Source organism: Streptomyces sp. NPDC051569, from assembly GCF_044454085.1.
Classification (GTDB): domain Bacteria; phylum Actinomycetota; class Actinomycetes; order Streptomycetales; family Streptomycetaceae; genus Streptomyces.
This window is the reverse complement of sequence record NZ_JBITDJ010000019.1, coordinates 57512-105286: the sequence shown is the minus strand read 5'-3', so window position 1 is coordinate 105286 and position 47775 is coordinate 57512. Positions and strand designations below refer to the sequence as shown.

Sequence of the window (47775 nt, the reverse complement as noted above, 5' to 3'; positions counted from 1 at the left end):
GAAGCCGCCGGTGGGACGGTCGTCGCGACGCTGGAAACCACCACGGTCGCCGCCACGGTCGCCGCCACGGTCATCACGACGGTCGCCACCACGGTCGTCACGCGGCGTGTAACCGCGCGCGCCACCCCGGCCGCTGCGCTCGCCACGGTCGTCGCGGCGCTCGAAGTTTCCACGCTCGTCGCGCCGCTCCCGGCGCTCCTCGCGGGGCGCCGACTGCTGCTGCGGTACGGCAGCGGCCTCGGCCGCCGCGCGCTCGGCCTCGGCGGCCACCTCGGCCACCGCTGCCTCCGGGTCGTCGCCCCGCTCGCGCGCCGCGCGGGCGACCAGGCGGTCGGCCTCCTCGCGGAGTTCGACGGCGCGGCGCTGGACGCGCTCCAGCTGCTTGGTCAGGTCGGCGGCCTCGCGCTCGGCCTGCTTGGCCGCGTTGTTCGCCGAGTCGGCCTGGACCTCGGTGAGCGAACGGGCGCCGGTGATCTCGGCGACCTCCGGGTCGAACGCGCCGGCTCCGCCGACCATGTGGCGCGTGGCGTCGACGCCCGCGTCCTCCATCAGCCGGAAGATCTGGCGACGCTGGTGCGGCAGCGCCAGCGAGACGACGACACCGGACTTGCCGGCGCGCGCCGTACGGCCCGAGCGGTGCAGGTAGTCCTTGTGGTCACCGGCCGGGTCCACGTTCAGCACCAGGTCGATGCCGTCGACGTGGATGCCTCGGGCGGCGACGTCGGTCGCGACGAGCGCGTTGACGTAACCGTCCTTGAAGTCGGCCAGCGTCCGGGTACGCGCGCCCTGCGTCATACCGCCGTGCAGCGCGTCGGCCTTCACGCCCGAGTCGCGCAGCTGCTCGGCGATACGGTCGGCGCCCAGCTGCGTACGGACGAAGATGATCGTGCGGCCCTTGCGGGCGGCGATCGCCGCGGTGACCGGGGCCTTGTCCTTCGGCTTCACGACGAGGACGTGGTGGGTCATGGTCGTGACGTTGCCCTGGGCGCTGTCGACCTCGTGGTTGACCGGGTCGGTCAGGTAGCGCTTGACCAGCGTGCTGATCTCGTTCTCCATGGTGGCGGAGAAGAGCATCCGCTGACCGCCGGACGGCACCAGGTCGAGCAGCTCGGTGACCTCGGGCAGGAAGCCCAGGTCGGACATCTGGTCGGCCTCGTCGAGGACCGCGATCCGGACCTGGTCCATGGAGGCGGCACCACGGTTGATGAGGTCGCGCAGTCGGCCCGGGGTGGCGACGAGGACGTCGACGCCACGCTCCAGGGCGTAGATCTGATTGCTCATCGACGTACCGCCGCAGACGACCTTCATCTTCAGGCCGAGCACGTCGCCGTACGGCTGGAGCGCGTCCGCGACCTGCATCGCCAGCTCGCGGGTCGGGGTCAGGATGATCCCGCGCGGCTTCTTCTTCTCGGTGTGGCCGCCGGCGAGCGTCGCCAGCAGCGGCAGACCGAAGGAGAGGGTCTTGCCGGAGCCGGTACGGCCGCGGCCGAGGATGTCCTTGCCGGCCAGAGCGTCCGGGATGGTCGCCGCCTGGATCGGGAAGGGGGCGGTGACACCGTTCTGCGTGAGCTTGCGCACGACACCGTCGGGCAGGCCCAGGTCGCTGAACGTGAGGCCCGGGGCCTCGGAGGAGTCGTCGGACGAGGCGTCCGCGTCGGGGTCTTCGGAGTCGGCGGCGTCGACGGGGTCGACAGCCTCGGCGGGCTCAGCAGAGTCGACGGACTCGGCGGGGAGTACGGAGACCTCGTCGGTCTCCTGCGCCTCGGGGGAGTTGATGGCCTCGGGGGCCGTCTCGGGGGCCACTACGGCCACCGAGCCCTCAACGGTCTCCACCGTCTCGACGGTCACATCAGCGACCGTCTCAAGAGAGGTGGACTCGTTCTCGGGCATGACGGACTGGTCAGAACTGGAAATGGACATGCGAAATGCGAAACCTTCCGGAGTCTCGGCACGCGCCCAAACTCCGTGATTCGCAAATCGACCGCCTCAATGCGGTCCAGCCACGGCAAGGGAGAGTACGCGCCACGCGGCGCTCTTCTGTGTCGGCGCCGGGCAATGATCAAACGATCTACTACCATACGCACCCTCCCCCCACTAAGGCAAACCGCCCGCACCGAGACCCCCGTCACACCGGTCCCAGCTGCGGTGATGCCGCCGGTTCCTTCCGCATGCCCATCCCATCCCTCGGCGACAGGGCGCCAGTTCGCATGTCGGCCGCCGGGGACGCTGACGGCGGGTCGGGCGTCGGCTTCGGGGGCTCCGGCTCGGGCTGCGGACCCGGGTCCGGATCCGGGGCCTGCGACACCGGCGCGGAGGGGGGCGGCGCGGGGCGGGTGGGCTCCTTCGGCGGTACGGGGTCGGCCGGCGGCGGCACCGGCCTGCCGGGCCCCGGCCGCGCGTCCTTCGATTGCTCCGGCGAGGGCGCGGCGGCGGAACTGGGGCTCGGCGACGCGTTCTCGCCCTGGTCGTCCGGGCCGGTGCCGGCCGCCGGAGACGCCTTTCCCGTACGGTCCCGCAGGCCACCGGACACCCCCACCCCGGCCCCGGCGCCCGCGCTCGTACCGCCGTCGGGCTCGGCCGCGACGCCGTGCCGGTCCACCGGGCTGACGGGCGTCGGCCTTCCCGCGTCGTCGCCGACACTCATGCAGCCCCCTGAGGCCGCGACCGCCAGTGACGTGACGATCCAGACGGCGAGACGGCCTGGGACGGACAACTGGCGCACGGGCGGCACCTCCGGGACGGGAAAGGGATGAAGAGCAGAAAAAGGCAGGAAGCATCAGAAGACGGCATGAAAGGCTCTTCCCGCCAAGGGGTGGGGGAAGGTTTCCCTGCCCAACTTCCTTTTCGCCGCCGGGGACACGCCCGGGACCGCCCGTTCCCTCACCAGGGACACGCCAGGGACGCACCGGAGACCAGCCGGAGACACTCCAGGGACAGGCCTGGGGGCAGGCCCGGCGACACGCCACGACACCCGTCCGGGCGCCGGTTCAGCGCTCCCCCGCCACCCGGCGCACCACCCAGCGGGTCGCGGTCGCCGCCGCCCAGACCGCGCCCAACGCCCCGGCGACCGTCCCGGCCGCGTACCCGAGCGCCACCCCGGCCTCCCCGCGCCTCAACAAGCCGGTGAGCTCCACGGCGTACGCCGAGAACGTCGTGAATCCGCCGAGCACGCCGACCCCGAGGAACGGCCGTACCAGCGGATGTACGGTCCTGTCCGCCCTGGTGACCAGCACCATCAGGACGCCGATCAGCCCGCAGCCCAGCACGTTGATCCCGAAGGTCGTCCAGGGGAACGCGCCCCCGGCCGTGGGCCACAGCAGGGAGGCGCCGTACCGCGCCGAGGCTCCCGCCGCGCCTCCGGCCGAGATGGTGGCGAGCACCGGCCACTTGCGCGTGCCCGTCGTCTCGGCGCGCTGCGCGGGTACCAGCAGATCGGCATCCGGATCGACCGCGTCGCCCGGCGTCTCCGGACGAGACCCGGAGCCGGCCCCGGCCCCGGACTCAGCCCCATCCCCGGATCCAGCCCCGGAGCGGCTCACCCATACCCCAGCGCGTGCAGCCGCTCGTCGTCGATCCCGAAGTGGTGCGCGATCTCGTGCACGACGGTGATCTCCGACTCCGCCACCACGTCCTCGCGCGTCCCGCACATCCGCAGCGTCGGCCCCCGGTAGATGGTGATCCGGTCCGGCAGCACGCCCGCGTACCACTCGCCGCGCTCGGTGAGCGGAGTTCCCTCGTAGAGCCCGAGCAGCTCGGGGTCGGACGCGTCGGGTTCGTCCTCCACGAACACCGCGACGTTGTCCATCAGCCGCGTCAGCTCCGGCGGGATCCTGTCCAGGGCCTCGGCGACCAGTTCCTCGAACTCCTCGCCCGTCATCTCCAGCACCCCGCCATTGTCACGTAGGTCACGTCGTCGCGTCGGCCGGGTGGCGTGTCGGGTCCGGCGGGATCCGGCGGGCGGGCTCCGGTCGCGGCGTGCGGCCGCCCGTCACGCATGGCCGCCCGGGGCCCTGGGCATACGCGCCCAATGGCCCGCGACGCACACCGTTTTCCCCTCCGTACGGCCCTCTTCCGCCTCCCGGGCCGCCTTCGGTCCCGGCGCTCCGCCTCTATCGGCACCCTCGCCCTCGTCCACGCCCCGCATCCGTACACCCGCGCGCTCGGCCTGCTCGCCGTGGTGCTGCTGGGAGCCTGGCTCGGACTGCTGACGGTCGGCGGGGTGCGGGCGCCGGTCGGGCCGATGGACACCCGGATGACCCTCCGGCCTTCCCTGACCGGCGGAACGAAGATCAATGTGTCGCCGCTGGGAGCACTGGAGCTGCGCTCCCACACCGCCCCCCTGCGCCTCGACGTGGATGTCGACCGGCTGGACCCGGTCCGCTCGCGGGCCCTGGTCGAGCACCCCGAACGGCTCTCCGGCCTCCAGGACGAGGTCGGCCACGACGTCCGGGACGGCGCCACGGACCTGGCCGTACGGTCCGTCGTCGCCGTCGTCTCCGGCGCGACCGCCCTCGGTCTCGCCGTCTACCGCCGCCCCCGCCGCGCGCTGGCCGCCGGCGGGCTCGCGCTCACCCTGCTGGCTGCCTCCGGCGTCGGCGCGTACGCCACCTGGAACCCCCAGTCCGTCCTGGAGCCGAAGTTCTCCGGGCTGCTCTCCTCCGCCCCGCAGGTCGTCGGCAGCGCGCGGTCGATCGTCAGCGACTTCGACGTCTACCAGGAGGAGTTGGCGCGGCTGGTGACCAATGTGACCAAGCTGTACGACGCGACCTCGACCCTCCCCACGTACCAGCCGGACCCGGCCACCCTGCGGGTGCTGCACGTCTCCGACATCCATCTCAACCCGGCCGCCTGGCCGATCATCGGCTCGCTCGTGGAGCAGTACGGGATCGACGTGATCATCGACTCCGGCGACGCGATGGACCACGGCACCGCCGCCGAGAACGGCTTCCTCGACCCGATAGCCGACCTCGGCGTCCCCTATGTATGGGTACGCGGCAATCACGACTCCGCGACCACGCAGCGGTATCTCGAACGCATGAAGAACGTGCGGGTCCTGGACGAGGGCCGGGCCGTGACGGTGGCGGGGGTGCGCGTGGCGGGGACGGGTGACCCGCAGTTCACCCCCGACCGCTCGGTGCAGGCGCAGGGGGACCCGGCCGAACGGATGGCGGGCATCCGCCTCGCCTCCGCGCTGCGCGACCAGGAGCAGGCCGGCACCCCCGTGGACATCGCGGTCGCCCACGAGCCGGAGGCCGCGCGTCAGACCGACGGTCTGGTGCCGCTCGTCCTCGCGGGCCATGTCCACCACCGGGAGACCGAGGTCATGCCGCACGGCACCCGACTGAAGGTGGAGGGCTCGACGGGCGGCGGCGGGCTGCGTGCCCTGCAGAACGACAAGCCGGAGAAGGTGCGCGCCTCGGTGCTCTATCTGGACCGCACGACCAAACGGCTCCAGGCCTGGGACGAGATCACCCTGGGCGGCCTCGGCCTGACGACCGCCGAAGTCGCCCGGCATCTCCCGGAGGAGGCGGGCGCGCCCGGCGCGAACGCGTCCCGGGACCCGGACCCGGCGCCGAGTCCGTCTTCACCGACTTCGCCGACTTCACCGGCTCCGGGGCAGTCCCCGCGTACGGCCCCGGCGGCGGGCAGGAGCCCGTCACCGAGCGGCTCCGCCCCCGCCCCGCAACCCGCCTCGTCACCCGCCCCGCGACCCGTCCCGTAAACCGTTTTGGCGATAGCTCCCCGCATCCCATATGCTTCTCACGTCCCCGACGCGCTGCAAAGCGCCCAGGCGGGCCCTTAGCCCTCATCGTCTAGTGGCCCAGGACGCCGCCCTTTCAAGGCGGTAGCACGGGTTCGAATCCCGTTGGGGGTACGCATTACCGTGTGCGAGACTTGTGCTCGCACATTGCTTGGTCCTGTGGAGCAGCTTGGAGTGCTCGCCACCCTGTCAAGGTGGAGGCCGCGGGTTCAAATCCCGTCAGGACCGCTGCAGCCGCGAGGTTGCGTGGCTGGGTAGCTCAGTTGGTACGAGCGATCGCCTGAAAAGCGATAGGTCGCCGGTTCGATCCCGGCCCCAGCCACCAGAGCCCGCCAAGGGCCGAAGCCCCCACCGAGATTCTCGGCCGGGGGCTTTTTCGTGCGCCCGCACCGGCCGGGCCGCCCCCGCCGCGGCGGCCCGGCCGCCTTGCCGCCGCCCCGCCCCGAAATGGGTTCGCCACTCCGGAGGCCCGGGTGAGATCCTGGGCTCGGTATGTCTACTTCCTTCGCCGACCTCCAGACCCTGCTGGCCGACGTCTCGCTGCGCGACGCGCAGCGACTCGGCCGCCGCCTTGAGGGCGCACGGCGCATTCGCAAGCCCGAGGCGCGGCAGGCCGTGCTGGACGAGATCGCCGGTGAGGCCGGGAAGGCCGCCGACCGGACACGTGGGCGTGCCGCCCGGATGCCCGAGGTCTCGTATCCGGAGCAGCTGCCCGTCAGTCAGAAGAAGGACACGATCCTGGAGGCGATACGCGACCATCAGGTCGTGATCGTCGCCGGTGAGACGGGGTCGGGCAAGACGACCCAGATCCCCAAGATCTGTCTGGAGCTGGGGCGGGGGGTCCGCGGCATGATCGGGCACACCCAGCCCCGCCGGATCGCCGCCCGCACGGTCGCCGAGCGGGTCGCGGACGAGCTGGACACCCCGCTGGGCGAGGCCGTCGGCTGGAAAGTCCGCTTCACCGACCAGGTGGACCGGGACGCGACCTTCGTCAAGGTGATGACGGACGGCATCCTGCTGGCCGAGATCCAGACGGACCGCGAGCTGCTCGCCTACGACACGATCATCATCGACGAGGCCCACGAGCGCAGCCTCAACATCGACTTCCTGCTCGGCTATCTGGCCCAGCTGCTGCCCAGACGCCCCGACCTCAAGGTCATCATCACCTCCGCGACCATCGACCCCGAGCGCTTCTCCCGCCACTTCGGCGACGCGCCCATCGTCGAGGTCTCGGGCCGTACGTTTCCCGTCGAGGTCCGCTACCGCCCCCTCCTGGAGGAGGAGGGCGAGGAGGGCGACCGCGACCAGATCACCGCGATCGCCGACGCCGTGGACGAACTCCAGTCGGAGGGCCCCGGCGACATCCTCGTCTTCCTCTCCGGTGAACGGGAGATCCGCGACACGGCGGACGCCCTGGAGAAACGCAAACTCCGGGGCACCGAGGTACTCCCCCTCTACGCCCGTCTCTCGCACGCCGAGCAGCACCGCGTCTTCCAGCGGCCCTCCGGGAACGCGACCCGCAGGATCGTCCTGGCCACGAACGTCGCCGAGACCTCGCTGACCGTCCCGGGCATCAAGTACGTCATCGACCCGGGCACCGCCCGTATCTCCCGCTACAGCCACCGCACCAAGGTCCAGCGCCTGCCGATCGAGGCGATCTCGCAGGCCAGCGCCAACCAGCGCAAGGGCCGTTGCGGCCGTACGTCGGACGGCATCTGCGTCCGGCTGTACTCCGAGGACGACTTCGAGTCCCGCCCGGAGTTCACGGACGCCGAGATCCTCCGGACGAATCTCGCCTCCGTCATCCTCCAGATGACCGCGGCCGGCCTCGGCGACATCGAGAAGTTCCCCTTCATCGACGCGCCGGACCACCGCAACATCCGCGACGGCGTGCAGCTGCTCCAGGAGCTGGGCGCGTTCGACACGGAACGCACATCCCCCCCGGAAGGGCAGCGGGAAGAGCAGCGCGAAGGGAAGCGGGAAGGGAAGAAGGGGCAGCAGCTGACGCCGCTGGGCCGCAAGCTCTCCCAGCTGCCCGTGGACCCGCGCCTCGCCCGTATGGTCATCGAGGCCGACCGCAACGGCTGCGTACGCGAGGTGATGGTGATCGCCGCCGCGCTCTCCATCCAGGACCCGCGCGAGCGCCCCGCCGAGAAGCAGGCCCAGGCCGACCAGCAGCACGCCCGCTTCAAGGACGAGACGTCCGACTTCCTCGCCCTCCTCAACATGTGGCGGTACATCAGGGAGCAGCAGAAGACGCTCTCCTCCTCCGCCTTCCGCCGCATGTGCAAGTCGGAGTATCTGAACTTCCTGCGGATCCGGGAGTGGCAGGACATCTACTCGCAGCTGCGCACGGTCGCCAAGCAGCTGGGCATCCACCTCAACGAGGAGGACGCGGCGGACCAGGCCGTCCATGTCTCGCTGCTGGCCGGATTGCTTTCGCACATCGGCATGAAGGACGTGAAGGAGGCCGGCGGCGAGGGCGGCGGGAAGGCCGCGGGGAAGAACGAGTACCTGGGCGCGCGCAACGCGAAGTTCGCGGTGTTCCCGGGCTCGGCGCTCTTCAAGAAGCCGCCGCGCTTCATCATGTCCGCCGAGCTGGTGGAGACCTCCCGCCTCTGGGCGCGCGTCAACGCGAAGATCGAACCCGAGTGGATCGAACCGCTCGCCGGCCACCTCCTCAAGCGCACGTACAGCGAGCCGCACTGGGAGAAGGACATGGCGGCCGTGATGGCGTACGAGAAGGTCACGCTGTACGGCGTGCCGATCGTCGCCCACCGGAAGGTCAACTTCGGGCGGATCGACGCGGAGGCGTCCCGCGATCTGTTCATCCGCAACGCGCTCGTCGAGGGCGACTGGCGCACGCATCACCAGTTCTTCCATGACAACCGGAAACTTCTCGGCGAGGTCGAGGAGCTGGAACACCGCGCCCGGCGCCGCGACATCCTCGTGGACGACGAGACCCTGTTCGACTTCTACGACCAGCGGGTGCCGGAGAACATCGTCTCCGGCGCCCACTTCGACTCCTGGTGGAAGGCCAAGCGCCGGGAGGAGCCCGAGCTGCTCGACTTCGAGCGGTCGATGCTCATCAACGAGAAGGCCGGATCGGTCACCAAGGACGACTACCCGGACTCGTGGCGGCAGGACCAGCTGAAATTCCGGGTGACGTACCAGTTCGAGCCGGGCACGGACGCGGACGGTGTCACCGTCCATGTCCCGCTGCAGGTGCTCAACCAGGTCACCTCCGAGGGCTTCGACTGGCAGATCCCGGGGCTGCGCGAGGAGGTGGTCGTGGAGCTGATCCGTTCCCTGCCCAAACCGGTCCGCCGCCACTACGTGCCCGCGCCGAACTACGCGAAGGCGTTCCTGGAGCGTGCCGTGCCGCTCCAGGAGCCGCTGCCGGTCACGCTCGCGCGTGAACTCCAGCGGATGGTCGGAGTGCCGGTCGCGGCCGCCGACTTCGATCTCTCACGGATCGACGACCACCTCAAGATCACGTTTCGGATCGTCGACGAGCGGCGCCGCAAGATCGCCGAGGACAAGGATCTGGACGCGCTGAAGCTCCAGTTGCGGCCCAAGGCCCGCCAGGCCCTCTCCCAGGCCGCCGCGGCCACCGCCGAGCGGGCGGGCGGTGCGGCGATCGAGCGCACCGGCCTGACGGACTGGACGATCGGCGCGCTCTCCCGGGTCTTCGAGACCCGGCGGGCCGGTCAGCCGGTCAAGGCGTACCCGGCGCTGGTGGACGAGGGCGCGACCGTGGCCGTACGGCTCTTCGACACGGAGGCCGAGCAGCAGCAGGCGATGTGGTCAGGCACCCGGCGGCTGATCCTGCTGAACATCCCGGTCAACCCGGCGAAGTTCGCCTCGGACAAGCTCACCAACCAGCACAAGCTGGCGCTGTCCCGTAACCCGCACGGCTCGATCCAGGCGCTGTTCGACGACTGCGCGATGGCCGCCGCCGACAGGCTGATCGCCGATCACGGGGGTCCCGCCTGGGACGAGGAATCGTTCCGGAAGCTGTACGACAAGGTCCGCGCCGACCTCGTCGACGCGACCGTACGGACCATCGGCCAGGTCCAGCAGATCCTGGCCGCCTGGCAGGCCTGTGAGCGCCGCCTGAAGGCCACGAACAGCCTGACCCTGGTCAAGAACGTCCAGGACGTCAAGGACCAGCTGGCGGCCCTCGTACCGGCCGGCTTCGTCACCCGCACCGGACTGCGCCGGCTGCCGGACCTGATGCGCTATCTCGTGGCCGTGGACCGGAGGCTGCAGCAGATGCCGACGGCCGTCCAGCGCGACACCACGCGGATGGAGAAGGTCCACGAGATGCGGGACGAGTACGCGTGGCTGCTCGAACAGCTCCCGCAGGGGCGGCCGGTGCCGGCCCACGTCCTGGACATCCGCTGGATGATCGAGGAGCTGCGGGTGAGCTACTTCGCGCATGCGCTGGGTACGGCGCAGCCCGTCTCGGACAAGCGGATCGTGAAGGCGATCGACGCGGCGGCCCCGTAACGCGGGCCCGGGCGGTCTCAGTTCGACCGCACCCTCTGAGCTGCTGTACAGTCTGTTTCGCAGCCAAGGAAACACGGCAGCGAAACCTGGTCCTGTGGAGCAGCTTGGAGTGCTCGCCACCCTGTCAAGGTGGAGGCCGCGGGTTCAAATCCCGTCAGGACCGCAGTAGGAAAGGCCCCGCATCCCCCGGATGCGGGGCCTTTGCGTTGCCGCCGACCGCGCCTGCGGCGGATTCCCCGGCCGGGCGTCACGCGCTCCCCGGCGGGACCCGTTTCCCCCGCCGACCAGCGGACTTCCTCAGTTGCGGCAAGGACCGGCGACGCCGCGGTAACGCCGCAGTAATGGCGGGCTCAAATCCGTCGGGGCGGCTCTCCTCCGTCTTGACGGCGCCTTCGGCCAGGCGTAAATCAAGCAGGAGGGCCCCGTTCGACGCAGCCGGGGGCCGACACCGGGGGGTGTGTGGATGACCGCACCGACGACGAAGCGTGCGAAGCACGAGACACGAGCACTCCTGCGCGCTCACCTGGCGGCCGCGTCCGGTCACCCCCACCGGACCGGGTACTGCCCGATCTGCCATCGCCTCCAGCGGCTCGCCATGGAGCCCGCTCCGGCGGACGACGCCTTCGTCGTCGAGGACGGCGTCGGCTCTCCGGACGACCAAAGTCCCGCCGCTCCGGGACCTTTGACGGCTCGACCGTGATCTGCCCTGTGGTAGCGGCAGAGTTGGCAAGAGTCGTGCACTGTGACGTTAGTCACCGAACGAGTTTCTGGAGTGGCGGTTCTTACACCCGTCCTACAATCCACCAATTTAATATGTGCAATTGCACTCTCTCCCGAACCAGCCCCGGAGCAGTCCTGAACCACGCCCGGAGCGCCCCCGGAGCGACCCCTGACCATGCCCGGACCTGCCCCGGACCTGCCCCCGGCCCCGCCCCGTACCGCGCCCGAAGCATCCGGCCCGCCCCCGCAGGACAACCACAGGGCGTCCGCAGGGCATCCAGAGGGCATCCGAGCCGGGCAAGGACCGGGCGAGGAGGCCCGCCGACAAACTCTTTCGGAGCGCACAAAAAGATCGCGCTGGACTCGGCGGAGTCCAGCGCGATCGACGACTTACCCGTGTTGCTAGGGCATGGGGCCCGTTGGGGCAGGCGCCCGTCGTATGGAGCTATGGGTCGGGACGACCGAGTTGGGGGACCCGGCTGTGCCCTGCTTGTTGAGCCCTAATGAGCCCTGAACGGGTGTTCAGGCCTCACTGCGCTGCTGCGGAATACCCGCAAGCAACGCACGAACTTCTGCTTCGCGATACCGGCGATGCCCCCCGAGCGTACGGATGGACGTGAGCTTGCCGGCTTTTGCCCAGCGCGTGACCGTCTTCGGGTCCACGCGGAACATCGTGGCAACCTCAGCCGGGGTCAGCAGCGGCTCGGCATCAGGGGTGCGAGCGGTCATGAGCGGCCTCCTCGGGAGAACCGAACCATCTCGGTTCTTTCCTCTAAATTCTGCACCTTGACCCACGTTGCCCGAAATGGCAGACGCAGGCCGAGTCGGTTATAGGACGAACGGCTTGTCCTCGGCACTACAACTACACCATCCGTCCAGCCACGTCGGCCAAACCGATGGAATTGCCCTCTGAGGTGTTCATCAGCGGCGGAAGCCGATGGACCATGCCATAGCGGACAGTCACGGCACAGATACGATCAGTCACAGAGTGATCAGTAGTCATCAGACCCCCCAGACGGAGTGCAATGCTGAGCATTCCGTCCATACTTGGACGGAAGGAACCCTCCCCGGACTCCTTGTCCTATTTTGACACGAGGGTAGGTGATGGGCGCAAGAGCCCCGTTAGTGCGTTCCATCACCCTTAGAGACCAAAAAGCCCGGATCGGGACTTCCGCCCTACGCCCCGGTACCCACGCGCCCCGCGCCCGCTTCGTGCCCGGTTCGCGTCAGCGCGTTCCGGTGCGCCCCCGAACACTGCGGCGCGGACCCGCTGCTGGGGCTCGCCGCCCGGGACCCGTGCGCGGCGCTCAGTTGGCGGACTGACGGTCCCTGACGGCCCGCCAGCGCTCCGTGAGCCGTTTGTACGCCTCTCCCGCCCCTTCGCCGTCCCCGTCCCGCAGCGCGGCGATCCCGGCCGCCACATCCGCCGCCGACCGGTCCTCGGCCAGCAGGGCGGCCGGCAGGGCGTGCACCAGTCCGCCGTAGTCCAGCTCGACCAGTGAGCGCGGATGGAATTCCTCCAGCCACCGCCCCACATCCACCAGGCCGTCGATCATCGGCCCGTCGGCCACCGCCTCCCGCAGCGCCTTCAGCGCGCGGGCCAGCCGCCGCCGGGCCTCCACCATCGGGGTCCGGTAGCGCAGCACGGGCGCCCCGGGGCCGCCGGGCTCACCCGGTTCGTACTCCCGGTCACCGTCGGCGAAGAGCGTGAACCAGCGCACCGGCACCTGCCAGACCGCCGTCCTGATCCACGGCCGCGCGTCCGGGTTGAGGTTCCGCCAGCGCTCGTGGTCGGCGGTGGCCTGGTCCCGGACCACCGGCGGCAGTACGGCGTCCAGCAGCGGCACGGGCAGCGTCTCCGTCAGCTCCTCCAGCGCCAGCCAGCCGCGCAGCCGGGTCCGCCACGGGCAGACGCACACCACCCCGTCGACCTCGGTGACGAAGGCGTCCCCGCTCTCGTGGACCGGTACGGCCACCGGCGGGGTGGGCAGCAAGTCCGCCAGCGAGCGCCGCAGTTCGTCCTGCGCGGTCGGCGTGCGCTCCCGCCGGGCGTACCGCGCCCAGTGGCCCCGCTCCGGCTCGGGAAAGGCCGCCAGCGGTTCGTACACCCGCAGATAGGACGCGTATGGGACTGGGACAGAAGACACCGCCGGCATGCCGTGATCGTCCCACGCCGGCACCACCCGAGGGGGTGATCCTGGGCACTGCGGCTGATCCGCGTCCCCGCAGGAATTAATCTCGTGAGCAACCGGTCCCTCCCCACCCACCGGAGGGGCTTTCCACCGCCGCTTCGTACTTGGGAGTCACCACCGTGACCGATGTGACCGACGGCGTCCTGCACACCCTGTTCCGCTCGGAGCAGGGAGGTCATGAGCAAGTCGTGCTCTGCCAGGACCGTGTCACCGGCCTCAAGGCCGTCATCGCCCTCCACTCGACCGCCCTGGGCCCCGCCCTCGGCGGCACCCGTTTCTACCCGTACGCCTCCGAGGAGGAAGCCGTCGCCGACGCGCTGAACCTCTCCCGGGGCATGTCGTACAAGAACGCCCTGGCCGGGCTCGACCACGGCGGCGGCAAGGCCGTGATCATCGGTGACCCCGAGCAGATCAAGACCGAGGAGCTGCTGCAGGCGTACGGCCGCTTCGTGGCCTCGCTCGGCGGCCGGTACGTCACCGCCTGCGACGTCGGCACGTACGTCGCGGACATGGACGTCGTCGCCCGCACCTGCGCGTGGACGACCGGTCGCTCCCCGGAGAACGGCGGCGCGGGCGATTCGTCCGTCCTGACCGCCTACGGGGTCTTCCAGGGCATGCGGGCGAGCGCCCAGCACCGGTGGGGCGACCCGTCGCTGCGCGGCCGCACCGTCGGTGTCGCGGGCGTGGGCAAGGTCGGGCACCACCTGGTCGAGCATCTGCTCCAGGACGGCGCGCACGTCGTGATCACGGATGTACGGGAGGAGTCCGTACGCCGGATCACCGACCGGCACCCGCAGGTCGCCGTGGTCGCCGACAACGAGGCGCTGATCCGCACCGAGGGCCTGGACATCTACGCCCCGTGCGCCCTCGGCGGCGCACTGAACGACGAGTCGGTCCCCGTCCTCACCGCGACGGTGGTGTGCGGAGCGGCCAACAACCAGCTCGCCCACCCGGGTGTCGAGAAGGACCTCGCGGACCGCGGGATCCTTTACGCGCCCGACTACGTGGTGAACGCCGGTGGTGTCATCCAGGTCGCCGACGAGCTGCACGGCTTCGACTTCGAGCGGTGCCGCGCGAAGGCCGCGAAGATCTTCGACACCACGCTGGAAATCTTCGCACGTGCGAAGGAAGACGGTATTCCGCCGGCCGCGGCGGCCGACCGGATCGCCGAACAGCGGATGGCCGAAGCCCGCCGGGGCTGACCGTCACGGAGGGGCGGCCGGGCCGCCGGGGAGACGAGACTCACGCCGGTCGGCGGGTCGCCCCTCCAGAAGAGGTTAAAATCGCAGCTGACCAGCGAGGACGGGGCGCCTCGCAGGTCCTGCGCCGGGGCGCGTCATGCGGGCGGCGTACCGTATGGCCACGGAAGCAGGTACCGTTGAAGCCCTACGGACGGGTCTCTCCGCGGAGGACTCGTTCTGATTCATGAACGCGTGTCAAGACTCTGGGGCCGTCGAGCCCCGTCACCGAGGGGGTCGAGCCATGGGGCGCGGCCGGGCCAAGGCCAAGCAGACGAAGGTCGCCCGCCAGCTGAAGTACAACAGCGGCGGGACAGACCTGTCGCGTCTGGCCAATGAGCTGGGCGCATCGCCTTCGAGTCAACCGCCGAACGCTGAGCCGTTCGAGGATGACGACGAGGAAGATGACCCGTACGCACAGTACGCGGATCTGTACAACGACGACGAGGACGAGGACGACGAGTCCGGCCCCTCGACGCAGCGCCGCGGCGCTTGACGTCCGCATACTTCGAGCATTCGCTCCTTCGAGCATTCGCTCACACCGGCCCGGTCCGGGGCCCAGGTCCTGGACCGGGTTCTGTGCTGCCCGCGCGCTCCGTGCCGCCCTCGCGGCGGCTCGGCCGGAGCCGAGCCAGGCTGACGATGCTCTTCACGCACCGTTCGACCGCCTCAATCGCCGACCCGCCCGCAGGCGCCCCGATGTCTTTCCGGGCGCCCGCGAACGATCAGCTCAGCTCTGATAGTCGCCGGTCAGCGCCGCTCCGGTGGCGTGGTCGCCGCGCTCGGTGATCTCGCCGGCGACCCAGGCGTCCACGCCACGGTCGGCGAGCGTGGTCAGCGCGGAATCAACCGAGTCCGCCGGGACGACGGCGATCATGCCGACGCCCATGTTCAGCGTCTTCTCCAGCTCCAGGCGCTCCACCCGGCCCGCCGTGCCGACGACGTCGAAGACCGCGCCGGGCGTCCAGGTCGAACGGTCGACCGTGGCGTGCAGCTGATCCGGGATCACCCGGGCCAGGTTGGCGGCGAGGCCGCCGCCGGTGATGTGACTGAACGCGTGCACCTCGGTGGTCCTGGTGAGCGCCAGGCAGTCCAGCGAGTAGATCTTGGTGGGCTCCAGCAGCTCCTCGCCCAGCGTGCGGCCGAACTCCTCGACCTCGCGGTCCAGCGACCAGCCGGCCCGGTCGAAGACCACGTGCCGGACCAGCGAGTACCCGTTCGAGTGAAGACCTGAGGACGCCATGGCGATCACCGCGTCACCCGTACGGATACGATCCGCGCCGAGCAGCTGGTCCGCCTCGACCACACCCGTACCGGCGCCGGCGACATCGAAGTCGTCCACGCCCAGCAGGCCGGGGTGCTCGGCGGTCTCGCCGCCGACCAGGGCGCAGCCGGCCAGGACACAGCCTTCGGCGATGCCCTTCACGATGGCGGCGACCCGCTCGGGGTGAACCTTGCCGACACAGATGTAGTCGGTCATGAAGAGGGGCTCGGCGCCGCAGACGACCAGGTCGTCGACGACCATGCCGACGAGGTCGTGGCCGATCGTGTCGTACACGCCCATCTTGCGGGCGAGGTCGACCTTCGTGCCGACACCGTCGGTGGCGGAGGCGAGGAGCGGACGCTCGTAGCGCTTGAGGGCGGAGGCGTCGAAGAGGCCGGCGAAGCCGCCGAGGCCACCGAGAACCTCGGGGCGCTGCGTCTTCTTCACCCACTCCTTCATCAGCTCGACCGCGCGGTCACCGGCTTCGATGTCGACGCCCGCGGCGGCATAGCTGGCACCAGTAGTCGTCTCAGACATTGCTGGGAACTTTCCTGTCGTCATACGGGGGTGTTACGGGCGATTACGGGCGACGGAGCGCTTCGGCGGCGGCCGTGCTGGCCGGACCGGCGGCCAGCTCGGTCTCCAGGAGCTGCTTGCCGAGCAGCTCGGGGTCCGGCAGCTCCATCGGGTACTCGCCGTCGAAACACGCGCGGCAGAGGTTCGGCTTGTCGATCGTGGTCGCCTCGATCATCCCGTCGAGGGAGATGTAGGAGAGCGAGTCGGCGCCCAGGGAGGTGCCGATCTCCTCGATCGTCATGCCGTTGGCGATCAGCTCGGCGCGGGTCGCGAAGTCGATACCGAAGAAGCACGGCCACTTCACCGGCGGGGACGAGATCCGGATGTGGACCTCGGCCGCGCCCGCCTCGCGGAGCATCTTGACCAGGGCGCGCTGGGTGTTGCCGCGGACGATCGAGTCGTCGACGACCACCAGGCGCTTGCCGCGGATGACTTCCTTGAGCGGATTCAGCTTGAGACGGATGCCCAGCTGGCGGATGGTCTGGGACGGCTGGATGAAGGTCCGGCCGACGTAGGCGTTCTTGACCAGGCCCGAGCCGTACGGAATGCCGCTGGCTTCCGCGTAGCCGATGGCGGCGGGGGTGCCGGATTCCGGCGTCGCTATGACGAGATCGGCCTCGACAGGCGCTTCCTTGGCGAGTTTCCGGCCCATTTCCACCCGGGACAGATAGACGTTCCGCCCGGCGATGTCCGTATCGGGACGGGCCAGGTAGACGTACTCGAAGATGCAGCCCTTGGGCTTCGCTTCCGCGAATCGCTGGGTTCGCAGACCGTTCTCGTCGATGGCGATCAGCTCGCCCGGCTCGATCTCCCGGACGTAGGCGGCGCCGCAGATGTCGAGAGCGGCGCTCTCGGAGGCGACCACCCAGCCGCGCTCCAGCCGGCCGAGGACCAGCGGGCGGATGCCCTGCGGGTCACGGGCCGCGTAGAGCGTGTGTTCGTCCATGTAGACGAGCGAGAACGCGCCCTTCACGTCGGGCAGGATCTTGGCGGCGGCCTCTTCGAGCGTCAGGGGCTTGCCGTCGTCATCCGTCTGGCCGGCGAGGAGCGCCGTGACCAGATCGGTGTCGTTGGTCGCGGCGACCTGCGTCGAACGGCCGTTCTCCTTGGGGAGATCCGCGACCATCTCGGCGAGCTGGGCCGTGTTGACCAGATTGCCGTTGTGTCCGAGCGCGATGGAGCCGTGGGCCGTGGCCCGGAAGGTCGGCTGCGCGTTCTCCCACACCGAGGCTCCGGTGGTGGAGTAGCGGGCGTGACCCACCGCGATATGGCCCTGGAGAGAGCCGAGAGAGGTTTCGTCGAAGACCTGTGAGACCAGGCCCATGTCCTTGAAAACCAGGATCTGGGACCCGTTGCTCACTGCGATGCCCGCGGACTCCTGTCCACGGTGCTGCAGGGCATACAGTCCGAAATAGGTGAGCTTGGCGACCTCTTCACCCGGGGCCCAGACTCCGAAGACGCCGCAAGCGTCCTGGGGGCCCTTCTCACCGGGGAGCAGGTCGTGGTTGAGTCGTCCATCACCACGAGGCACGCCACCGAGTGTAGGCGAGATCGACCACTGGTCCGAATTGGGGATGGGAACAGCCTCCCCGGACCGCTCCTCCCGGCGCCCCGGGAGGCCGCCGATCACTTGGCCCGGACCGCCGCGACGGCGCGCAGGCCCCGTCCTTCCGAGGTCTTCAGGGTCAGGGCGCCGTCGCCTACCGCGTAGGTGAATGTGCTCTCCAGCACCTTCCGCACCTGGCGTTCCAGGGGCATCCGGGGTCCCGGGCAGAGCTTCCGGGTGGAGGTGAGACGGCCGGGGGTGACGGTCGTTCCCGAGGCCTTCACCGGGGAGCGGAAGGTGTTGCAGCCGAGGCTGCCGTTCACCGAGCCGGCCACCGGTTCGCCGGGCGCCCTGGCCGAGCCGTCCTCGCGGGCCGAGCCGTCCTTACGGAACGTGAAGTGCGCGGCGCCCCGGGCGCTCTGGGGCAGGGCGTTCACGGTGGCGCCGTCGAGCAGCGCGGTCACGGTCCACTCGGTTCCGGTGAGCGGGGTGAGCGGCGGCGCTCCGGTACGGAGCGGGCCCCCGTCCCCCACCCGACCGGAGCCGGATCCGGTGCCGCAGGCGGCCAGGGAGACGCAGGCGGCCAGGCAGAGCGGTGCGACGGCAGTGACAGCAGTGATCCTCTGTTTCCGCATACGGATGGGACGGGGCGCGTGGGGTGCCGGTTCCGTCAGCCCATCAGCGGGAGCAGAGCGGACAGGTCCGCGCGCTCCCCGCTCGCGCCTACCCGCGCCGTCCCGATCGCCTCGGCCCAGGTCGTACGGCCGGTGGCGAGCCGGAGCCAGGTGAGCGGGTCGGTCTCGACCACGTTGGGCGGGGTGCCACGGGTGTGGCGAGGGCCCGCCACACACTGCACGACGGCGTACGGCGGGATCCGCACCTCGGTCGACGCCCCGGGCGCCTTGACCGCCAGGGCGTCGGCGAGCAGCCGCGTACAGGCCGCCAGGGCCCCCCGGTCGTACGGGATGTCCAGCCCGGCGGCGCGGTTCAGGTCGTCGGTGTGGACGATCAGCTCGACCGTCCGGGTGACCAGGAAATCGTCCAGGCCCATGGGGCCGAGCCTGATCGCCATCAGCCGGTCGCCGGGTTCCCCGGCCAGCAGCGCGGCGATCCCTTCGGCGGCGCGCTCGAACAGCTCGGCCGGTGGCGCGGACGCGGCGAGCGCCTCGACGTCCCCGGAGATGGCTCCGGCGTAGGCCGCCGTCGCGAACGGCCACTCGGGCAGCACGAGCGCGGGACCGGCGGGCACAGGCTGTTCGAAGGAGCTCTTGACGGACCCGACCCCCATGGCCAGATGCGCGACCAGCTCGCGGACCGTCCAGTCGCCGAGCCCGGTGGGCAGCGCCAGCTGCGCGGGTGTGAGCGCGCGGACGGCCTCCCGTACGTTCCCGATCTGGGCGAGGACGGCGGCACGGGTCCTGGCGGGGTCATAGCTGCGGAGACGCTTCTTGGCCGGTGGCATAGCGGTGAGGCTAAACGACCTGGCACCGGCGGGTACGAGCGAGCCCCCGCCCGGTACGGAGACCGGGCGGGGGCTCAGGGGACGTATCCGCGTATACGCGTACGTACCCCGTCGGCGCGTCCCTACGCGAGCAGCGCCGGGATCGTCGCCTCGTGGGCTTCCTTGAGCTCGCTCAGCGCGATGCCGAACTCACCCTGGATCTCGATCTCCTCGCCGTCCACGACACCGATCCGCGTCACGGGCAGTCCGCGCGCACCGCACATGTCGGTGAAGCGGAGCTCCTCGCTGCGCGGGACGGCGACGACCGCGCGCCCCGCCGACTCGCTGAACAGGAAGGTGAAGGCGTCGAGACCGTCCGGCACGACCAGCCGGGCGCCGTTGCCGCCGCGCAGGCAGGACTCGGTGACGGCCTGGATCAGACCGCCGTCCGAGAGGTCGTGCGCCGCGTCGATCATGCCGTCGCGGGACGCCGAGATCAGAATCTCGCCGAGCAGCTTCTCCCGGTCCAGGTCGACCTTCGGCGGCAGACCACCGAGGTGGTCGTGGACGACCTGCGACCAGGCCGAGCCGCCGAACTCCTCGTGCGTCTCGCCGAGCAGGTAGAGGAGCTGGCCCTCTTCCTTGAAGGCGATCGGCGTACGGCGGTTGACGTCGTCGATCACGCCGAGCACGGCCACGACCGGCGTCGGGAGGATCGCCGTCTCACCGGTCTGGTTGTAGAGCGAGACGTTGCCGCCGGTGACCGGGGTGCCGAGCTGGAAGCAGCCGTCCGCCAGACCACGGGTGGCCTCGGCGAACTGCCACATGACATCCGGGTCCTCGGGCGAACCGAAGTTCAGGCAGTCGGAGATGGCCAGCGGCTTGGCGCCGGAAGCGGCGACATTGCGGTAGGCCTCCGCCAGCGCGAGCTGCGCGCCCGTGTACGGGTCGAGCTTCGCGAACCGGCCGTTGCCGTCGGTCGCCATCGCCACGCCCAGGTTCGACTCCTCGTCGATCCGGACCATGCCGGCGTCCTCGGGCTGCGCGAGCACGGTGTTGCCCTGCACGAACCGGTCGTACTGGTCGGTGATCCACGCCTTGGAGGCCTGGTTCGGCGACGAGACCAGCTTCAGGACCTGCTCGCGCAGCTCGGCCGGGGTGGCCGGGCGCGGCAGCTTGCCCGCGTCGTCGGCCTGGAGCGCGTCCTGCCAGGTGGGGCGCGCGTAGGGGCGCTCGTAGACCGGACCGTCGTGCGCCACGGAGCGCGGCGGTACGTCGACGATCTGCTCGCCGTGCCAGAAGATCTCCAGCCGGTCGCCCTCGGTCACCTCACCGATGACGGTGGCGATGACGTCCCACTTCTCGCAGATCTCCATGAAGCGGTCGACGTTGCCGGGCTCGACGACCGCGCACATGCGCTCCTGCGACTCGCTCATGAGGATTTCCTCGGGCGAGAGGGTCGCGTCACGCAGCGGGACGGTGTCGAGCTCGACGCGCATACCGCCGGAGCCGGCCGAGGCCAGCTCGCTCGTGGCGCAGGAGAGGCCGGCGCCGCCGAGGTCCTGGATGCCGGCGACGAGCTTCTCGCCGAAGATCTCCAGGGTGCACTCGATGAGGAGCTTCTCCTGGAAGGGGTCGCCGACCTGGACGGCGGGGCGCTTGGCCGGGCCGGTCGAGTCGAAGGTCTCCGAGGCCAGCACGGAAACGCCGCCGATGCCGTCGCCACCGGTGCGGGCGCCGTAGAGGATCACCTTGTTGCCGGGGCCCGAGGCCTTGGCGAGGTGGATGTCCTCGTGCCGCATGACGCCGATGCAGCCGGCGTTGACCAGCGGGTTGCCCTGGTAGGAGGAGTCGAAGACGACCTCGCCACCGATGTTCGGCAGACCCAGGCAGTTGCCGTAACCGCCGATGCCCGCGACCACGCCGGGCAGGACCCGCCGGGTGTCGGGGTGGTCGGCGGCGCCGAAGCGCAGCGGGTCGACGACGGCGACCGGGCGGGCACCCATGGCGAGGATGTCGCGGACGATGCCGCCGACGCCGGTGGCCGCGCCCTGGTAGGGCTCGATGTACGAGGGGTGGTTGTGCGACTCGACCTTGAAGGTGACCGCGTAACCCTGCCCGACGTCCACGACGCCCGCGTTCTCGCCGATGCCGACGAGCATCGCGTCGTTGGCGGGGACCTTCTCGCCGAACTGCCTCAGGTGGACCTTGCTGCTCTTGTACGAGCAGTGCTCGGACCACATGACGGAGTACATGGCCAGCTCGGCGCCGGTGGGACGGCGGTCCAGGATCTCGCGGATCCGGGCGTACTCGTCCTCCTTGAGGCCGAGTTCCTTCCAGGGCTGACCGACATCGGGCGTTCCGCCCGCGTGCTTGACGGTGTCCAGGGTCATCAGGCGCTTACCAGCTTCTTCAGGATCGAGGTGAAGAATCCGAGACCGTCGGTACGGCCCGTACCGATCAGCGGCTCCACGGCGTGCTCGGGGTGCGGCATCAGACCGACGACATTGCCCGCGGCGTTGGAGACGCCGGCGATGTCGCGGAGCGAGCCGTTGGGGTTGCCGTCCAGATAACGGAAGGCGACCCGGCCCTCGGCCTCCAGCTCGTCGAGCGTGCGCTCGTCGGCGACGTACCGGCCGTCGATGTTCTTCAGGGGTACGGAGATCTCCTGCCCCGCCTCGTAGTCGGCGGTCCAGGCGGTGTCCGCGCCCTCCACCCGCAGCTTCTGGTCACGGCAGATGAAGTGCAGATGGTTGTTCCGCAGCATCGCGCCGGGCAGCAGGTGGCTCTCGGTGAGGATCTGGAAGCCGTTGCAGATGCCGAGGACCGGCATACCGGCCTTCGCCTGCTCGATGATCGTCTCCATCACCGGCGAGAACCGGGAGATGGCGCCGGCCCGCAGGTAGTCGCCGTAGCTGAAACCGCCGGCCAGGACCACCGCGTCGACCTGCTTGAGGTCCTTGTCGCGGTGCCAGAGCTGGACGGGTTCGGCGCCGGCGAGCCGGGCGGCCCGCAGGCTGTCCCGGTCGTCGAGCGTGCCGGGGAAGGTGACGACTCCGATACGAGCGGTCACTTCGACTCCTCGACCTTCACGACGAAGTCCTCGATCACGGTGTTGGCGAGGAACGTCTCGGCCATCTCGTGGATACGGGCGAGGGCGGCGTCGTCGACCGGCCCCGCCACTTCGAGCTCGAAGCGCTTTCCCTGGCGGACATCGGCGATCGACTCGAACCCGAGGCGGGGCAGTGCGCGCTGCACCGCCTGGCCCTGCGGGTCGAGGATCTCCGGCTTGAGCATGACGTCGACTACGACGCGTGCCACTGGCACTCCCGGTGGTGTGGTGCGGCTGGTTCTGCTGCTGTGTAATGCGGGGGAATCCCCCGTCCCCCGAGCTTCCCTCAGCGTACCCGCCTGGAGAATCTACGCGGGTAGATATGTGGACAGGCAGATCACGCGACGATTTCAACGCCCGGTTCCGAACCCGTTCCCGGCCCCTTCCAGCCCCTTCCCCGACCTCTTCCGCACCCCGGCGGCACCGGGAAAAATCCCGGGAAAAATCAGCGCTCCCCATTGCCGTGAGACACGCTGATGCAATTGGCTGGGCTTCACCATGCGACGCTTCCGCTGTACAAAGGAATACAGAGGAAAGCAGCATGGCCCGATAACAGCCGGAAGGCCGGTATCGCCGCACGTCAGCCGTGTTTCCGCACGTGCCCGGCAGGGCGGTACCGCAAGAAAGGACCGATATCCGTGGCGCAGCGCGTAGTGGTTACGCTCTCCGACGACATCGACGGCGGCCAAGCGGCGGAAACGGTCACGTTCGGCCTGGACGGGAAGTCGTACGAGATCGACCTCAATCCCGCCAATGCAAAGAAACTGCGCAAGGCCCTGGCGCCGTACTTGGCGGCAGGCCGAAAGCAGACAAACGCCAGCAAGTACGGCAAGGCCCGCCTGACGTACAGCCACACCTCCCTCGCACCCGATCCGGCGGCCGTCCGCGCCTGGGCGCAGTCGCACAAGATGGAGGTGCCGGCCCGGGGCCGGATCCCGAAGCGGGTCTACGAGGCTTTCCACGAAGCCAGTTGAGGGGCAGGAGTGCGGTCGGTGATCGGAAGCCGACCGGGGTCTGCCGGGGGAGCGGTCGGGGACGGGTTCGGTCGGGGACGGTGTCGGTCGGGGATGGTCGGGGTCGGCGGGGGTCGGCCGGCAGGGCGGCCGGGGCCCGGTCCGCCCCGGTCGACCCCCGCCGGGATCCGGCCGGGGCCCCTGGGGCGCACCGAGTTGCGCACCACCCCCCTTGATCGGCTAAAGTCTGGAACACGCCGAGGGGCAAGGCCGAAAGGCCGGAACCTCACGGAGCGTGCGGGTGTAGTTCAGTAGTAGAACGCCCCCTTTCCAAGGGGGAGGCGCAGTGTGCAATTCCTGTCACCCGCTCCGCATAGCTCACCATCCACTCTTGTGGATCAGGTAGAGTGATGCTCGCATCGGTCGCCCGGTGCAGTGCGGACGTAGCTCAGTTGGTAGAGCGCAACCTTGCCAAGGTTGAGGTCGCCAGTTCGAACCTGGTCGTCCGCTCAGATGAAGAAGCCCCCAGTCGTATCGACTGGGGGCTTCTTCGTGTCTGCCGCCACTGACAAATGTCATGCGCTTCGGTGACAGCGCGCACTGCCGGTGGGTCCGGTCCGGCGGAAGCCTGGAAGACATGACTTTGTCTTCCAGGAGCGACGAGCACGATGACCATGGCAGCGGTGGCGCCCCCGGCCGTTCCGGCGACCCCGGCGATCCCGGCGATCCCGTGGATGGCCCGGTCATCGAGGCGGAGGAGCTGCGGCGCACCTACACCGGCGGATTCACGGCGGTGGACGGCATCTCCTTCTCGGTGGCGGGCGGCGAGCTGTTCGCGCTGCTCGGGACGAACGGGGCCGGCAAGACCTCCACCGTCGAGCTGCTGGAGGGGCTCGCCAGGCCCAGCGGCGGCGCGGTGCGAGTCCTGGGCCATGACCCGTACACGGAGAGGTCGGCGGTGCGCCCCCGCGTCGGCGTGATGCTCCAGGAGGGCGGATTCCCCTCCGATCTGACGGTCGCGGAGACGGTGCGGATGTGTGCCGGATGCACCAGCGGGGCCCGGCCGACCGGTGAGGCGCTCGATCTGGTGGGGCTCGGGGAGCGGTCGGGCGTCCGGGTCAAGCAGCTGTCCGGCGGCGAGAAGCGACGGCTCGACCTGGCGCTCGCGCTGCTCGGCCGGCCCGAGGTGCTCTTCCTCGACGAGCCGACGACGGGCCTGGACGCCGAAGGACGTCGCGACACCTGGGAGTTGATACAGGCGCTGCGGGACGGCGGCACCACGGTGCTGCTGACCACGCACTACCTGGAGGAGGCGGAGACCCTCGCCGGCCGGCTGGCGATCATGCACCGAGGCCGGATCGTGGTCACCGGGACGCCGGGCGAGGTGACCGCCGCGCGGCCGGCCCGTATCCGGTTCGTGCTGCCCGACGAGGTCGACGCCGCGCGGTTGCCGCTGTCGTTGCGGGCGGCGGTGGAAGGGCGCCGGGTCGAGATCCGTACCCGGAGGATGCAGGAGGACCCGGCCGAACTCCTGCGGTGGGCAGATGAGTCGGACGTACGGCTCGGGGCGCTGGACGCCCGTTCGGCCTCGCTCGAAGAGTCGTTTCTGGAGATCGCGGCGCGGAACGCGGAAACGGTGGGTGCGTGATGAGCACGGCGACAGGCATGGGCACTGGCCCGGGGAGCGCGGGCAGGCGAAGAGCGATACGGCCAAGGTCGAGCTGTACACCCGCTGGTCGTTCTACTGCTTCGGAGGCTTCGAGGTCGGGTTGCTCGCTTTCCCGGGGCTCGCTTCCGGGGCGAGGGAGCAGGACGGCTGGCTGTTCCTGCTGGTCCGCGCGCACGCCACGCTGTGCACCGTGCTCCGGTCCAAGGCCCTGGACTGGCGCCTCGGCCGCCGCGAGCGACCCGTACGCCTGCTCCTGGCCACGGCCGCTCTGTCCGCGGCGGGCATCGTGGTGATCCTCGCCCTGCTCCGCGCCGAGGCGATTCCGGGCAGCAGCGTTTTCACCCCCCTGCTTCTGGGCTTCGGCGGCTTCGGCCTGGCGGCGACCTCCCTGGCCCTGCGGACAGCAGCTCGCATGGTCTTCGCGGTACTCGGTACGGCGGCCGGAACGGCGGGCGCCAGTCTGGTGGTCGGGCTGCCGGGTGACCAATCCGGATGGAATGCCGTCGGTGTCCTCGCCACGGGTACCGGTCTGGTCTTCGCCTATGTCTTCTCGGCCTGGCTGGTCCATACCGTCTGGGAGCTGGACGCGGCCCGCGAGCCGGGGACCCGGCTCGCGGTCGCGGAGGAGCGGCTGCGCTTCGGCCGCGATCTCCACGACGTCATGGGGCGCAACCTGGCGGTCATAGCGCTGAAGAGCGAGCTGGCGGTCCAGCTCGCCGAGCGCGGCCGGCCGGAGGCCGTCGCGCACATGGCCGAGGTGCAGCAGATCGCACAGGACTCGCAGCGCGAGGTCCGGGAAGTCGTACGTGGCTACCGCGAGGTGGATCTGCACAACGAACTGGAAGGAGCCCGGGGGGTGTTGAAGGCGGCGGGCATCGACTGCCGCATCGAGGGGGACGACGGCGGAGCACTGCCGGCGGAGGTCAGATCGGCGCTGGGGTGGGTGGTCCGCGAGGCGACGACGAACGTCCTGCGGCACGGCGACGCGGCGTGGTGCACCGTGCGGCTGTCGGCTCGGGAGGGCCCGGAAGCAGTCCTGATCGTCGAGAACGATGGTGTGCCGGACGGCACACCGGAAATGGCCGACAGCTCCGGCAGCAGCGGTCACGCGGATCCTCGGAAGGGCTCCGGGCTGACCGGGCTCCGGGAACGGCGGACGGCGCTGGGCGGCACGCTGGACGCGGGAAGGGCGGGCGGCGGACGCTTCAGGCTGACGGCCCGGGTGCCGGTGCCAGGCGCCGGGTCTGGGCCTGCGGCTACAGCTACGTCTACGGCTGCGCCCGAGGACAGGCCTGAGGCCAAGGGCGTGGCCGGGGTCGGGTCCCGGTCCGGTTCGGGGTGTCCGTCGGGGTCTCCGTCCGCGTCCGCGTCCCGGTCGGGATCTGAGTCCGGGTCGGGATCTGTGCCCCGATCAAGGTCGGGCTCTGGCTCCGGGGCGGGGTCCGGCGGGGAGGTGGCGGTGTGACGGTCATCCCCGTTCCCCTGCCCTCACCTCCCGCTCCCCCCGCTCCCCTGCGCGTCCTGCTCGCCGACGACGAGCATCTGATCCGGGGCGCGCTCGCCGCACTGCTCGCGCTGGAGGACGATCTGGTGGTGGTCGCCGAGGCGGCTTCCGGTCCCGAGGCGCTGGCGATGGCCCGCGCCCACCGGCCCGATGTGGCCGTGCTGGATCTGCAGATGCCGGGCGCCGACGGTGTGAAGGTCGCCACATCGATCCGGGCCGAACTGCCCGGCTGCCGAACGATGATCGTGACCAGCCATGGCCGCCCCGGCCATCTGAAGCGGGCGCTGACGGCGGGCGTGCGGGGCTTTGTGCCGAAGACGGTCAGCGCGCGGCAGCTCGCCGAGATCATCCGCATCGTGCATGCCGGAAACCGCTTCGTGGACCCGGAGTTGGCGGCCGACGCCATCTCCGCCGGGGACTCGCCGCTGACCGCACGGGAGGCCGAAGTGCTGGAGCTGGCGGCCGACGGAGCCCCGATCGCGGACATCGCGGCGCGCGCCTCCCTCTCGCAGGGGACCGTACGGAATTACCTGTCGTCGGCGGCCTCCAAGCTGGGGGCGGAGAACCGTCATACGGCGGTGCGTCTCGCACGCGAGCGAGGTTGGGTATAGTTGGCCTCGCGCCACGGCGCTTGCGGACGTAGCTCAGTTGGTAGAGCGCAACCTTGCCAAGGTTGAGGTCGCCAGTTCGAACCTGGTCGTCCGCTCAGATGAAGAAGCCCCCGGTCCTTTCGGCCGGGGGCTTCTTCGTGTCCACTGTCGTGCGCCGTACCGTGTCCGTGCGCCGTCCCGTGCCCGTGCGCCGTCCCGTATGCGGCCGCCGGCGGCCTACTGCCAGCTGTTTCCGGTGAGGAGTTCGTACGCCTCCAGGTACTTCGCCCGGGTGGCGTCGACGATCTCCTGCGGCAGCGGGGGCGGCGGCTGCTCGCTCTTGTGGTCCCAGCCGGAGGCCGGCGAGGTCAGCCAGTCCCGTACGAACTGCTTGTCGTACGAGGGCTGCGCGTGGCCCGGCTCCCAGGTGGCGGCCGGCCAGAAACGCGAGGAGTCGGGGGTCAGCACCTCATCGGCGATCACCAGCCGCTCGCCGTCGAAGCCGAATTCGAACTTGGTGTCGGCGAGGATGATCCCCCGGTCGCGCGCGATGTCCCGCGCCCTGCTGTAGACGTCGAGCGTCGTCCGGCGTAGCAGGGCGGCGTTCTCCGCACCGACCTGGCGGGCGACTTCCTCGTACGACACGTTCTCGTCGTGGTCGCCGACGGCGGCCTTGGTGGCCGGGGTGAAGATCGGCGCGGGCAGCTCGGAGCCGTCCACCAGGCCTTCGGGGAGCGCCAGTCCGCAGACCGTGCGGGTCTCCTCGTACTCCCTGAGTCCCGAGCCGGCGAGATAGCCACGGGCCACGCACTCCACCGGGACCATGTCGAGCGACCGGCAGACGAGGGTGCGGCCGGCCCAGTCGGCGGGGGCGCCCGCCGGGACGTCCGTGGAGATCACATGGTTCGGTACGAGGTCCTGGAGTCTCTCGAACCACCAGAGCGAGAGCTGGGTGAGGACCCGGCCCTTGTCGGGGATGTCGGTGGGCAGCACCCAGTCGTACGCGGACATGCGGTCGCTGGCGACCATCACGAGGTCGCCCGCCTCGTTCCGGTACAGATCGCGCACCTTGCCGGTGTGCAGATGTACCAGGCCCGGGACCTCAAGGGGTTCGGGCTTTTCTACGAATCCGGACATGGGTCCTCCCCGTGGTTCTGTCCGATCTAGGAGATCGCCTCGATTCTCCCGTATGCCGGAAGTCCCAGCTCGCGGGGGTACTCCGCGCGCTCTCGCCATCGCCTCCCGTGGCTTCCCGCAGCCTTCCGTGGCTTCCCCGTGCTTTTCTCAGTCCCGCTTGCAGATCCGGTCCAGGAGATTCGCGGTCGCGCGCTGCACGCGCGGGTCCACATGGCCGGGTCGATCCAGCTTGGGGGACCAGGCGAAGGTCCCCGAAGCGAAGACGAGGGCGCCGGACGGGGCCCGGTAGAGCGAGGTCTCCTGGTGCCGGCGGGAGTTCTCACTGTCGCGGTACGGGGAGTGCGCGAGCAGGATGCGGTCCTGGTGCGGGGGCAGGGCCGTACGGGGGAAGTAGCGGTCGGCCTCGCCGGCGACCAGCCCGTCGATCTCGTCCCCGTCGGCCGCGCCGGTGGCTTCCCAGAGCCAGTGGTCGGCGTTGCGTACGACCAGGGGGCTCGGCTCGGGGACCCGGCCCGCGTACTGGATGCCCAGCAGTTGCTGCTCGGGTCGGTCCACCTCTCGCCAGAGCGCGGGTTTTCCGGGGCCGTGGCGCTTGCGGCAGGTCAGGAGGCGGTCGGCGACACCGGAAGCCGACGGACCCAGCTCCACCTGCCAGTACATGGTGTTGGCGGAGAGGAAGACGAGGGAGGTGCCTTGTTCGCGCGCCAGCTCGACGGTGCGGCGCATGGGCACGGACCAGTACTCGTCGTGGCCGGGGAAGACCAGGCCCCGGTAGCGGGTCGGGTCGACGCGTCCGGCGTGCAGATCGCGAGTGTCGGCGTAGGCGAGGTCGTAGCCGTACCGCTCGGCCCAGCGGATGAAGTCGTAGGCGTGCCCGACATGGAGAGGCAGGCCGGCGCCCGCGTACGGGCGGTCGAAGGAGACGGTCGTCGCCGCCCCCTCCTCGCCGAGAAGCCGGCCCCGCTCGTCCCAGGCGTGGTAGAGGCTGGCGCCGGTGTGGCCGTCCTCGGGATAGAGGTTGTACGCCTGCCAGGTGATGTCGGGGAGCAGCAGGAGGAGATCGGCCGGGCGGCTGTCGCGGACCGTGAACGGGATGTGGGAGCGGTATCCGTCGGCGGTGGTGAGCACGGCGACATGGGCGCCGACGGACCAGTACGAGGGGATCTGCAGCCGCCAGGAGAGCCACCAGTGGTGACAGGAGAGTGTGCGGTCGGCGGCGAGCGGCGGCGGCTGGACGATGCCGGAGAGCCGGGGACTGGTGGTGATCTTGCTGGCCCCGTCGCCGCCGTAGTGCCCGATGCGGTAGACGTCCACGGAGAACTGCTGGGGAGGGTCGACGGTGACATGGAAGTCGATCGCCTCACCGGGGGCGACGGCGCCGGTCGACGCGAAGCCCTTGATCTGGCGGCGTACGTCGTCGGCGGTGCGGGTGCCGCCACTGCCGCCACGGCCCGCGTTCGGATCGGCGTACCAGGGCACGACGTGGCCGGTGTCGTCGAAGTAGTTCTCGCTGCCGCGCAGCCAGGGCAGTGGCCCCTGGCCGAAGGGATCACTGACGGCATGGGCGAGAGCGCCCGATTCCCATCGCTGGATATGGTCCGCCCCCATGGTGCGCCCCTCCTCCGGGCCCCCGGGTGACGGGTGGCACGGCCGTTGATACGAGCGTTGATGTGCGTGATTCGATCGTTGACACGCGTGTCGGCCCGCCGGTGTACGGCCGGCCGTCCGGCCGGTGCTTCGGTTGGTGCTTCGGTTGGTGATGCGAGCCGTCATACACGTGGTCATGTGTCCGGTGATGCGACCGCCGGTGCGGTCGGTGATGCGGTCGGCTGTCAGCGCCGGTCTCCAGCACATCACATAACGCACGCGTCTCGTCACCGTTCGTCGCGAATTGGCGTTAACGGAACGTGTCACTCCGGAAGCCGTGTGTGGTAATGGCGAGCGTATGGGAGTGCGCACGGGCGCGGAGGAGCGTGGCGCGGGTCACACCAGTCTGCCGGGATCCGGATTCATACGAGCCGTACGGGCTTCTCGGCCCGCACCCCCAGCGAAGCCAGCCAGGAGCGGAGCGGCTCGGCGTCCCCGTCCTCGACCAGGCTGAGGACGGGGACACCCAGGTCGGTACGGCGCTCGCCGTCGACGAGGAGGGCCGGGCCGTCGAGCCAGTCCAGCCCGGGGACGGCGCCCGCCGTGTCGACGGCGGAGCAGCAGACCATGGCCGTGACGTGGTCGGCGAGCAACTCCCGGCCGGTGCGGGGCGGCTGGAGCGGGAGGAGGGGCAGCGGGTCGGTGCCCCAGAGGGCGAGGGCGTCGCCTGCGGTCTCGGCGGGGATGGGCGGGCTCGCCGCCTCCTCGCGGGCGAGCTCCGCGCTGATTCCGGCGGCCAGGGCGTCGCCGGCCTCTCCGCTCAGGGTGCTTCCCTCGGTCCGGCCGCCACCACCGCCACGGCCGGCCGCGCCGCTTCCACCGGTCCCGCTCGTTCCGCCGTTTTGGTCGGTCCCGCCGTCGTAGCCGTCATCGCCCGAGAGGTGATCCATCACGCGGGCCAGGGTCGGCCCGGGGGCCGGGGAGGAGCCCAGGGGGCCGGCCGAGCGCCGCACCCCCATACCGTCCAGGACGCGGTGCAGCCTGGCGGCTTCCGTACGCCACTTACGGTCGACGACCTCTTCGGGATACTGCTGCCAGTCCACCGGGGACCAGTCCGGGCCGGTCTCGGCCGGGCCGCCGTGGAAGAGGCGGGCGGCGAGCAGGGAGGCCGCCTCGTCGACCATGCCCGGCTCATCGAGCAGATCGCAGGCGGGGCGCTCGCCGAGCCGGGAGGTGAAGCCCTCGGCGAGGCGGTCGCGGCGGGACAGCTCCGTGAGGGCGGACACCACACCGGCATCCAGGCGGGAGGGCCAGCGGCCCATCCGCCAGGCCGGCAGCGCGACCCGGGTCAGCAGCCGGTCCCAGCCCGCGTAGGCGAGGCCGACCTGCTCCTGGGCGACGATCCGCAGGCCGTAGTCCACCGCCTGGGCGCGTTCGGATGCCGCCGCCGCGACGCCTCGCTCCATCAGCACGGCGTGCTCGCCGCAGCCGCGCAGCATCATCCGGGCGATCCGGCCGATGGGCCCGAGCGCCGCCGCGCGTATCCACCCCTGGCCCGGCTTGGACGCGACGGCGACCGCCGCGTCGAGTCCCCGGACGAAGCGACGGGCCGCGGCTATGTCCGGATGCGCGGCGGGGCCCGTACCGGCGACGACCGGGGCCAGCACGGCGCGCAGCTCGGCGACCCGCATCCACCACAGGAAGGGCGATCCGATCACCAGGACGGGAGCGGTGGGGACCCGGCCACGGACGGCGCCACGGGGTGCCGCGTGCGCGCGGGCGTGCGCGGGATGCGTTCGGTCCTCCAGCCAGCTGTCGCAGTCAGGCGTGAGCGCTATGGCGGAGGGCGCGGGCACATCGAGCTTCTCCGCCAGGTCACGCACCAGCCGGTAGAGGTCGGGCGCCGAGCGCTCGGCGATGGCCACGGTAGGGCTGAGGGCGGGCTTGGCGCGGGTGATGACGGCCGCCACGGCCCCGGCGAGCAGGAGTACCGCCACCGCGAAGGCCGTCACGGCCCAGCGGGCGGTGTCCCAACTCTCGCCGCTGATACGGCCTGTCGCCCCGCAGACGAGCAGCACGACGGCGACGGCGGCGGGCAGCAGAGCGACGGCCAGCGCCCTGCCACGGACCCGCAGCACGGCGAGAGCCCGGGCCCGGGCACCCTGAGCGCCCATCTCGTCACCGATACCAGCACGGGAATCGGACATGTCGGACCTCACCCCCTCTGCCCTTCGCGGCGGCGTTGCTCACTCCCCCACTGTGGCACCCACCACTGACATCGCAATGCCGGTGGGCCAAGTGCCGGAATGCTTGCGCCGCACCCTAGTTGGGCCCCCAGAGGCCCGTCATCCGGATGGCCTATCCGCCACCCGATGGAATGGCTCCGGGCAAAGCCGCTGACGCGGTGACGTAGGGCGCTCCGCTTTCCGGGCGGACGGGTCGGGGGCGCGCCGGGGGCGGCGAAGACGGGGCGGCGAGGGGGAATACGTGAATACGCCGACACGGGGATGCGCAGATGCGCTGATACGCGGGCGCCCCCGGCCGACAGGCTCGGGGGCGCCCGCGTATCAGCGGTCAGGCTTCCACGGTCTGGATTCCGCAGTCAGGTCTCCGCGATCGGGCCTGCGCGATCGAGCGCGCTGTCAGCCCTCCGCGGCCGCGCGCGCGATGTCCGTACGGTGCTGCGCGCCGTCCAGCCGGATACGGCCGACCGCCGCGTACGCCCGCTCGCGGGCCTGCGTCAGGTTCTTGCCCGTCGCCGTGACCGACAGCACGCGGCCACCGGCGCTCACGACCGTGTCGCCGTCCAGCCGGGTCCCGGCGTGCAGGACATACGCGTCGGGGGCATCCTGCGCCGCGATCTCGTCGAGGCCCTCGATCGGGTCGCCGGTGCGCGGTGTGTCCGGGTAGTTGTACGAGGCGACGACTACCGTGACGGCGGCGGCGTCGCGCCAGGTCAGCGGCGGAAGGGCCGCGAGGTTCCCCTCGGCCGCCGCCAGCAGGACACCGGCCAGCGGGGTCTTGAGCCGGGCCAGGACCACCTGGGTCTCGGGGTCACCGAAGCGGGCGTTGAACTCGATGACCCGTACCCCCCGGCCGGTGATCGCGAGTCCGGCGTACAGCAGTCCGGCGAAGGGCGTACCGCGCCGCCGCAGTTCGTCGACGGTGGGCTGGAGGACCGTCTCCAGGACCTCGTCGACCAGCTTGGGGTCGGCCCACGGGAGCGGGGAGTAGGCGCCCATGCCACCCGTGTTCGGGCCTTCGTCGTTGTCGAGGGCGCGCTTGAAGTCCTGCGCGGGCTGGAGCGGGAGGACCGTCACGCCGTCGGTGATCGCGAAGAGCGAGACCTCGGGACCGTCGAGGAACTCCTCGATGACGACACGGCCACAGGCGAGCGCGTGCTCGCGGGCAGCGGCGAGGTCCTCGGTCACGACGACACCCTTGCCGGCGGCGAGCCCGTCGTCCTTGACGACGAAAGGCGGACCGAAGGCGTCGAGCGCGTCGTCGATCTGCTCGGGGGTGGTGCAGACGTAGCTACGGGCCGTCGGGACGTTCGCCGCGGCCATCACGTCCTTGGCGAAAGCCTTGGAGCCCTCCAGCTCCGCGGCTTCGCGGGACGGGCCGAAGCAGGGGATGCCCGCGTCCCTCACGGCGTCGGCGACCCCCGCCACCAGCGGCGCTTCAGGCCCGACGATGACGAGCCCGGCCCCCAGTTCGGTGGCGAGGCGGGCCACGGCCGCGCCGTCCAGGGCGTCCACCGCGTGCAGCTCGGCCACCTCGGCGATGCCGGCGTTGCCGGGCGCGCAGTGGAGAGCGGTCACGTCGGGGTCGAGGGAGAGAGAGCGGCACAGGGCGTGTTCGCGGGCGCCGCCGCCGATGACAAGGACCTTCACGGGGGGCAGCCTAGCCCGGACGGGGCGATCACCGTGTGCGCCCCTTTGGACGGGCCGCCGAAAGCGGGCCCACTACTCGTTCGGATATTCCTCCACAACGGTGGCGCCGAGCTCGCGCACGATCAGGTCATGGCCGGAGAGCGACGAGACGACAAGATCCGGATCGTCGTCCTCCGGAACGTCGTCCTCCGGGGCGACCGGCGGCGGTGGCGCGGGTGCGGCGGGTCCGCTGTCCTGCCGGGGCGGCTCGGACCGCGCCGGGGCGGAAGCCGTGGCCGCCTGGGGCGTGGGGGCGGCCGATGACGATGGAGCGGATGGGGCCGGGTACGGCGCCGTGGGAGAAGCGCCCGGGGCGCCGGCCTGGGGGTGGGCGCTGTGACCGCCCTGTGGGGCCGCGGCCCCGTTCCCGCCGCCGGGCACGTTCGTGCCGCCGGCCCCGCTCGTGCCGCCGTTCGCGCCGCCTGCGGGAGCGCCGTACGCACCACCGCCGTACGCGCCCCCACCGCCGTACGCGCCCGCACCGCCCGGGGTGCCGCCGGTCGTGGCGCCCCCGCCGAAGCCGCCTCCGCCGCCGCCCGACGGGGGCGGCGGCGTGCCGCCGGACGGATCGACGATCGCCTCGATCTTCCACTGCACGTGGAACTGCTCGGCCAGCGCCTGCTTGAGCACGTCCTCACTGCCACTGCTCGTGAAGTTGTCACGCGCGCCCGCGTTGATGAATCCGATCTGGAGGGTCGTTCCGTCGAATCCGGCGACCTGGGCGTTCTGACTGAGCAGAATCCAGGTGAAACGCCGGCGGTTCTTCACGGCCTCCAGGATGTCCGGCCACATGGTCCGCACCTGCCCGGCACCCTGCGTCATGCCGGCGCTCGGCGCGGCGGCAGCGGGGACGGCGGCAGCGGCCTCCGGCGCGGCCTGGGCAGGGGCGGCGGGCCGGCTCGGCACGGCGCCCTGTCCCGGTGTCGACGCGGTGGGCCAGCCGCCGGGACGCCGCCCGGCAGCGGGGGCCGGCTGCGGCGCGGCTGCGCCCGGCGTCGCGGCGCCGGGCCACACACCGGCCCGCTGCGGCTCCGCCTGGGGGTGGTCGGGTACGGCTACGGGCGCGGCAGCGCTCGGCGCGGCCTGCGGCACGGGGGCGGCCGGGGGCGGGGTCGGCATCGCGGGCTGATCGGCCGGCATCGCGGGCGGCGCGGCCGGCATCGCGGGCGGGGCGAGAGCATGTGCCTCGGGCCCGGGCACGTACGCCATCGTGGGTCCGGGCCCCCCGGACGAGAAGGCGGCGCCCTGGGTCGTGGCGGCGGCCGCGGCCCCCCGCTCCAGCCGGTCGAGCCGGGCCCGTACCGAACGTTCGTCGTCGAAGGCGGCCGGCAACAGCACCCGCGCGCAGATCAGCTCCAGCTGCAGGCGCGGCGAGGTGGCGCCGCGCATCTCCGTCAGCCCGGTGTTGACCAGATCGGCCGCCCGGCTCAACTCCGCCGCCCCGAAGACCGACGCCTGCGCGGTCATCCGCTCGACGACATCGGCGGGGGCATCGATCAGCCCCTTCTCCCCGGCATCCGGCACGGCGGCCAGGATGACCAGGTCCCGCAGCCGCTCCAGCAGATCGGCGACGAAGCGGCGCGGGTCGTTGCCGCCCTCGATGACCTGGTCCACGACCTCGAACGCGGCGGCCCCGTCCCCCGCCGCGAAGGCGTCGACGACCGAGTCGAGCAGCGACCCGTCCGTATAGCCGAGCAGGGACGTCGCCATGGCGTACGTCACACCAGCCTCGGTCGCGCCCGCGAGCAACTGGTCCATGACGGACATCGAGTCACGCACCGACCCGCCCCCGGCCCGCACGACCAGCGGCAGTACCCCGTCGGCGACCGGAATCCCCTCCCGCCCGCAGACCTCGGCGAGATACTCGCGCAGGGTCCCCGGCGGCACCAGCCGGAACGGGTAGTGGTGCGTACGCGACCGGATGGTCCCGATGACCTTCTCGGGCTCGGTCGTCGCGAAGATGAATTTGAGATGCTCCGGCGGCTCCTCGACCACCTTCAGCAGGGCGTTGAAGCCCGCCGAGGTGACCATGTGCGCCTCGTCGATGATGTAGATCTTGTACCGGCTGCTCGCGGGCCCGAAGAACGCCTTCTCGCGCAGGTCACGGGCGTCGTCCACACCACCGTGCGACGCCGCGTCGATCTCGATGACGTCGATCGACCCCGGTCCGTTCCTGGCCAGGTCCTGGCAGGACTGACACGTCCCGCACGGCGTCGGTGTGGGCCCCTGCTCGCAGTTCAGGCAGCGGGCGAGGATGCGCGCACTGGTCGTCTTCCCGCAGCCACGCGGGCCACTGAACAGGTACGCATGGTTGACCCGATTGTTCCGCAGCGCCTGCTGCAGCGGATCGGTGACATGCTCCTGCCCGATGACCTCGGCGAATGACTCGGGGCGATAACGGCGGTACAGCGCAAGGGACGACACACCTACGAGGTTATCGGCCCCCTCCGACAACGCACCCGTACCACCACCAACCCCACCCCCAACGCAAGCGCCCCCCACGCACCCGCCAGAGCCAACCTACCCTTGCTGCCTTCCGGCCCTGGGGGAGTTCAGTCAGATAGCGCCACGTGAGGGGCTCCGCACACAGTACCCGATCCCAGAGGTCCGGAACGAGTTCGCGAGCACGGCTCAACGTCTTGTATTGTTTGCCCCGGAGGATTCGCCTAGTGGCCTAGGGCGCACGCTTGGAAAGCGTGTTGGGGGCAACCCCTCACGAGTTCGAATCTCGTATCCTCCGCCATTGCTCTCACCGGGCAATACGTCGAAGGGCCCCACCGCTCGCGGTGGGGCCCTTCGACGTTGAGGGTTGCCGTTGCCGCGATCAGGCCGCGACGGCTCCCTGCGCCCAGAAGCAGCTGGTCTGGTTCTCCTGCGCCCACGCGCCCATCTGAACGTTCCGACAAGGTGCCGCGCATGGGGGGCTCCGGGAAGACGCACAAGATTGTGTGGGCTGAAGCCGGCGGGGGGAGATGCGCAATCTGCCGTGGCGAGGTGATCACCCCCCGGGACGGACTGTGATGATCCGTCCGCATTCGGCGAGAGGCACACATCGTGGCCCGTTCCAAGGGCGGCCCATGGTCAGGGAAGCTCCGCCATCTTGAAGTGGCTGGTCAGCGGGGTGGCGTGACCTGGTTTCGGGGTGCTCGTGCTGGTCGTGGGCGGCAGTCTGTGTTGTAGATCGTCCGGCGGGGTGGTTTTGTCGATGAGTTCACCGTCCTCAACCGGTCTACCCAGCGACACGACCGTTCTCGACAGGAGTGCCATGTCCACCATCCAGCCAGTGATCGTGACTTCCGACCAGGACGTTCTGCTCGGCTTCTATACGAAGTTGTTCGGCGCTGAGGAGATCTTCCGGGTGCCGGCGGAAGGCCCGTCCTTCTACATCGGCTTGCGCATCGGCGACACCGACCTCGGGCTGGTGGCCGAGGCGAACCCGGGGACTGGGGCGGCGTCGCGGATCCTGCTCAGCATCGGTGTCGACAACGTCGACGAGACGCTCGGCCGGGTGGCGGCGCTGGGCGGCTCGGTCCGCAGCGGCCCCAACGACATGCCGTGGGGACAGCGCGTCGCCCACATCCAGGACCCCGACGGCAACCCGGTGAACCTCACTCAGCCGATCCCGGCCCGGTGACGCTGTTCCGGGGGCATGTGCTGATCGTGGGCTACCTGCGGTAAAGATCAGTTGTCGGTAGTGGCCTCGATGTTCGTCAGGACGAGCAGCGCGCGAAACAGGTGGGTGGCGCGGGCGGGGTCAGTACGGGGCTTGGTGAGAACCCGCCCGTTCTTCAGGTGGGCAGAGCCGCGTTCGACGGGGACGCGTCCGGTCGGGCGGTTCGCCTTGCCGGTGCGGCGCTGGGTGGGGATGAGGGTGCCGTCGATCAGGACGACCTCCCCGCCCCGCATGGCGATCTTCTTCAGAGCGCGGTCCGGCCGCGGGGCCTTCGCGGCCGGCAGGGATCAGCTCGTCCCGCCAGCGGCACACCGTGGTGGCGGAGATGTCGTTGCCGCCGGCCATGTCGGCCAGGCGCTGGTCTTGCCGCAGCACGGCCGGGACGATCAAACGGACGCGCGAGATCGGTATCCGCCGGGACGAGAGCCGAGGGGGGCACCCGCGCGTCCCTGCCACAACTCGGCCACTGATACGCCTCTTCCCAATTCCTGGGATTGCACATAGGCGACCATGGCCGGCAGCGGCGAGCGCGGCAGCGAGCCGGTGTTTCGCCGGTGGTAAGGGGCGGACTCCGCCACTGTTCCGGCGCCGAAGACCCTGATGAGCCTGCGGGCGAGGACCTTGGGGCTCCAGCCGAGTTCGTCCAGGCATCCCGTCAGCACGGCGTTCGGTTCACCTGCCGCGTGCGACCACCTCACGCCCAGCGGTTCGTCGAGACCTGACCGTCACCATGGTGACGGTTCAACACCGTCGACTAACCGACATCGCAGAGAAGTTGACCCGGTTGACCCGTTGATCGGGTTCTGCCGATCCGCCTCCTCCGGTGTTCTTGAGGCAGAGCAGAAGGCACCGCCCTCGCAATGAAGGAGAAGGGGCCGGGTCTTGAACCACCACGCGAGCACCTCCCAAGAGGGCACACAGGAGCTTCGACTTCGGGGTGTGCTCGCAGCCCTACAACATGTAACGTCGACGCTTCCTCGACGGTGACGACCGGGAGGGTTACTGCACATTGGGGGGCGTCTGGGCGCGGGCGTCTTGGGGGTAGGTAATGAGCCACTATCGATTCAATCCGCCGCCCGGCTGGCCGACGCCACCAGAGGGATGGGTGCCACCGTCGGGGTGGGAACCCGAGCCGTCTTGGCCGGCACCACCTGTGGGCTGGCAGTTGTGGGTACCGGTCGACGCCGTACCTGTCCACGCAGTTACTTCCATGCCCGTACCCGGCGGTGCTTCGAGCAGTACGGCGGCGATCGGCGTTCCGCACCAACCCTCCGGAACCGGGGGTAACAGCGCCGTACCGGCTGCTCGGCGAGGTGGACTGCTGGGGCGGCTCCGGCGGGACGGACCGTCCGAGGTCGAGCAGCTGCGCGAGTGGGTCTCCGCCACGCAGGGAGCCGACGCCCTGGAAGTGGCCCGCCTGATGCAGCGAACGCGCGATGAGGCGGACGTGCTGCGCGCCCAGGCGGCCGAGGAGGCGGAGGCGATCCTCCGGGACGCTCGCGATGTCGTCAAGGACATCAAGGCCGACGCCCGTCGAACGGCCCAGGAGACCGAGCGTGTTCGCAAGGACGCCGACCGGCACCGCGATGAGGTCTTCCAGGCGGAGACCCGGCTGACCGAGTTGCGCGCGCAGATCGTGATCACCGATGAGACAGCCATGCTCCAGCAGGTCGGCATCTACGCGTACCGCCACCCCTTGGAGGACGCGGTCGCGTATCGCAGCACCCTGGATTCGCTCAGCGCCGAGATCAAGAATCTGGCCCGTACCGACCGGGCCGTGCTGGCCGCCACGGACTGGACGGTCAACGGCTCCGTGCGCGAGGGCCGCAAGATGGTGCGCGACTTCTCCAAGCTCATGCTCCGCGCGTACAACGCCGAAGCCGATTACGCGGTGCGCAGCATGCGCCCGCACCGGCTGACCTCCCTGGTGGACCGCCTTTACAAGAGCCGCGAGACCGTCGCCAAACTGGGCGCCACCATGCACATCCGTATCTCGGACGAGTACCACAGCGCCCGGGTGCGGGAGTTGCAGCTGACGGCCGACTTCCTGCAGAAGAAGGAAGAGGAGAAGGAAGCACAGCGCGAGGCCCGCGCCCGCGATCGGGAGGAGGCGGCCGCGCAGAAGGAACTCGACCGCGAACGGGAGAAGCTCCAGAAGGAGTTGGGGCACTACCAGTCCGCGCTCGAACGCCTGCGGCAGCGCGGGGACTTCACGGCGGTCAGTGAGATGGAAGCGAAGCTCGCGGACATCGAGAGCGCGCTGAACGACGTGGAGACCCGCGCCGCCAACGTGCGCACCGGGTACGTCTACGTGATCTCGAACGTAGGCGCCTTCGGGGACAGCATCGTGAAGATCGGCATGACCCGACGGCTCGAACCTCTGGAACGCGTCTACGAACTGAGCGGGGCGGCGGTCCCGTTCCGCTTCGACGTGCACGCCCTCATCTTCAGCAAGGACGCGGTCGGCCTGGAGACGCGTCTGCACCAGGAATTCGCGTCCCACCGCGTCAACCGGGTCAACAGCAGGAAGGAGTTCTTCTACGTGACACCCGGCGAGGTACGGGACGCTCTGACACGTTACGCGGGCGAGCACGTCGTCGAGTTCAACGAAGTTCCGCAGGCGCTGGAATGGCGGGCCAGCAGCGCCGGTCGGAATACCTGAATCGGCCGCTGCCAGTAGGTCGGGGAGGGCATCTCGACCCGCCTGGACTCACCACCAGCATCGGAGAACCTGGTCTCCGTCCTGGTCTCATTCACCGGCGTGCAGCACCGTTCGGACGACTTGCCTGCCCCGGCTTCGCCCCAGGTCAGGGCGCTCCCGTACGGGTCTGAACCCCCGTACGAACAGTTGGAAAGCGTGTTGGGGGCAACCCCTCACGAGTTCGAATCTCGTATCCTCCGGCATTGCTCTCACCGGGCAATACGTCGAAGGCCCCGACCGGGAAACCGGCCGGGGGCTTCTGCGTTCCTCCGTACCCTCGCACCGGGGACACGACCCGCCGACCGACTCCTCAGATCTGCACCACGTGCACGTCCTTGGCGTCCAGTGCCTTCAGATAGGCATCGAGGTCGGCCGGATCGCTGGTGAAGACCACGGCACTGCTGTGTCGGGCCGCCGTCAGAGCCACCAGGGCATCCACGGCGTCCGGCCGCTTCTTCGGGGGCAGCTCTGCCGCACCGAGGGCGCTTCCGATGCGCTGCCATTCGGTGATGTCCGGGCCGGTGGCGCACATGATGCAGGCCGTCTGCCCCACGCTGGTGGGGCGCATGGCTGGGGCCGAACTACGAGCCTGCGGCACCGTGCAGTCCTTCATCAACCCGGCCAGGGCATGCACCGTGGCGGGGCTGGGCCGCCAGACTTGTGCCAGTACCGGTCCGAGCACAAGCGCCCGATGCGGCGTGTCCTGGAGGCCGGCGTGCAGACGAACGGCCTTCGCCTTGCGATCCGCGAGCGCGATCAGCATGCCGGTGTCGTAGACCGGCACCCGGGCAGTCACGCCGCGTTACCGGATCGGGTAGCAGGACCGTCTGCGCCATAGACGAGCCCCATGGCCTCCTGCACCTCCTGCCGCTCCTGCTCCGTGAGATCGTCGTCGGCGACCTCAGGCAGCGGTGCCAGTGCGGCAGCCTCGGCCTCAGCTGCCGCGATCACCGCGTCAAGTCGGGCGAACTGCGCCTCGGCCGCTTCCGCCTCGGCCATCTGCCGGGTCGCAGCGTTGACGAGATAAGCGGAAACATCCATGCCGGCCCGCTCCGCGTGAGTCCGGATGCGCTCGGCATGATCACTGTCCAGGCTGATGCTGATCCTCGTCTTCGGCATACCAGAAGTGTATGACGCGTATTACGACCCCGCCAAGCGCCCATCCCGGACCTTGGCATCGGCGAGCAGCCAACATCTGTGCACACTGCCACCGTATGATCCACCGCCGTGCTCCCTGGTCGACGCCGAACGGCGTTCTGCGCCCAGCTGCCCACCTCGTACGACGACGCCTTCGCCGTCAAGGTGAGCGACACGAACGGCGCGACCACTACCGCCGTGCCCGCCCTGTACCAGACCGACCTGAACAACGCCTGCGCCGCCGCGTCCGGCGGCGAGAGCCGCTGCAGTCTGAACGGGTCGTACAGCACCCAGGTCGTCCCGACCCTCTTCGTCCTCGGCCTGCCCGAGAAGGCATCCCAGACGTCCTACAAGGCGGAGCTGGTCTGCTCGACGACCTGTGGCACCGAGAGGCACAACGTCACCGGCATCACCCCGGCCACGGGCGTCACCGGCACCAAGGTGACCGTCAACGTGTCGGGCTCGGCCCTGCGCGAGAGCGACAAGGTCCGGATCAGCTCCGGCGGCACGACGATCGAGTCGACCACCGTCTCGGTGGCGCCCGACCGTCGGACCCTCACGGCCGCGCTCGACCTGACGAACGCGGCCACGGGCTCGTGGGCGCTCAGCGTCATCACGACCAACGGATGGCATTACTCCAGCGGTCAGTTCACGGTCACCGCCCCCCAGCCGCCGGCCAACAGCACCGCCCCCACCATCGCGGGCACGGTCCGGGTCGGTACCGGTCTGGTCGCCCGGACCGGCACGTGGACACCGACGCCGACGTCTTACACCTACCAGTGGAAGCTCGACGGCGTCGCCATCCCGGGCGCCACCGCCTCCTCGTACGTCCCGACCGCCGCCCAGCTCGGCAAGAAGCTGTCGGTCACGGTGAAGGCCAACCGCACCGGCCACGCGAGCGGCGCGGCCGGGACGACGGGGATCGCCGTGGCCCGTGGTGTCGCCCCGAAGGCGACCACACTGCCGCCGGTCTCCGGCACGGCGAAGGTGGGCCGCACGCTCACCGCGAAGCGCGGCACGTGGACGCCCACGCCGACGTCGTACGGCTACCAGTGGTACGCCAACGGCAAGGCCGTCAAGGGCGCGACGAAGTCCACGTTCGTCCTCACCCGAGCGCAGCGCAGTCTGCGGATCACCGTCAAGGTGACCGCCCTCCGCACGGGCCACTCCAGCGGCTACGCGTACGGCAAAGCGACAGCCGTGGTCGTCGCCTGACGCACGGGCGATGAGCGCGACCAGGGCCCCGGGCACGGGCGATCGTGCCCGGGGCCTTTCCCGTTCCCATGTTCACGTAAGTGACGACGGAGCGTCCGCCGGCCGGAAGAGGTCTTCACGCATCCTGGGTTCGGGTGATACGGGATACGGGATACGGGATACGAAACGGAACAGGCAGATCGGCATGGGCGAGACAGTGGGCGGGACCGTCGAGCAGGTGCGAGCGCTGGTCGGTTGGGTCGGCGCGGGCCGCAAGCTGACCCAGACCGGCCGTGTGACGCTTGCCGACGCGCGAGCACTGGTGGAGGTTCTGGACACCGGCGACCGGATGGACCCGGGGGATCGGGGACCGTACGTTCATGACGAAATCCAGCGAGGAGCTGTACCACCTCACACTGCTGGTCGAGTGGGCGAAGGCGGCGCGACTGCTGCGGACCGCGGGCGGGCGCCTGCTGCCGGTGAAGAAGAACGCCAGGCTGCTGGACCGCCCCGACGAGCTGCGTGGCACGCTGTTCGCCGCACTACCGCGCATCGGCCCAGCCGTGACGGTCTCCGGCCGGCTGGAATCCCTACTCTCGCACGAGTACGGCCGGGGTCTGCGGGCGTTGCTGCAGCGGCTCTACGCGACCACCGTCCCGGTGCCACTCAGCGACCTGCACGATGTGGTGTGGCAGGCGGTCAGCCCGCTGTACGTGCTCGACGACCTGTCTCCCGACCGTCTGGGCATCTGCGTAGCGCCAACGACCACGACATCCAACGGGTCCTGAAAGCCCTGGTCCCCCTAGGCACTGTCCATCTCACCGATGAATGAGCCGAGTTGACAGCGAACGGCCGTACCGAGACGGCCCCGATGCGCGGCGAGCCCGAGCCCGGCGACGCGGTGTTACGGATTCTCGCCGAGCTCGCCGACATAGACGACCCCCCGGTTTGGCGGCAGTTGCTCGTGCCCGCCGCGACCCGCCTGGACCGGCTTCATTCCGTGATCCAGGACGCGATGGCCGGCAGAACTGCCACATGCACGCGTTCACCATCGACGGTGTCCAGTACGGCTGTCCCAGCGGCGAACTCGGATTCCGCGACGAGCGCACCGCCACACCGGCCGCCCTGCTCAAACCGGGCGCCCACTTCGTGTACACGTACGACTTCGGGGACTCCTGGGAGCAGCTCATCACCGTGGAGCAGGTCCAGACAGCTCAGCCGGGCTTCACTATCCGTACTCCATGGACGGTGCCGGGACGTGCCCGCCAGAGGACTGCGGCGGCACCCCCGGCTGCAGCGATCTCAAAGCGATCCGCGCCGACCGGCACATGAGGAACACCACGCCATGCTGGTGTGGCTCGGACTTCGGTCCGCCACGGAATTCGCCCCGGACCGTTTCGCACCGGACGAGGCCACCGCGCGGCTGCTGCGCCTCACGGCACCATGAAGGACGAGCTGTCCGGCCACGCCACCGTTCGCGGCTCTGGGCGCGGCATCCGCCGAACGACGCGAGTCATCCGGCACCTCGTGGTCTCAGTTCTGGTCTCATTCGCCTACATTCAGCCGCGTCCGGACGCCGCTGAACAGTCCACTCCGCCCCAGGTCAGGACGCCCCCGTCCCTCCCCGAACTCCCAGGCGAACATATGGAAAGCGTGTTGGGGGCAACCCCTCACGAGTTCGAATCTCGTATCCTCCGCCATTGCTCTCACCGGGCAATACGTCGAAGGGCCCCACCGCTCGCGGTGGGGCCCTTCGACGTTGCCGAGGAAGCTCCTGGCTGTGCGCACTGGGCCCCTCGGTGCCGCCGGCCTGCGCAGCGTCCGGATCACCCCGATCGGCTTCCCGCAGCGGCGCCGCCCTGGCCGGCGGTGTCCTGTCCGCCGTCGTCCTCGGCGGTCTGCTGGCCGCTGCCCCGGGGGCGGCGGCGGCCGCCGATGTCACCTGCTCGGCCAATGTCTACAAGCGAACGTTCTACAAGAACACCTCCTTCTCCGGTTCGCCGGTACGGACCGACTGCGACAAGGCCATCAGCCGGAGCTGGTCCGGCAGACCGGTCGCCGGTGTGCCGTCGGACAACTTCGGTGTCCGCTGGTCGGTGACGCGTGATTTCGGCATCGAGGGCCCCTTCACGTTCACCGCCGCCGCCACCGCCACCGCCGACGTCCGCGTCTACCTGGACGGCGTCCAGGTAGATCGACCTGTGGAAGAACACCGGCAGCACCGCCCGCTCCAAGGGCGCCAACCTCACCGTCCCCTCCGGCAAGCACACCCTGCGCGTCGACTACGTGAACTGGACCGGCGAGCCGCCAAGGTCAAGTTCACGTACAGGCCCCGGACTTCGGCAACGTACGACAAGAGGAAGCCGCTCGCCCCCGGTGTGAAGACCGCCTACAACACCAAGGTCCGGAAGGCGACCGTCTCCTGGTCCGCCAACAAGGAGATGGACCTCGCGGGTTACTCCCTCTACCGGCGGCCCGTCGACTCCGGCACCTGGACGAAGGTCGCCGCGACCACCGCCCGCAGCTACACGGATCCCCTCGTCAACCCCGATGACCGCACGCCCTACTACTACGAGGTTCGCGCCAGGGACAAGGCGGACAACACCTCGTCGGGCAGCGCGGACATCATCGTCCGCCCCCTGCCCGTGGTGACCTTCCTGCCCCCAGCCTCTCCCTGCGCTCCTGCGCGACGGGCATCCAGGCCACCGCGGCCGACTACACGCCGTCCGTGAGCCGCGGCTTCACGGGCTTCGAGATCGAACGCCGCGAGGCCGGGACGGACACCTGGTCGGTGGCCCTGCACAAGCCGTACGACCGCTTCGGCGCGACCGTCACCGTCTGCGACCCACTGCCCGCCGACGGCGCACCTACGAGTACCGGGCCCGTACCTATGACGCGGGCGGCAACTACTCGCCGTCCAGCTACATCCAGGCGGCGACCATGGCTGTTCGCTGACGGCCCGCAGGTCGATGTGACCTGACAACGGCGCCGTCCCGGCGGGGCCGGGGACGGCGCCGTTGGCCGCCGGCTACGCCTCGGCGAGCAGCGGGTCGTAGGCGGCGGAGCGCCGGCGGCCCGACATGAAGGAGAGGAAGTCCTTCACGAACGCGCCCCGGGCGTAGCTGTCCCCGGTGCCGGCCACGGTGCGCCCGAACCCGGTCCGGAACAGGGCCCGGTACTCGTCCGCGTCGATGACGCCGTTGCCGTCCCGGTCCGTGGCCTCGAAGAGGACCTCGGCGACCCGGATCAGCGCGGGCCCGGCGAGCGAGGGAACAGCCGCGGCGTACTCCTCCTTGCTGACGCGGCCGTCGCGGTCGCTGTCGAGGGCCGCCTGGAGCTCCTTCCACCACTCGGCGTACGCGCTGTAGAGCCGCGTCTCCTGTGGTTCGTCCAGATCCAGTCGGGAGGACAGCTCCCGGGCCATGGCCGCGAGGTCGGGCCAGTCCAGGTAACCGTCCCCGGTCTGGTCCAGCACGGCGGTGAAGAACTCTCCGGCACTCCGCCGGGGCCCGCTTCCCTCGTCTCCCTCGTCGGGACCGGGCTGTACGGGGAAGGGCGTGAGCAGCCTGAACAACGCGCCGGTTCGCTTCATCCGGTCGCGGAGCGCGGTGATCGTCGCGGCTCGGGGGTCGTCGCTGTCGGGGGACAGGTAGAGCAGGCTGGTGAGGGATTCCGCCTGGATCCAGCCCTCCGGCAGGAAGCGCGCCAGGCCGGCGGCCAGGTAGGCGCTCTGCATCAGCGTCCGGGCTCCGGGGGTCTCCGGGAGCCCAGCCCTTCGGCGGAAGGGTTCCGGGAGGGACGCCACGGTGATCGCGCCGATGACCGGGCCGGCGAGCGCACGGCCGGCCGCCCACACGGTGGGCAGCCCGTCCAGCAGCGGCGGCGCCGGCAGGTGGTCGAAGAGCTTGTAGAGGATGACGCGCAGCGCCTGCGTGTTCTCCAGCTCCGTCTCGACGGTGTGGTCGTAGTACGTCCAGAACTCCTGCAGCGTGGGAGGCAGGTGGCCGGCCTGGTCGCCGAGGAGAGCGAGGAACGCCTGGAATTCGGCGTACAGCTGCTCCATGTCGGTCTGTTCGAGCGGCTGCCCGCTGAGCCGGCACATGGTGACGGTGCTCTCGAAGAGCGTCGCGACCACCCAGGCGCGGACCTGCGGGTCCATCGCGTCGTAGGGCCGGTTCCGCTCGTCGGCGCCGTTCAGCCGGGCGTGCAGGCGATTGAGCCGGGCCGCCTCCCGCTGCCGTACCTCGTCGTCGGGACCGAACATGCGCTGCAAGCTCAGCAAGGTGTTGCGCAGCCGCCGCCACGGATGAGCCACGAAGGTCGAGTTGTCGATCAGGGCCGCGCCGATCTGCGGGTGGGCGGCCTCCAGCACGGTGGCCCGGATCATGGCCAGGGCCCAGCGTGGGTCGTCGAAGAACCGGTGGAACTGCGAGCCCGGTCCGAAGACCACGCCGAGCGGTACTGCCGGGTCCGGCCGCGTTCCGGGGCCCGGCCCCGCTCCGGGGTCCGACTGCGCACCGGGGTCCGGCCGCGTTCCGGGGTCCGGCCGCGCTCCCGGGTCCGGCCGCGCCGTGTCGCCGTCGCGGTCGGGGGCACCGGGGCCGGGGTCCCCGGGGTGGCTGCTGCCTGTGTGGGTCACTGGTGGGGTTCTCCGTCCGCCTTGGGCGTCACGCCGCCGAAGCGGCGATTGCGTTGCTGGTAGGTGTGCAGGCACTCCAGGAAGTGCGGCGCGCGGAAGTCGGGCCAGAGCACCGGCGGGAAGATCCATTCGGCGTAAGCCACCTGCCAGAGCATGAAGTTGGAGATGCGCTGCTCGCCGGAGGTCCGGATGACGAGATCGACATCGGGCGTGTCGGGGAAGGGCAGATGAGCGGCGAAGTGCCGCTCGTCGACGGCTTCGGCCGGCACTCCGCTGCGGATCAGGGAACGGGCCGCCTCGACGATGTCCCTGCGTCCGCCGTGGTCGAAGGCCACGGTCAGCGTCATGCCGCGGTTCACTTCGGTGAGCGTCATCAGGTCGGCGAAGTCCCTGGTCAGCGCTGCGGGAATCCTCGGATCCGCCACGCCGAGGAAGCGGCAGCGGATGCCCCGCGCGTAGAGCACCGGGGCGTGTTTGCGGACGACACGGCGCACCAGCCGCATGAGGAAGTCCACCTCGCTGCCCGGTCGCTGCCAGTTCTCGGTGGAGAAGGCGTACAGGCTGAGCCACTCCACGCCCGCCGACCGCGCCGCCTCGATGACGTCGATCACCGTCGCCTCAGCCGCCCGGTGCCCTGACGTACGTGGCAGCGACCGGCTCGCCGCCCAGCGGCCGTTGCCGTCCATCACGCACGCGA

General features: G+C 70.4%; 38 protein-coding genes, 8 tRNA genes, 1 other RNA gene and 1 pseudogene. 25 read left to right on the top strand and 23 right to left on the bottom strand.

Annotated features, from left to right (window positions below; translation table 11 throughout):
• Positions 1–1920 (bottom strand): DEAD/DEAH box helicase (locus ACIBAE_RS23935; RefSeq protein WP_399289080.1); only part of this gene is annotated, 1920 nt, incomplete at its 3' end.
• A 248-nt stretch (positions 1921–2168) separates the two neighbouring features.
• On the opposite strand from ACIBAE_RS23935, the gene ACIBAE_RS23930 reads away from it, so the two are divergent.
• Positions 2169–2753, top strand: a complete 585-nt coding sequence (locus tag ACIBAE_RS23930; protein ID WP_399289078.1) for a hypothetical protein — start codon at positions 2169–2171, stop codon at positions 2751–2753.
• Between the two features lie 234 nt (positions 2754–2987).
• Here the strand turns inward: ACIBAE_RS23930 and ACIBAE_RS23925 are convergent, their stop codons facing one another.
• Together ACIBAE_RS23925 and ACIBAE_RS23920 are read right to left on the bottom strand one after the other, a co-directional pair.
• Complete coding sequence (locus ACIBAE_RS23925) at positions 2988–3539, bottom strand: fluoride efflux transporter FluC (RefSeq protein WP_399289076.1); 552 nt, start codon at positions 3537–3539, stop codon at positions 2988–2990.
• On the bottom strand, positions 3536–3886 hold the full coding sequence (locus tag ACIBAE_RS23920) for a metallopeptidase family protein (protein WP_399289074.1): 351 nt from the start codon (positions 3884–3886) through the stop codon (positions 3536–3538). Before ACIBAE_RS23920 ends, ACIBAE_RS23925 begins: the two co-directional genes overlap by 4 nt.
• Positions 3887–4027: 141 nt before the next feature.
• Here ACIBAE_RS23920 and ACIBAE_RS23915 point away from each other — a divergent pair, with 141 nt between their 5' ends.
• The 7 genes from ACIBAE_RS23915 to ACIBAE_RS23885 all read left to right on the top strand — a co-directional run bounded on the left by ACIBAE_RS23915 (position 4028) and on the right by ACIBAE_RS23885 (position 10973).
• Complete coding sequence (locus ACIBAE_RS23915) at positions 4028–5722, top strand: metallophosphoesterase (RefSeq protein ID WP_399289072.1); 1695 nt, start codon at positions 4028–4030, stop codon at positions 5720–5722.
• A gap of 80 nt (positions 5723–5802) precedes the next feature.
• Positions 5803–5875 (top strand) — tRNA-Glu (locus ACIBAE_RS23910).
• A 39-nt stretch (positions 5876–5914) separates the two neighbouring features.
• Positions 5915–5989: transfer RNA gene (locus ACIBAE_RS23905), tRNA-Asp, on the top strand.
• Between the two features lie 20 nt (positions 5990–6009).
• Positions 6010–6086, top strand: a tRNA-Phe gene (locus tag ACIBAE_RS23900).
• Positions 6087–6253: 167 nt separating this feature from the next.
• Positions 6254–10273 (top strand): ATP-dependent RNA helicase HrpA, encoded by a 4020-nt coding sequence (gene hrpA, locus ACIBAE_RS23895; protein WP_399289070.1) that lies wholly within the window; start codon positions 6254–6256, stop codon positions 10271–10273.
• Between the two features lie 88 nt (positions 10274–10361).
• Positions 10362–10436 (top strand) — tRNA-Asp (locus ACIBAE_RS23890).
• 300 nt (positions 10437–10736) lie between these two features.
• Entirely contained in the window at positions 10737–10973 is a 237-nt protein-coding gene (locus ACIBAE_RS23885) for a DUF6274 family protein (RefSeq protein ID WP_399289068.1), read from the top strand.
• A gap of 542 nt (positions 10974–11515) precedes the next feature.
• Here ACIBAE_RS23885 and bldC read toward each other — a convergent pair.
• Both bldC and ACIBAE_RS23875 read right to left on the bottom strand, forming a co-directional pair.
• Entirely contained in the window at positions 11516–11722 is a 207-nt protein-coding gene (gene bldC, locus ACIBAE_RS23880; RefSeq protein ID WP_003949541.1) for a developmental transcriptional regulator BldC, read from the bottom strand.
• 578 nt (positions 11723–12300) lie between these two features.
• A complete protein-coding gene (locus ACIBAE_RS23875; RefSeq protein ID WP_399289066.1) occupies positions 12301–13149 on the bottom strand; it encodes a hypothetical protein in 849 nt (282 codons plus the stop codon).
• Positions 13150–13304: 155 nt separating this feature from the next.
• On the opposite strand from ACIBAE_RS23875, the gene ACIBAE_RS23870 reads away from it, so the two are divergent.
• Positions 13305–14387: a Leu/Phe/Val dehydrogenase gene (locus tag ACIBAE_RS23870; protein WP_399289064.1), complete on the top strand. Its 1083-nt coding sequence runs from the start codon at positions 13305–13307 to the stop codon at positions 14385–14387.
• Between the two features lie 280 nt (positions 14388–14667).
• On the top strand, positions 14668–14919 hold the full coding sequence (locus ACIBAE_RS23865; protein ID WP_399289062.1) for a DUF3073 domain-containing protein: 252 nt from the start codon (positions 14668–14670) through the stop codon (positions 14917–14919).
• Positions 14920–15153: 234 nt separating this feature from the next.
• On the opposite strand, the gene purM is transcribed toward ACIBAE_RS23865, so the two are convergent.
• The 7 genes from purM to purS all read right to left on the bottom strand — a co-directional run bounded on the left by purM (position 15154) and on the right by purS (position 22571).
• Positions 15154–16224 (bottom strand): phosphoribosylformylglycinamidine cyclo-ligase, encoded by a 1071-nt coding sequence (purM, locus tag ACIBAE_RS23860; RefSeq protein ID WP_399289060.1) that lies wholly within the window; start codon positions 16222–16224, stop codon positions 15154–15156.
• 43 nt (positions 16225–16267) lie between these two features.
• Complete coding sequence (purF, locus tag ACIBAE_RS23855; RefSeq protein ID WP_399289058.1) at positions 16268–17794, bottom strand: amidophosphoribosyltransferase; 1527 nt, start codon at positions 17792–17794, stop codon at positions 16268–16270.
• A 95-nt stretch (positions 17795–17889) separates the two neighbouring features.
• Positions 17890–18444 (bottom strand): META domain-containing protein, encoded by a 555-nt coding sequence (locus ACIBAE_RS23850; protein WP_399289056.1) that lies wholly within the window; start codon positions 18442–18444, stop codon positions 17890–17892.
• 35 nt (positions 18445–18479) lie between these two features.
• A complete protein-coding gene (locus tag ACIBAE_RS23845; RefSeq protein ID WP_399289054.1) occupies positions 18480–19271 on the bottom strand; it encodes a sterol carrier family protein in 792 nt (263 codons plus the stop codon).
• Positions 19272–19393: 122 nt separating this feature from the next.
• Positions 19394–21643 carry a phosphoribosylformylglycinamidine synthase subunit PurL gene (purL, locus tag ACIBAE_RS23840; protein WP_399289053.1) on the bottom strand — a complete coding sequence of 750 codons (2250 nt, stop codon included), beginning with the start codon at positions 21641–21643 and terminating at the stop codon, positions 19394–19396.
• The gene (gene purQ / locus ACIBAE_RS23835; RefSeq protein WP_399289051.1) at positions 21643–22323 is read right to left on the bottom strand and encodes a phosphoribosylformylglycinamidine synthase subunit PurQ; all 681 of its coding nucleotides are present in this window, start codon (positions 22321–22323) and stop codon (positions 21643–21645) included. The genes purL and purQ overlap by 1 nt, the downstream gene beginning before the upstream one ends.
• Positions 22320–22571 carry a phosphoribosylformylglycinamidine synthase subunit PurS gene (gene purS, locus ACIBAE_RS23830; protein ID WP_399289049.1) on the bottom strand — a complete coding sequence of 84 codons (252 nt, stop codon included), beginning with the start codon at positions 22569–22571 and terminating at the stop codon, positions 22320–22322. Before purS ends, purQ begins: the two co-directional genes overlap by 4 nt.
• 429 nt (positions 22572–23000) lie before the next feature.
• Between purS and ACIBAE_RS23825 the strand changes: the two genes are divergently transcribed.
• The 7 genes from ACIBAE_RS23825 (at position 23001) to ACIBAE_RS23795 (ending at position 27194) form a co-directional block, all read left to right on the top strand.
• A complete protein-coding gene (locus ACIBAE_RS23825; protein WP_399289047.1) occupies positions 23001–23336 on the top strand; it encodes an Lsr2 family protein in 336 nt (111 codons plus the stop codon).
• A gap of 276 nt (positions 23337–23612) precedes the next feature.
• A tRNA-Gly gene (locus ACIBAE_RS23820) sits at positions 23613–23684 on the top strand.
• Between the two features lie 68 nt (positions 23685–23752).
• Positions 23753–23825: transfer RNA gene (locus ACIBAE_RS23815), tRNA-Gly, on the top strand.
• A 127-nt stretch (positions 23826–23952) separates the two neighbouring features.
• Positions 23953–24963, top strand: a complete 1011-nt coding sequence (locus ACIBAE_RS23810) for an ABC transporter ATP-binding protein (RefSeq protein WP_399289045.1) — start codon at positions 23953–23955, stop codon at positions 24961–24963.
• A complete protein-coding gene (locus ACIBAE_RS23805; protein ID WP_399289043.1) occupies positions 24956–26449 on the top strand; it encodes a sensor histidine kinase in 1494 nt (497 codons plus the stop codon). The genes ACIBAE_RS23810 and ACIBAE_RS23805 overlap by 8 nt, the downstream gene beginning before the upstream one ends.
• 17 nt (positions 26450–26466) lie before the next feature.
• Positions 26467–27099, top strand: coding sequence for a response regulator (locus ACIBAE_RS23800; protein WP_399289129.1), 633 nt, complete (start codon positions 26467–26469; stop codon positions 27097–27099).
• 22 nt (positions 27100–27121) lie between these two features.
• Positions 27122–27194: transfer RNA gene (locus tag ACIBAE_RS23795), tRNA-Gly, on the top strand.
• 121 nt (positions 27195–27315) lie between these two features.
• Here ACIBAE_RS23795 and ACIBAE_RS23790 read toward each other — a convergent pair.
• The 6 genes from ACIBAE_RS23790 to ffs form a co-directional block, all read right to left on the bottom strand.
• The gene (locus ACIBAE_RS23790) at positions 27316–28215 is read right to left on the bottom strand and encodes a phosphoribosylaminoimidazolesuccinocarboxamide synthase (RefSeq protein ID WP_399289041.1); all 900 of its coding nucleotides are present in this window, start codon (positions 28213–28215) and stop codon (positions 27316–27318) included.
• A 147-nt stretch (positions 28216–28362) separates the two neighbouring features.
• Positions 28363–29823, bottom strand: coding sequence for a N,N-dimethylformamidase beta subunit family domain-containing protein (locus tag ACIBAE_RS23785; protein ID WP_399289039.1), 1461 nt, complete (start codon positions 29821–29823; stop codon positions 28363–28365).
• 401 nt (positions 29824–30224) lie between these two features.
• The gene (locus tag ACIBAE_RS23780; RefSeq protein WP_399289037.1) at positions 30225–32009 is read right to left on the bottom strand and encodes a hypothetical protein; all 1785 of its coding nucleotides are present in this window, start codon (positions 32007–32009) and stop codon (positions 30225–30227) included.
• 435 nt (positions 32010–32444) lie between these two features.
• Positions 32445–33695, bottom strand: a complete 1251-nt coding sequence (gene purD / locus ACIBAE_RS23775) for a phosphoribosylamine--glycine ligase (protein ID WP_399289035.1) — start codon at positions 33693–33695, stop codon at positions 32445–32447.
• Between the two features lie 72 nt (positions 33696–33767).
• The gene (locus ACIBAE_RS23770; RefSeq protein ID WP_399289033.1) at positions 33768–36158 is read right to left on the bottom strand and encodes a DNA polymerase III subunit gamma and tau; all 2391 of its coding nucleotides are present in this window, start codon (positions 36156–36158) and stop codon (positions 33768–33770) included.
• 60 nt (positions 36159–36218) lie between these two features.
• Positions 36219–36317: signal recognition particle sRNA small type (gene ffs / locus ACIBAE_RS23765), an RNA gene on the bottom strand.
• A 72-nt stretch (positions 36318–36389) separates the two neighbouring features.
• Here ffs and ACIBAE_RS23760 point away from each other — a divergent pair.
• Together ACIBAE_RS23760 and ACIBAE_RS23755 are read left to right on the top strand one after the other, a co-directional pair.
• Positions 36390–36477, top strand: a tRNA-Ser gene (locus ACIBAE_RS23760).
• A gap of 522 nt (positions 36478–36999) precedes the next feature.
• Entirely contained in the window at positions 37000–37368 is a 369-nt protein-coding gene (locus tag ACIBAE_RS23755; RefSeq protein WP_399289031.1) for a VOC family protein, read from the top strand.
• Between the two features lie 47 nt (positions 37369–37415).
• On the opposite strand, the gene ACIBAE_RS23750 is transcribed toward ACIBAE_RS23755, so the two are convergent.
• On the bottom strand, positions 37416–37640 hold the full coding sequence (locus tag ACIBAE_RS23750; RefSeq protein WP_399289029.1) for a hypothetical protein: 225 nt from the start codon (positions 37638–37640) through the stop codon (positions 37416–37418).
• Positions 37641–38617: 977 nt separating this feature from the next.
• Here ACIBAE_RS23750 and ACIBAE_RS23745 point away from each other — a divergent pair.
• Positions 38618–40069, top strand: a complete 1452-nt coding sequence (locus ACIBAE_RS23745) for a DUF4041 domain-containing protein (RefSeq protein ID WP_399289026.1) — start codon at positions 38618–38620, stop codon at positions 40067–40069.
• A 349-nt stretch (positions 40070–40418) separates the two neighbouring features.
• Here the strand turns inward: ACIBAE_RS23745 and ACIBAE_RS23740 are convergent, their stop codons facing one another.
• Positions 40419–40892, bottom strand: coding sequence for a hypothetical protein (locus ACIBAE_RS23740; protein ID WP_399289023.1), 474 nt, complete (start codon positions 40890–40892; stop codon positions 40419–40421).
• A gap of 8 nt (positions 40893–40900) precedes the next feature.
• Positions 40901–41227: a hypothetical protein gene (locus ACIBAE_RS23735; protein WP_332429156.1), complete on the bottom strand. Its 327-nt coding sequence runs from the start codon at positions 41225–41227 to the stop codon at positions 40901–40903.
• Between the two features lie 108 nt (positions 41228–41335).
• Between ACIBAE_RS23735 and ACIBAE_RS23730 the strand changes: the two genes are divergently transcribed.
• The 5 genes and pseudogenes from ACIBAE_RS23730 to ACIBAE_RS23710 all read left to right on the top strand — a co-directional run bounded on the left by ACIBAE_RS23730 (position 41336) and on the right by ACIBAE_RS23710 (position 45419).
• Complete coding sequence (locus ACIBAE_RS23730; RefSeq protein ID WP_399289020.1) at positions 41336–42460, top strand: hypothetical protein; 1125 nt, start codon at positions 41336–41338, stop codon at positions 42458–42460.
• Positions 42461–42819: 359 nt separating this feature from the next.
• Positions 42820–43227: a hypothetical protein gene (locus tag ACIBAE_RS23725; protein ID WP_399289017.1), complete on the top strand. Its 408-nt coding sequence runs from the start codon at positions 42820–42822 to the stop codon at positions 43225–43227.
• 83 nt (positions 43228–43310) lie between these two features.
• Positions 43311–43752, top strand: a pseudogene (locus tag ACIBAE_RS23720) (plasmid pRiA4b ORF-3 family protein); the annotation flags it as partial.
• Between the two features lie 486 nt (positions 43753–44238).
• Positions 44239–45171 carry a hypothetical protein gene (locus tag ACIBAE_RS23715; RefSeq protein WP_399289014.1) on the top strand — a complete coding sequence of 311 codons (933 nt, stop codon included), beginning with the start codon at positions 44239–44241 and terminating at the stop codon, positions 45169–45171.
• On the top strand, positions 45168–45419 hold the full coding sequence (locus ACIBAE_RS23710) for a hypothetical protein (protein WP_399289011.1): 252 nt from the start codon (positions 45168–45170) through the stop codon (positions 45417–45419). The genes ACIBAE_RS23715 and ACIBAE_RS23710 overlap by 4 nt, the downstream gene beginning before the upstream one ends.
• A gap of 48 nt (positions 45420–45467) precedes the next feature.
• Here ACIBAE_RS23710 and ACIBAE_RS23705 read toward each other — a convergent pair whose 3' ends face one another.
• Together ACIBAE_RS23705 and uppS are read right to left on the bottom strand one after the other, a co-directional pair.
• Positions 45468–46889 carry an oxygenase MpaB family protein gene (locus ACIBAE_RS23705; RefSeq protein ID WP_399289127.1) on the bottom strand — a complete coding sequence of 474 codons (1422 nt, stop codon included), beginning with the start codon at positions 46887–46889 and terminating at the stop codon, positions 45468–45470.
• A 185-nt stretch (positions 46890–47074) separates the two neighbouring features.
• The gene (gene uppS / locus ACIBAE_RS23700) at positions 47075–47764 is read right to left on the bottom strand and encodes a polyprenyl diphosphate synthase (RefSeq protein WP_399289125.1); all 690 of its coding nucleotides are present in this window, start codon (positions 47762–47764) and stop codon (positions 47075–47077) included.
• Positions 47765–47775 lie beyond the last annotated feature (11 nt).

Coding starts and splice junctions, on each gene's coding strand:
- hrpA (WP_399289070.1), top strand. CDS start 6,254: ATGTCTACTTCCTTCGCCGACCTCCAGACCCTGCTGGCCGACGTCTCG.
- bldC (WP_003949541.1), bottom strand. CDS start 11,722: ATGACCGCTCGCACCCCTGATGCCGAGCCGCTGCTGACCCCGGCTGAG.
- purL (WP_399289053.1), bottom strand. CDS start 21,643: ATGACCCTGGACACCGTCAAGCACGCGGGCGGAACGCCCGATGTCGGT.
- uppS (WP_399289125.1), bottom strand. CDS start 47,764: ATGGACGGCAACGGCCGCTGGGCGGCGAGCCGGTCGCTGCCACGTACG.
- ACIBAE_RS23875 (WP_399289066.1), bottom strand. CDS start 13,149: ATGCCGGCGGTGTCTTCTGTCCCAGTCCCATACGCGTCCTATCTGCGG.
- ACIBAE_RS23735 (WP_332429156.1), bottom strand. CDS start 41,227: ATGCCGAAGACGAGGATCAGCATCAGCCTGGACAGTGATCATGCCGAG.
- ACIBAE_RS23930 (WP_399289078.1), top strand. CDS start 2,169: ATGCCCATCCCATCCCTCGGCGACAGGGCGCCAGTTCGCATGTCGGCC.
- ACIBAE_RS23845 (WP_399289054.1), bottom strand. CDS start 19,271: ATGCCACCGGCCAAGAAGCGTCTCCGCAGCTATGACCCCGCCAGGACC.
- ACIBAE_RS23915 (WP_399289072.1), top strand. CDS start 4,028: ATGGCCCGCGACGCACACCGTTTTCCCCTCCGTACGGCCCTCTTCCGC.
- purM (WP_399289060.1), bottom strand. CDS start 16,224: ATGTCTGAGACGACTACTGGTGCCAGCTATGCCGCCGCGGGCGTCGAC.
- ACIBAE_RS23750 (WP_399289029.1), bottom strand. CDS start 37,640: ATGCGGGGCGGGGAGGTCGTCCTGATCGACGGCACCCTCATCCCCACC.
- ACIBAE_RS23755 (WP_399289031.1), top strand. CDS start 37,000: ATGTCCACCATCCAGCCAGTGATCGTGACTTCCGACCAGGACGTTCTG.
- ACIBAE_RS23885 (WP_399289068.1), top strand. CDS start 10,737: ATGACCGCACCGACGACGAAGCGTGCGAAGCACGAGACACGAGCACTC.
- ACIBAE_RS23745 (WP_399289026.1), top strand. CDS start 38,618: ATGCCCGTACCCGGCGGTGCTTCGAGCAGTACGGCGGCGATCGGCGTT.
- ACIBAE_RS23850 (WP_399289056.1), bottom strand. CDS start 18,444: ATGCGGAAACAGAGGATCACTGCTGTCACTGCCGTCGCACCGCTCTGC.
- ACIBAE_RS23790 (WP_399289041.1), bottom strand. CDS start 28,215: ATGTCCGGATTCGTAGAAAAGCCCGAACCCCTTGAGGTCCCGGGCCTG.
- ACIBAE_RS23785 (WP_399289039.1), bottom strand. CDS start 29,823: ATGGGGGCGGACCATATCCAGCGATGGGAATCGGGCGCTCTCGCCCAT.
- ACIBAE_RS23810 (WP_399289045.1), top strand. CDS start 23,953: ATGACTTTGTCTTCCAGGAGCGACGAGCACGATGACCATGGCAGCGGT.
- ACIBAE_RS23725 (WP_399289017.1), top strand. CDS start 42,820: ATGACGAAATCCAGCGAGGAGCTGTACCACCTCACACTGCTGGTCGAG.
- ACIBAE_RS23865 (WP_399289062.1), top strand. CDS start 14,668: ATGGGGCGCGGCCGGGCCAAGGCCAAGCAGACGAAGGTCGCCCGCCAG.
- ACIBAE_RS23780 (WP_399289037.1), bottom strand. CDS start 32,009: ATGTCCGATTCCCGTGCTGGTATCGGTGACGAGATGGGCGCTCAGGGT.